The 57,164-nt window shown below is 66.9% G+C and carries 50 protein-coding genes and 1 pseudogene (2 of these 51 running past the window's edge); 38 read left to right on the plus strand and 13 right to left on the minus strand.

Annotated features, from left to right (window positions below):
- Window positions 1-408: the final stretch of a citrate synthase gene (gltA, locus tag WS54_RS04230; RefSeq protein WP_034205185.1), read on the plus strand. The gene continues 894 nt to the left of window position 1, outside the view; only the last 408 of its 1,302 coding nucleotides appear in the window; its start codon lies beyond the left edge, outside the window; it ends in the stop codon at window positions 406-408.
- A 90-nt stretch (window positions 409-498) separates the two neighbouring features.
- On the opposite strand, the gene WS54_RS04235 is transcribed toward gltA, so the two are convergent.
- Complete coding sequence (locus tag WS54_RS04235) at window positions 499-1,476, minus strand: helix-turn-helix domain-containing protein (protein WP_059784003.1); 978 nt, start codon at window positions 1,474-1,476, stop codon at window positions 499-501.
- A gap of 72 nt (window positions 1,477-1,548) precedes the next feature.
- Here WS54_RS04235 and WS54_RS04240 point away from each other — a divergent pair, with 72 nt between their 5' ends.
- From WS54_RS04240 to WS54_RS04260, 5 genes are all read left to right on the plus strand, one after another.
- Window positions 1,549-1,938: a VOC family protein gene (locus WS54_RS04240; protein ID WP_059784001.1), complete on the plus strand. Its 390-nt coding sequence runs from the start codon at window positions 1,549-1,551 to the stop codon at window positions 1,936-1,938.
- 110 nt (window positions 1,939-2,048) lie between these two features.
- Window positions 2,049-3,299, plus strand: a complete 1,251-nt coding sequence (locus tag WS54_RS04245) for a DUF1479 domain-containing protein (protein ID WP_059783999.1) — start codon at window positions 2,049-2,051, stop codon at window positions 3,297-3,299.
- 209 nt (window positions 3,300-3,508) lie between these two features.
- Window positions 3,509-4,267 (plus strand): dimethylarginine dimethylaminohydrolase family protein, encoded by a 759-nt coding sequence (locus WS54_RS04250; RefSeq protein WP_059785075.1) that lies wholly within the window; start codon window positions 3,509-3,511, stop codon window positions 4,265-4,267.
- Window positions 4,268-4,364: 97 nt separating this feature from the next.
- On the plus strand, window positions 4,365-4,829 hold the full coding sequence (locus tag WS54_RS04255) for an Lrp/AsnC family transcriptional regulator (protein ID WP_059783998.1): 465 nt from the start codon (window positions 4,365-4,367) through the stop codon (window positions 4,827-4,829).
- Between the two features lie 102 nt (window positions 4,830-4,931).
- Window positions 4,932-6,494 (plus strand): amino acid permease, encoded by a 1,563-nt coding sequence (locus WS54_RS04260; RefSeq protein WP_059783995.1) that lies wholly within the window; start codon window positions 4,932-4,934, stop codon window positions 6,492-6,494.
- Between the two features lie 83 nt (window positions 6,495-6,577).
- On the opposite strand, the gene WS54_RS04265 is transcribed toward WS54_RS04260, so the two are convergent.
- Window positions 6,578-7,492 carry a LysR family transcriptional regulator gene (locus tag WS54_RS04265; RefSeq protein WP_059783994.1) on the minus strand — a complete coding sequence of 305 codons (915 nt, stop codon included), beginning with the start codon at window positions 7,490-7,492 and terminating at the stop codon, window positions 6,578-6,580.
- 204 nt (window positions 7,493-7,696) lie between these two features.
- Between WS54_RS04265 and WS54_RS04270 the strand changes: the two genes are divergently transcribed.
- Both WS54_RS04270 and WS54_RS04275 read left to right on the plus strand, forming a co-directional pair.
- Window positions 7,697-9,097, plus strand: coding sequence for an MFS transporter (locus tag WS54_RS04270; RefSeq protein WP_059783992.1), 1,401 nt, complete (start codon window positions 7,697-7,699; stop codon window positions 9,095-9,097).
- Window positions 9,098-9,120: 23 nt separating this feature from the next.
- Window positions 9,121-9,519, plus strand: coding sequence for a hypothetical protein (locus WS54_RS04275; RefSeq protein WP_059783990.1), 399 nt, complete (start codon window positions 9,121-9,123; stop codon window positions 9,517-9,519).
- Between the two features lie 27 nt (window positions 9,520-9,546).
- Here the strand turns inward: WS54_RS04275 and WS54_RS04280 are convergent, their stop codons facing one another.
- Together WS54_RS04280 and WS54_RS34155 are read right to left on the minus strand one after the other, a co-directional pair.
- Entirely contained in the window at window positions 9,547-10,272 is a 726-nt protein-coding gene (locus WS54_RS04280) for a glutathione S-transferase (protein ID WP_059783988.1), read from the minus strand.
- A 121-nt stretch (window positions 10,273-10,393) separates the two neighbouring features.
- Window positions 10,394-10,600: a cupin domain-containing protein gene (locus tag WS54_RS34155; protein WP_236872756.1), complete on the minus strand. Its 207-nt coding sequence runs from the start codon at window positions 10,598-10,600 to the stop codon at window positions 10,394-10,396.
- A 518-nt stretch (window positions 10,601-11,118) separates the two neighbouring features.
- Here WS54_RS34155 and WS54_RS04290 point away from each other — a divergent pair.
- From WS54_RS04290 to asd, 8 genes are all read left to right on the plus strand, one after another.
- Entirely contained in the window at window positions 11,119-11,940 is an 822-nt protein-coding gene (locus WS54_RS04290; protein WP_059783986.1) for a hypothetical protein, read from the plus strand.
- A 35-nt stretch (window positions 11,941-11,975) separates the two neighbouring features.
- Complete coding sequence (locus tag WS54_RS04295) at window positions 11,976-12,734, plus strand: hypothetical protein (protein ID WP_059783984.1); 759 nt, start codon at window positions 11,976-11,978, stop codon at window positions 12,732-12,734.
- 214 nt (window positions 12,735-12,948) lie between these two features.
- Window positions 12,949-14,358: a 3-isopropylmalate dehydratase large subunit gene (gene leuC, locus WS54_RS04300; protein WP_034205174.1), complete on the plus strand. Its 1,410-nt coding sequence runs from the start codon at window positions 12,949-12,951 to the stop codon at window positions 14,356-14,358.
- Window positions 14,359-14,361: 3 nt separating this feature from the next.
- Complete coding sequence (locus WS54_RS04305) at window positions 14,362-14,508, plus strand: entericidin A/B family lipoprotein (protein WP_034205173.1); 147 nt, start codon at window positions 14,362-14,364, stop codon at window positions 14,506-14,508.
- Window positions 14,509-14,573: 65 nt separating this feature from the next.
- Window positions 14,574-15,224 carry a 3-isopropylmalate dehydratase small subunit gene (gene leuD / locus WS54_RS04310; RefSeq protein WP_034205172.1) on the plus strand — a complete coding sequence of 217 codons (651 nt, stop codon included), beginning with the start codon at window positions 14,574-14,576 and terminating at the stop codon, window positions 15,222-15,224.
- A gap of 73 nt (window positions 15,225-15,297) precedes the next feature.
- Window positions 15,298-16,365, plus strand: a complete 1,068-nt coding sequence (gene leuB / locus WS54_RS04315; RefSeq protein WP_011548096.1) for a 3-isopropylmalate dehydrogenase — start codon at window positions 15,298-15,300, stop codon at window positions 16,363-16,365.
- A 120-nt stretch (window positions 16,366-16,485) separates the two neighbouring features.
- On the plus strand, window positions 16,486-16,605 hold the full coding sequence (locus WS54_RS04320) for a hypothetical protein (protein WP_006756675.1): 120 nt from the start codon (window positions 16,486-16,488) through the stop codon (window positions 16,603-16,605).
- Window positions 16,606-16,689: 84 nt separating this feature from the next.
- Window positions 16,690-17,811 carry an aspartate-semialdehyde dehydrogenase gene (asd, locus tag WS54_RS04325; protein ID WP_059783982.1) on the plus strand — a complete coding sequence of 374 codons (1,122 nt, stop codon included), beginning with the start codon at window positions 16,690-16,692 and terminating at the stop codon, window positions 17,809-17,811.
- A 95-nt stretch (window positions 17,812-17,906) separates the two neighbouring features.
- Here the strand turns inward: asd and flgE are convergent, their stop codons facing one another.
- The gene (gene flgE / locus WS54_RS04330; RefSeq protein WP_059783978.1) at window positions 17,907-19,151 is read right to left on the minus strand and encodes a flagellar hook protein FlgE; all 1,245 of its coding nucleotides are present in this window, start codon (window positions 19,149-19,151) and stop codon (window positions 17,907-17,909) included.
- An 822-nt stretch (window positions 19,152-19,973) separates the two neighbouring features.
- On the opposite strand from flgE, the gene WS54_RS04335 reads away from it, so the two are divergent.
- From WS54_RS04335 to WS54_RS04395, 12 genes are all read left to right on the plus strand, one after another.
- Complete coding sequence (locus tag WS54_RS04335) at window positions 19,974-22,070, plus strand: FimV/HubP family polar landmark protein (RefSeq protein WP_059783977.1); 2,097 nt, start codon at window positions 19,974-19,976, stop codon at window positions 22,068-22,070.
- On the plus strand, window positions 22,070-22,882 hold the full coding sequence (gene truA, locus WS54_RS04340; RefSeq protein WP_034205167.1) for a tRNA pseudouridine(38-40) synthase TruA: 813 nt from the start codon (window positions 22,070-22,072) through the stop codon (window positions 22,880-22,882). The genes WS54_RS04335 and truA overlap by 1 nt, the downstream gene beginning before the upstream one ends.
- Window positions 22,879-23,580, plus strand: coding sequence for a phosphoribosylanthranilate isomerase (locus WS54_RS04345; RefSeq protein ID WP_059783975.1), 702 nt, complete (start codon window positions 22,879-22,881; stop codon window positions 23,578-23,580). Before truA ends, WS54_RS04345 begins: the two co-directional genes overlap by 4 nt.
- 54 nt (window positions 23,581-23,634) lie before the next feature.
- Window positions 23,635-24,828 carry a tryptophan synthase subunit beta gene (gene trpB, locus WS54_RS04350; RefSeq protein ID WP_059501145.1) on the plus strand — a complete coding sequence of 398 codons (1,194 nt, stop codon included), beginning with the start codon at window positions 23,635-23,637 and terminating at the stop codon, window positions 24,826-24,828.
- A gap of 9 nt (window positions 24,829-24,837) precedes the next feature.
- Complete coding sequence (locus WS54_RS04355) at window positions 24,838-25,689, plus strand: DNA-methyltransferase (RefSeq protein ID WP_059783974.1); 852 nt, start codon at window positions 24,838-24,840, stop codon at window positions 25,687-25,689.
- A 41-nt stretch (window positions 25,690-25,730) separates the two neighbouring features.
- Window positions 25,731-26,546, plus strand: coding sequence for a tryptophan synthase subunit alpha (gene trpA, locus WS54_RS04360; protein ID WP_059783972.1), 816 nt, complete (start codon window positions 25,731-25,733; stop codon window positions 26,544-26,546).
- Between the two features lie 65 nt (window positions 26,547-26,611).
- Window positions 26,612-27,484 (plus strand): acetyl-CoA carboxylase, carboxyltransferase subunit beta, encoded by an 873-nt coding sequence (accD, locus tag WS54_RS04365; RefSeq protein WP_009691548.1) that lies wholly within the window; start codon window positions 26,612-26,614, stop codon window positions 27,482-27,484.
- A gap of 99 nt (window positions 27,485-27,583) precedes the next feature.
- Complete coding sequence (gene folC / locus WS54_RS04370; RefSeq protein ID WP_034205162.1) at window positions 27,584-28,894, plus strand: bifunctional tetrahydrofolate synthase/dihydrofolate synthase; 1,311 nt, start codon at window positions 27,584-27,586, stop codon at window positions 28,892-28,894.
- 29 nt (window positions 28,895-28,923) lie between these two features.
- Window positions 28,924-29,760: an SPOR domain-containing protein gene (locus WS54_RS04375; protein WP_059783970.1), complete on the plus strand. Its 837-nt coding sequence runs from the start codon at window positions 28,924-28,926 to the stop codon at window positions 29,758-29,760.
- Window positions 29,761-29,767: 7 nt separating this feature from the next.
- Window positions 29,768-30,262, plus strand: coding sequence for a CvpA family protein (locus tag WS54_RS04380; RefSeq protein WP_034205160.1), 495 nt, complete (start codon window positions 29,768-29,770; stop codon window positions 30,260-30,262).
- A gap of 51 nt (window positions 30,263-30,313) precedes the next feature.
- Entirely contained in the window at window positions 30,314-31,846 is a 1,533-nt protein-coding gene (gene purF / locus WS54_RS04385; RefSeq protein WP_034205159.1) for an amidophosphoribosyltransferase, read from the plus strand.
- A gap of 259 nt (window positions 31,847-32,105) precedes the next feature.
- A complete protein-coding gene (locus WS54_RS04395; protein ID WP_059783969.1) occupies window positions 32,106-33,296 on the plus strand; it encodes an O-succinylhomoserine sulfhydrylase in 1,191 nt (396 codons plus the stop codon).
- 100 nt (window positions 33,297-33,396) lie between these two features.
- Here the strand turns inward: WS54_RS04395 and WS54_RS04400 are convergent, their stop codons facing one another.
- Genes WS54_RS04400 through WS54_RS04410 form a run of 3 tightly spaced genes read right to left on the minus strand, consistent with a single transcriptional unit; the run spans window position 33,397 to window position 36,498 of the window.
- Entirely contained in the window at window positions 33,397-34,365 is a 969-nt protein-coding gene (locus WS54_RS04400; RefSeq protein WP_034205157.1) for an NAD-dependent epimerase/dehydratase family protein, read from the minus strand.
- Entirely contained in the window at window positions 34,352-35,398 is a 1,047-nt protein-coding gene (gene gmd / locus WS54_RS04405) for a GDP-mannose 4,6-dehydratase (RefSeq protein WP_059783968.1), read from the minus strand. Before gmd ends, WS54_RS04400 begins: the two co-directional genes overlap by 14 nt.
- Window positions 35,399-35,433: 35 nt before the next feature.
- Window positions 35,434-36,498, minus strand: a complete 1,065-nt coding sequence (locus WS54_RS04410) for an acyltransferase family protein (RefSeq protein WP_034205155.1) — start codon at window positions 36,496-36,498, stop codon at window positions 35,434-35,436.
- A 469-nt stretch (window positions 36,499-36,967) separates the two neighbouring features.
- On the opposite strand from WS54_RS04410, the gene WS54_RS04415 reads away from it, so the two are divergent.
- From WS54_RS04415 to WS54_RS04425, 3 genes are read left to right on the plus strand one after another with little or no spacing between them, the layout of a single operon-like run.
- Complete coding sequence (locus WS54_RS04415; protein WP_059783966.1) at window positions 36,968-39,160, plus strand: hypothetical protein; 2,193 nt, start codon at window positions 36,968-36,970, stop codon at window positions 39,158-39,160.
- Between the two features lie 49 nt (window positions 39,161-39,209).
- Window positions 39,210-40,676: a flippase gene (locus WS54_RS04420; protein ID WP_034205153.1), complete on the plus strand. Its 1,467-nt coding sequence runs from the start codon at window positions 39,210-39,212 to the stop codon at window positions 40,674-40,676.
- Window positions 40,673-43,141, plus strand: a complete 2,469-nt coding sequence (locus WS54_RS04425) for a glycosyltransferase family 4 protein (protein WP_034205152.1) — start codon at window positions 40,673-40,675, stop codon at window positions 43,139-43,141. Before WS54_RS04420 ends, WS54_RS04425 begins: the two co-directional genes overlap by 4 nt.
- 393 nt (window positions 43,142-43,534) lie before the next feature.
- Here the strand turns inward: WS54_RS04425 and WS54_RS04430 are convergent, their stop codons facing one another.
- The gene (locus tag WS54_RS04430) at window positions 43,535-44,710 is read right to left on the minus strand and encodes an acyltransferase family protein (protein WP_059783964.1); all 1,176 of its coding nucleotides are present in this window, start codon (window positions 44,708-44,710) and stop codon (window positions 43,535-43,537) included.
- A gap of 217 nt (window positions 44,711-44,927) precedes the next feature.
- Here WS54_RS04430 and WS54_RS33910 point away from each other — a divergent pair, with 217 nt between their 5' ends.
- The gene (locus tag WS54_RS33910) at window positions 44,928-45,071 is read left to right on the plus strand and encodes a hypothetical protein (RefSeq protein ID WP_006479318.1); all 144 of its coding nucleotides are present in this window, start codon (window positions 44,928-44,930) and stop codon (window positions 45,069-45,071) included.
- A gap of 230 nt (window positions 45,072-45,301) precedes the next feature.
- Entirely contained in the window at window positions 45,302-46,189 is an 888-nt protein-coding gene (gene galU / locus WS54_RS04435) for a UTP--glucose-1-phosphate uridylyltransferase GalU (RefSeq protein WP_034205150.1), read from the plus strand.
- 373 nt (window positions 46,190-46,562) lie between these two features.
- Here the strand turns inward: galU and WS54_RS04440 are convergent, their stop codons facing one another.
- Complete coding sequence (locus tag WS54_RS04440) at window positions 46,563-47,681, minus strand: acyltransferase family protein (RefSeq protein WP_034205149.1); 1,119 nt, start codon at window positions 47,679-47,681, stop codon at window positions 46,563-46,565.
- Window positions 47,682-47,982: 301 nt separating this feature from the next.
- Here WS54_RS04440 and WS54_RS04450 point away from each other — a divergent pair, with 301 nt between their 5' ends.
- Both WS54_RS04450 and WS54_RS34160 read left to right on the plus strand, forming a co-directional pair.
- Entirely contained in the window at window positions 47,983-48,432 is a 450-nt protein-coding gene (locus tag WS54_RS04450; RefSeq protein WP_011548077.1) for an HU family DNA-binding protein, read from the plus strand.
- A gap of 278 nt (window positions 48,433-48,710) precedes the next feature.
- Window positions 48,711-49,067: pseudogene (locus WS54_RS34160) on the plus strand (nucleotidyltransferase domain-containing protein); the annotation flags it as partial.
- A gap of 297 nt (window positions 49,068-49,364) precedes the next feature.
- On the opposite strand, the gene WS54_RS04460 reads toward WS54_RS34160, so the two are convergent.
- The 3 genes from WS54_RS04460 to WS54_RS34170 all read right to left on the minus strand — a co-directional run bounded on the left by WS54_RS04460 (window position 49,365) and on the right by WS54_RS34170 (window position 52,766).
- Window positions 49,365-49,838 (minus strand): VOC family protein, encoded by a 474-nt coding sequence (locus WS54_RS04460; protein WP_059783962.1) that lies wholly within the window; start codon window positions 49,836-49,838, stop codon window positions 49,365-49,367.
- A gap of 393 nt (window positions 49,839-50,231) precedes the next feature.
- Complete coding sequence (locus WS54_RS34165) at window positions 50,232-51,389, minus strand: porin (protein ID WP_059783960.1); 1,158 nt, start codon at window positions 51,387-51,389, stop codon at window positions 50,232-50,234.
- A gap of 420 nt (window positions 51,390-51,809) precedes the next feature.
- Window positions 51,810-52,766, minus strand: coding sequence for a YihY/virulence factor BrkB family protein (locus WS54_RS34170; RefSeq protein ID WP_059783958.1), 957 nt, complete (start codon window positions 52,764-52,766; stop codon window positions 51,810-51,812).
- Between the two features lie 147 nt (window positions 52,767-52,913).
- On the opposite strand from WS54_RS34170, the gene fdnG reads away from it, so the two are divergent.
- The 3 genes in view from fdnG to WS54_RS04490 are tightly spaced (at most 9 nt apart) and all read left to right on the plus strand, a layout consistent with a single transcriptional unit that may run on beyond the window.
- Entirely contained in the window at window positions 52,914-55,985 is a 3,072-nt protein-coding gene (gene fdnG / locus WS54_RS04480; RefSeq protein ID WP_080747665.1) for a formate dehydrogenase-N subunit alpha, read from the plus strand.
- Between the two features lie 9 nt (window positions 55,986-55,994).
- Window positions 55,995-56,909 carry a formate dehydrogenase subunit beta gene (gene fdxH / locus WS54_RS04485; RefSeq protein ID WP_059783956.1) on the plus strand — a complete coding sequence of 305 codons (915 nt, stop codon included), beginning with the start codon at window positions 55,995-55,997 and terminating at the stop codon, window positions 56,907-56,909.
- Window positions 56,906-57,164, plus strand: the start of a protein-coding gene (locus WS54_RS04490) for a formate dehydrogenase subunit gamma (RefSeq protein ID WP_059783954.1). 368 nt of this gene lie beyond the right edge of the window; 259 of the gene's 627 nt are visible here — the first part of the coding sequence; the start codon lies at window positions 56,906-56,908; its stop codon lies beyond the right edge, outside the window. Before fdxH ends, WS54_RS04490 begins: the two co-directional genes overlap by 4 nt.

Here is a 57,164-nt window from a genome sequence, read left to right on the forward strand (position 1 = left end):
AAGAATTCGGGCGTGAAGCTGATGGGCTTCGGTCACCGCGTGTACAAGAACTACGACCCGCGTGCGAAGCTGATGCGCGAAACGTGCTACGAAGTGCTGAACGAACTGGGCCTGCACGACGACCCGCTGTTCAAGCTCGCGATGCAGCTCGAGAAGATCGCGCTGGAAGACGAATACTTCGTGTCGCGCAAGCTGTACCCGAACGTCGACTTCTACTCGGGCATCGTCCAGCGCGCGCTGGGCATCCCGACGTCGATGTTCACGTGTATCTTCGCGATGGCACGCACGGTCGGCTGGATCGCACAGTGGAACGAAATGATTGCCGATCCGGAACAGAAGATCGGCCGTCCGCGCCAGCTGTTCATCGGCGATACGCCGCGCGAAGCGAAGCCGCTCAACGCACGTTAAACCGTGTGCGCCGCGAACGGCCGGCAGGCCGCTCGCGTCGGGCAATCGCAACGCCACGACACCCCGACGGGTCAGCCCGTCGGGGTGTTTTCATTTGCGCGGCCGACGCCGGCCCGATCCGGCGCGGCGCTCCAGCGACGGCGGCCGTGTGTCGAGCGCGAGCGCATCGTCGTCGGGTGCGTGGCCGTGCTGCTTGAAGAACTGCCGGTACGCGCCGGGCGTCGTGCCGCGCGCGGCGAGGAACTGGCGATTGAAGTTCGCGGCATTCGGAATGCCGCAGCGCGCGGCCACCGTCGCGATCGGCCAGTCGGTGCCGACGAGATGGCGACAGGCATGCGCGAGCCGCAACCGTTGCACGTAGCGGCCGACGCTTTCGCCGAGATGCCGGACGAACAGCCGTTGCAGCGTGCGTTCGGACAGGTGCGCGACAGCGGCGAGTGCGTCGATGCGCAGCGGTTCGTGGAAATGCCGGTCGATCGCGTCGAGCACGCGATCGAGGCGTTCGGCTTCGGGCGCGGCCGGATCGGCCGGCGATGGCGCACCGTCGGGCTGGCCGTACGCGTGCGCGGTGGCGAGCGGTTCGCCACCGGCTTCCGCGAGATCGGCAAGCGTGTCGAGCGTGGCCGCGAGCCTCGCGCGCGGCGACGGATCGAGCAACAGCGGCAGGCGCGCGCGCATCGCGCGGGCCGTCTCCACGTCGAAGCGCAGGCCCGGCGCCGCGCGCCGCAGCAGCGAACGCAGCGGCGCGTATTCGACGCAGCAGTCGGCCAGCCGCCGCACCCAGTCGCCGTCGAACCAGACGACGAGCGCGACCTCGGGCGCGTCGCGATCGATGCGCGCGTTCGACGACCACGTATGCGGCAGGTTCGGCGGCACGAGCACGAGATCGTCGTCCGCGTAGCGCGCGACATGATCGCCGATGAAGCGTTGGCCACGGCTGTTGAGCGTCAGCGTCAGTTCGTATTCGGGGTGGCGATGCCACTCGAACGGAATGCGCGCGAGCTGACGGTGATAGACGCGGATCGAACAGCCGGGCGCGAACGTCACGTGCTCGTATTGCGGTTTCATCGCGGCCTCCGGTAGGGGGCGGGCAGCGCGCCGTGGCATGATCGTGAGCGATCGTCACCACGGAGCGATGCCATGTTTTCACATGTTTGCGTGGGCGTCGGCGATACGGCGCGCGCCTACGATTTCTACGCGCCGCTGTTCGCCGAACTCGGGCTGCGCCTGAAATTCCGCGAACCGGACGGCTGGTCGGGCTGGATGCCGGCCGACGCCGAGCGGCCGCTGTTCTTCTTCGGCAAGCCGCTCGATGGCCGGCCGCCCGAACCGGGCAATGGCCACACGATCGCGTTCGATGCGCCGACCCGTGCCCACGTCGACCGCTGTCACGCGCTCGCGCTGCGACAGGGCGGCGTCTGCGAGGGGCCGCCGGGCCTGCGGCCGCACTATCACCGCGACTACTACGGCGCCTATTTCCGCGACCCGGACGACAACAAGCTCTGCGTGGTCTGCCATCGTCGCGAATGACGCACGATTGTCAGAATTGTATCGATCACTGGCCGGATAGTGGTGATGGCGACCCTGCGCCGACCGTACGCTGACAGCACATCACGACACGCTTCAGCGAGGAGACGACGATGCAACTGACGATTGACGATCTGCCGGCCGCGATCCGCGCGGCCAAACGGGCGCTGCGCGCCGACTTGCCCGGTTATGCGGCCACGTTCCGCGAGCTGGAAGGCGACATCGCGCGGCAGGTCGACGCGATCCGCCGCGCGCACGCGCATGGCCGCGACGTGATTCCGGTCGTGCCGTTCGCGGATATCGCGGGCGGAAAGGTCGATCCGCGCGCGATTGCCGCGATCCGTACGCATGGCGCGGTCGTGATCCGCGGCGTGTTCGATGCGCGGCAGGCGCGCGACTGGAACGACGAGATCGGCGCGTATCTGGACGCGAACCGTTTCGCCGACCGGTTGCACGCGCGCGCGGAAGACCGCTATTTCGGCAACCTCGCGTCGGGCAAGCCGCAGATCTACGGCGTTTATTGGTCGAAGCCGCAGGTCGCTGCGCGCCAGTCGCCGGCGCTCACGCAGGCGCGAGTGTTCCTGAATCGCCTGTGGCGGCATGCGGACGGCGCACGTACGCATTTCGATCCCGACCGGGTGCCCGCCTATGCGGACCGGATTCGCCGCCGGCCGCCCGGTTCGACGTCACTCGGGCTGTCGCCGCATGTCGACGGCGGCTCCGTCGAGCGCTGGCTCGGCGCGAATTTTCGCCACGTCTATCGCCACGTGCTGGCCGGCCGCTGGCGCGATTACGACCCGTTCGACGCAGCGTTCCGTCCCGACGTCGAGGAGATTCCGTCGCCGGCCGTGTGCTCGATGTTCCGCACGTTCCAGGGCTGGACCGCGCTGACGCCGCAGGGGCCCGGCGACGGCACGCTGCAGCTGATCCCGGTCGCGAACGCGATGGCCTATGTCGTGCTGCGTGCGCTGCAGGACGACGTCGCCGACGACGACCTGTGCGGTGCGCGTCCCGGCCGCGCGCTGTCGATCCGGCCCGAATGGCATGCGCTGCTGCTCGACGCGCTGGTGCCGATCCCGCACATGGCGCCGGGCGACGCGGTGTTCTGGCACGGCGACGTCGTGCATGCGGTCGAGGATGCGCATCGCGGCAGCGGCGACAGCAACGTGATGTACATCGCCGCCGCGCCCGGCTGCGCGAAAAACGACGCGTACCTGCAACGGCAGCGTACCGCGTTCCTGCGGGGCGACAGCCCGCCCGATTTCCCGGCCGATCATTTCGAGGTCGAGTTCGACGGGCGCGCGGGGGAGGGCGAGCTGACGGCGCTCGGCCGTGCGCAGATGGGATTCGAGCCCGGCGCGTGACGCGCGGGCGGCAGGCGAAACGGCCGTGCGCGAGACGGCGAGCGGGCCGTCTGCCGAATCCGCTGCGCGGTGCGCGCAATTCGACGCAATCGGCTGTCGGTGCCGCCGAAATCGACGCGAATTGCGCAATTTGGCTTCCGATAATGGTCCGGACATCACGCCGCTGGCCAGTGCGCCGCACGGACGCGGCGCAGACCATGGAGGAGTCGATGCAATTCACGCAAGCGATCGTTCGCCGTCCCGCGCCGTCCTGCGGCGCGGGTCTCACCACCGCCGCGCTCGGCGCGCCCGACTACGACAAGACGCTCACGCAGTTCCACGCGTACTGCGCCGCGCTGCGCGGGCTCGGCGTCGAGCTGACCGAACTGCCGCCGCTGGATGCGTTTCCCGATGCGCACTTCGTCGAGGACGTCGCCGTCGTCACGCCGGAATTCGCGGTGATCACGCGCCCCGGCGCGCCCGCCCGGCGCGGCGAGACGGTTCATGTCGAAGCGGCGCTCGCCGCCCATCGCGACCTGCTGCCGATGCAGTCCGGCCGCCTCGACGGCGGCGACGTGATGCAGGTCGGCAAGCGCTTCTTCATCGGCCTGACGAGCCGCACCGACGCGGAAGGCATCGCCGCGTTCGACGCGCTGGTGTCGCGCCATGGCTACTCGGTCGTCGCGGTGCCGGTCGGCGCCGGCCTGCACCTGAAATCGGTCGTCAACGCGCTCGGCGACGACACGCTGCTCGTCACGGAAGCACTCGCCGCGCATCCGGCGTTCGCCGGCTATCGTCGGATCGCGATCGCGGCCGAGGACGAATACGCGGGCAACACGCTGCGCGTGAACGGCACGCTGATCACGCCGGCCGGTTATCCGCGCGTGCATGACGCGATCGCGTCGCTCGGCATGCCGCTGCACGTGATCGACACGAGCGAGTTCCGCAAGATGGACGGCGGCCTGACTTGCCTGTCGTTGCGGTTCTAGCCGATTGGCGCGCGAGCGCTTCGGCCGGATAATGTGGCCCCGTGCGGAACGGCAGACGTTCCGCGCATGAGCCACGACCCGACCGGAGCGAACGCGGATGACCGACAAGAAGATGCAGCTCGACAAGATCGATCTCCGGATCCTCGACATCCTGCGTACCGACGGGCGAATTTCCTACCGCAAGCTGTCGGAACGCGTGAACCTCACGCCGCGCCCCTGCCAGGCGCGCGTGGAGCGGCTCGAGGCGCTCGGCGTGATCGAAGGGTACCGCGCGGTGATCCACGCGCCGCGCGCGACCAAGCCGATCGTCGTGATCGCGCAGATCGTGCTGGCCGATCATGGGCGTTCGCAGGCGCCGTTCGAGGAGGAAATGCGCGCGAATCCGGCCGTGCTCGATTGCTGGCTCGTCAGCGGCACGTTCGATTTTCTCGTGCGGCTCGCGTGCGAGGATCTCGACGAATACCGGCGAATCGCGAACGCGTGGCTGGAAAGCCCGCGGTTCCGGATCGAGAAGATCGTGACGACGGCCGAACTGCAGGCGATCAAGCGCAGCGTCGTGTGAGGCGACCGGCCCGGCAGGGCCGTTTTCAACGCGAATGACCGAGTCGATCGATTTGCATTCCGAATCAAATGGGTTGGCCGGATCACAATCAGGATGAACACTATGGATGCTATGCAAGCGGCAGCGGAGACGGCCGCGCCGTCCGGGGCGACGCTGAAGCGCCGTCTGCAGGGCCGCCACATCGCGATGATCGCGATCGGCGGTTCGATCGGCACGGGGCTGTTCGTCGCGTCGGGCGCGTCCGTCGCGCAGGCGGGGCCGGGCGGCGCGATCGCCGCGTATCTCGCGATCGGGATCATGGTCTACTTCGTCGTCACGGGGCTTGGCGAGATGGCCGCGCTGATGCCGGTATCGGGCTCGTTCGCGATCTACGGCGAGAAGTACGTCGACGAAGGTTTCGGCGTCGCGCTCGGCTGGACTTACTGGTACAGCTGGGCGGTGACGATCGCGATCGAGCTGGTCGCCGCGCAGATCGTGATGCGCTACTGGTTTCCGGCGGTGCCGGGCGTGTGGTGGGGCGCGGGGTTCCTCGTGCTGATCTTCCTGCTCAATACGCTGTCGGTGCGTGGCTTCGGCGAATCGGAATACTGGTTCTCGCTGATCAAGGTCGTCACCGTGATCGCGTTCATCGCGGCCGGGCTGTTGATCGCGGCCGGCGTGCTCGGCAGCGGGCATACCGGCACCGGGCATACCGGCGCCGGCCATCCGGTCGGCTGGCGCAACTTCACGACCGGCGACGCGCCGTTCGTCGGCGGCGTGCACGCGATGATGAGCGTCGCGCTGATCGCCGGTTTTTCGTTCCTCGGCACCGAGCTGGTCGGCATCACGGCCGGCGAATCGGAAAACCCGCGCACGACGATTCCGCGCGCGGTGAAGCAGATCTTCTGGCGGATCATGCTGTTCTACGTGCTCGCGATCTTCGTGATCGGCCTGCTCGTACCGTACACCGATCCGAACCTGCTGAAGAGCGACGTGACCGACATCGGCGTGAGCCCGTTCACGCTGGTGTTCAGCCACGCGGGGTTCCCGCTCGCCGCCGGCGCGATGAATCTGGTGATCCTGACGGCCGTGCTGTCGGCCGGCAATTCCGGCACCTACGCGGCGACGCGGATGCTGTACAACCTCGCATCGGAAGGGCGCGCGCCGGCCATGTTCGCGAGGCTGTCGCCGGGCGGCGTGCCGCGCAACGCGCTGTACGCGACGATGGCCGTCGGCGGGCTATGTTTCCTCACGTCGTTGACCAACAACCAGCGCATCTATCTGTGGCTGCTGAATACGGTCGGCATCACCGGCTTCATCGCGTGGCTCGGCATCGCGGTCTGCCATTACCGGTTCCGCAAGGGGTTCCTGAAGCAGGGCTATCGGCTCGATCAACTGCCGTATCACGCGAAATGGTTTCCGTTCGGGCCGCTGTTCGCGATCGCGGTCTGCATCGTGATTTCGCTCGGCCAGGATTACCAGGCGTTCTTCGCGGCGCGCATCGACTGGATGGAGGTGGTGTCGATCTATGTGTGGATTCCGCTGTTCGTCGCGATCTGGTGGGCGTATCGCCGCGCGCGCAAGAGCCGGCTCGTGCGCTACGAGGAGATGGACATCGGGCCGTGGCTCACGCGCTCGGTCGAGGCCGTCGACGCGGCGGCCGCGCAGCATGGGCAGCCGCACTGATCTCCCGCCGCGCCGCGCGGCGATGGAGCCGGCCGAATCGGATGGCCGGCTGCCGTTGAAACGCGTCGCGCCGTCCCGCGCGTTCAGTGTGTCTGCTGCAATTGCGCCTTCATGAAATCCACCCACGCGCGCACTTTCTGCGGCACGTGCCGCGTCGCGACGTACAACGCGTAGACGTTTTGCCGCGGAAAGCGGTATGCGGGCAGCGCGTCGACCAGCGCACCGCTGGCGAGATCGTCGCGCACGAGCCATTCGGGCAGCAGCGCGACGCCGCTGCCCTGGCGCGCCAGTTCGCACAGCACCGACGCGTTGTCGACGACGATGCGCGGTTTCGCGTGCGGCCGGAACGCATGCTCGTTGCCCGCGCGATCGGTGAGCGTCCATTCCGCGATTCGTTCGAGCCGACTGTGGCCGAGCTGCGGCAGGCGCGCCAAAGCGTCCGGCGACGCCGGTTGCGGAACGCCGGTGCGCGCCGGCAGGTCGGGCGCCATCACGGGCAGCACGTCGTACGTGCCGAGGCAGACGCCGCGATACGGCAGGTCGCGAAAGTGCTCGTGGCGGCCGAGCCGGATCGCGACGTCGAAGCGGTCGCGCACGAGGTCCGCCTGTGACGTATGCGTTTCGAGCCGGACGCGCAACGCCGGATGCCGCGCGGTAAATGCATGCAGCGCCGGGGCGAGGATGCGTGCCGCATATTCGACCGTCGACGTCACGCGCAGGATGCCCTCCATCCCGCCATGTTCGCCGCGCACCTCGTCGATCGCGCCTTCGGCTTCGTCGAGCACGCGTAGGCAGCGTCGGTAGAACCGCTCGCCGGCATCGGTCAGCTCGACGCGCCGCGTGGTGCGCGTGAGCAGCGTCACGCCGAGCTCGGCTTCGAGCTGCTTGATGTTGAAGCTGACGGCCGCGCGTGCCTGGTTCAGCGCGGTCGCGGCGGCCGTGAACGAGCCCGCCTCGACCACGGCGCGGAAGACGACGAAACGATCGAGGCTCACCATGGTCGGGGTGCGGTTCTGTCGGTGTATGGAATCGCCCGAAGGGTACCCGAATGTGCGGTCGCGTGCGATGCGTCGAGCATTGCGGCGTGGCCGCACACGATCCGATTGTCAAAATTTTTCGACCGGACCGGTCGCATCCGGCCGCTTACCGGCCCGGCTGCCGGCCTCTACACTGCGGCGTTTCGTGATGCCCCGGCCGCCGCCATGCCCGACCGCTCCAGAATCGCCGCCGTCTATCTGCTCGGATTCGCGATCGATCTCGCGAACATGTTCATGCTGAACGCCGCGTATCCGGCGCTGCAGCGCGAGCTGCACGCATCGGTCGCGCAGCTTGCGTGGGTCGGCAACATGTACGTGCTCGGGCTGACCGTCGTGATTCCGTTCGGCACGTGGCTGGCGCGTCGCTGCGGCGAGCGGCGCGTGTTCGGCGCATCGTTGCTGCTGTTCGGGCTCGGCAGCGCGGGCGTCGGTGCGGCGCCGTCGATCGACGCGCTGCTCGTGTGGCGGCTGGTCCAGGGGCTGGGCGGCGGGCTGCTGATTCCGGTCGGCCAGACGATCGCCTATCGCGCGTATCCGCCGCACGCCCACGCGCGGCTCACGTCGATCGTGATGATGGTCGCATTGCTCGTGCCGGCGTTGTCGCCCGCGATCGGCGGCGCGATCGTCGATCGCGGATCGTGGCGTGCGATCTTCTTCGCCATGGTGCCGATTGCGGCTGCGACCGGTGCGCTCGCGCTGGCATGGCTGCCGCGCGACGGCGCACGCGAGCGGCCTCCGCGGCTCGACTGGCGTGGGCTCGGCCTGAGCGCGGCGACGCTGGTCGCGCTGCTGCTGGGGCTTACCGCGGCGGGGCAGTCCGGCGGAACGGCGTTTTCGTTCGCGATGCTGGCGGCCGCGGCGGCCGCCAGCATCGGTTATGTGCGACACGCGCGCCGTGCGACCTCCCCGCTGCTCGACCTGCGTCTGCTCGCGCAACCGTGGTTGCGGACCGGCGTGGTGATCTATCTCTGCGTGCCGGGCGTCTTTACCGGCGTCAATCTCGTCGCGTCGCTGTACCTGCAGAACGCCCTCGCATTGAGCGCCGCGCATGTCGGCGCGTTGATGCTGCCGTGGGCGATCGCAGCGTTCTTCGCGATCGCGACGACACGCTGCTGTTTTCCGCGCCACGGCGCGAAGCCATTGTTCGCGTGCGGAATCGCGATCGATTGTGTCGGCATCGCGTTGCTCGCGACGCCGTGGGCGCACGTCGAAGCCCTGCGCGTCGTGGCGTTCGTCGCGATGGGATTCGGCGCCAGCCTGTGCACGAGTGCGTCGCAAAGCGCGGCATTCGCCGATGTGCCGCCCGATCGGATGGGCGATGCGAGCGCGCTCTGGAACATCAACCGCCAATTGAGCTTTTGTGTCGGCGTGGCCGTGCTCGGCAGCGCGCTGAATGCGTTGCTGGCCCTCGATGCAGGCCCGTCGTCGCCGGCCCCGTACCGCTGGTGCTTCGGGCTGGCGATGCTGCTGACGTTTCTGCCGCTCGGCTGCGTCGTGCGGCTTCCCGCGCATCGCACGCCGGCCGTGCAAGCCGTTTCATCCCGCCCTGAGAACCTGAGAACCTGAGAACCTGAGAACCTGAGAGACCCATGAATCTGCCGAATCCGTTTTTCAATGAAGTCGTCGACACGCACGTCGACATCGAACGCTGGTTGTCGGGCCGTGCGGAGCCCGGACGGCTCGCGATGCTGATGGCGCGTTTTTCGCCGGGATTTTCGATGATCACGACGTCCGGCACGGTGCTCGATTACGCGGGCGTCGATGCGCTGTTTTCACGCGGGCACGGCGCGCGGCCCGGGCTCGTGATCGGCATCGACGAATTGCGCGCCCTTGCGGTGTGGTCCGACGGCGCGGTGATCGGCTATCGCGAGACGCAGACCGACATGGAAGGGCGGCGCACGGTGCGACGCTCGACGGCGTTGTTCCGGCGCGAAGCGGATGGCGTGATCGTATGGCGCCACCTGCACGAGACGCCGGTCGCCGCGTAGACGGCGAGCTGCGCGCCCGCGGGGCCGTTACTTGTCGAGCTCCGGATAGTGCCGGAAGATCCCCATGTCGTTGAACGGGATGCGGCGCTCCGATTCCAGGTAACGCGCGACGGGCGGGTGCTGCGCGACGCGATCGTGCAGCGCGACGAGCGCCGCGATCTTGCGCTCCGCGCGCTTCATCGCTTTCGGAAACGCATAGCGCAGGCCCTCGATCAGCTGGAACATCGTCAGATCCGCATAGCTGAGCGCGTTACCCGCGATATAACCGTTCTCGTGCGGATTCTGTTCGAGCACGCGATCGAAGTAGCCGAGGAATTTCGGCAGCCGGTTCTCGAGGAAATCGGCCGCGCGCTCGGCCGCTTCCGCTTTCTGATCCTCGTAGTACAGGCCGCTGCCGATCGGATGGTGCGTGTCGTGGATCTCGGTGATGAAATCGGCGGCGGTCAGCTGGATCTGGTGGACCCACAGCCGGCCGGCTTCGTCGTCGGGCGCGAGCCCGAGCCGCGCGCCGAGAAACAGCAGGATGTTCGCGGTCTGTCCGACGACCACGTCGCCCGCCTTCAGGAACGGCGGCGCGAACGGCACGCATTCCGCTTTCGTGCTGTCCATCATGCGCATCATCGCCGACACGCCCATGCCGCGCCCCGATTCGCGCGCGACGTCGACATAGTCGGCTTCGGCCGCCTCGAGCGCGAGCCGCACGTATTCGCCGCGTCCCTGGATCTCGGGCCAGTAATAGAGTTCGTATCGCATGCTGTTCTCCTGTTCGTTGCACCGGATGCTGCCGGCTGCTTGACGGTGGGGCGGCCATGCGGCGCCCGCTGCGAATAGACAGTCTAGGAGATCGCCGGAAAAGTGCCGTGTGCGTCGTGCGTCACGCGCCGCGTTCGCGGTCTTCGGCGCCGCAAAAGAACGAGAACACCCATGTCGAGAAATCGTCGGAGAAGCCGGTGAAGCGATGGCCGGCGTGCGCGCGCACGAACAGCGCGTCGCCGATCACGACGTCGCATTCGCGTCCGTCGACGACGAAGCGCGACGTGCCGGCGGCGATCACGTCAACCTCGCCGCGCGTATGCGGCATCTACCCGTCCTCGATACGCGGCCGGTACCGCACGGCTCGCGCGTGCCGGGCCGAAACGGCGTCGTGAACAGCGTGCCTTCTTCATCGAGCCGAGCAAGCGATTCGTTCAGGCCGAACGCCATCGTCGCGTGCTCCGGATCGGATCGTGGGAACGCGCGTTGCGCCCTCGTATCGCGAAATCCGGAGAGGGCCGTGCGACGCGCGACGATGCCCGCGCGTCGCGTGCTCGCCACCGGTGAAACGGCGGCTGCGTTCGCTCGCCACGGATGAAACGTACGCGTCCGTCGATGAAACGGCATGACGATCGTCAGCCTTCGATCGACAGGTTCACCGCCATTTAATAAACGCCCACTACGATCCAGCATCGTCGATCGACGGGGTGCCGCGATCCGATCCGCGCGTCGATCCTGTCGCCCGCTTTCCAGCCGTGCGACGTGCCCGATGGTCATTTCCCTGAACCCGCGATTTGCAACGCCGCGACTTGCTGCCGGCGTCGTTCGCATCGTTTCCTGTCTGTCATGAATCTGAACACGCCGGCTTCTTCACGAAGAAAATTTCTTGCTGTCGCGCCCGCCGTCGCGGCAGCACCGCTGCTGAGCGCATGCGGTGGCGACGACGTCACGTCGGCACCCGTTACCGATAGCGGACTCGCCGCGCAGATGTCCGCGAAACTGAACGCCCAGCTCGGCGATGCGGCGACGGTCGATGCGATCGTGCCGGCGATCACCGATGTCGGCTTCACGTGGGCGCTGCCGACGGTGCCGGCCGCAAGCATCGGCGCGATCGTCGCGTACAGCTTCGGCAATCGTCCGAACGCGGCGAGCGGCAATACGTCGAGTACCGGCGGCAACCAGTCGGCGCTGCCCGATCCGGGGCCGGTGAACGAAGCGCTCGCGGACGCCGTGTACCGCATCCGCCAGTTGAAACCCGTCAAGGTCTACGCGCAGTGGGAAATCGCGCGCTTTCTCGTGTCGAAATACGGGCTGGGCGCCGACGTGCTGTCGTCGATCGAGCCGGTGATCGCGAGCGACGGTTCGATCGTGTACCTGAGCACCGCGGGTGTCGCGGCCGTGGCCGTCTCGCGCGCGGGCGGTGCGGCGGCGATGGGCACGGTAGCGGTGGTCGGCCATCGCGATCATGCGAAGCGCTGCATCCAGACCTCGCAGCAGGCGGGCATGCAAGCGGCGGCGGTTGCCGAGGTGCCGCTGCCGACGACGTACGACCCGCAGTCGGGCCAGCCGTGGACGCGCAACCGCAGCCTCTATCTCGTGCACGACATGTATGCGCAGATGCTGACGCGCGCGATGGCCGCGACGATGCAGGCTTTCCCGAAGGGCTGATGTTTTCCGTTGTTTTTCATTCGAATTCCGTGACCATGACGAACCGCCGCCATTTCCTGGCCTCTACCTCGTTGCTCGCCGCATCGTGTGCCGCCGCCGCACCGGCCTTCGCGAGCGATGCCCCCGTTTCCGATGCGGAACTGCAGCGCCAGATGCTCGGCAAGCTGACCCGCGAACTGAACGATCGCGCGACCGCCGCCGACGAAACCGGTTACCTGCTCGACACGTTTTTCTCGTGGACGCCGCCGACCGTCGACGCCGCCGCGATCCACACGATCGTCGCGTTCGGCTTCGGAAATCGCGCCGGCGCATCGGCCGCCGCGCCGGTGCCGGGGCCCGTGAACGAGGCGATCGCCGATGCCGTGTTCCAGCTTCGGCAGAAAGTCGCGGCGCCGATCTTCGCGCAGCAGGAAGTCGCGAGCGTGCTCGCGTCGAAGTACGGACTGACGGCCGGCGTGACGTCGATCGCGACGCCCGCCGCGGTCGCCGGCAGCCCGATACCGACGCCCGATGGCGTGGCCGCCGCGATCGTCAGGCAGGCCGGGGCGGCCGCGGCGCTCGGCAAGGTCGGCGTGGTCACCCATCGCGACCAGGCGTCGATTGCCGTGCGCGTATCGAACGCGGCGGGGATGCAGGCGGCGGTGCCGGCGGGATTGTCGCTGCCGGGCGTCTACGACGCATCGGCGCAGCAGGCGGCGATGCGACGGCGCGATCTTTATCTGATGAGCAACGCCGGCATGCAGCTCGCGATGCTGCGGCTCGATCTGATCAATCGCGAATACCCGAACGGCTAGGCGAGGGCACGGATACGGGCGCCGCACGCGCGCGTCGCGCGCCGGCCCGTGCGTGCCCCGTTTTGGCTGGTAATGCCGATACAGGTATTGGCACTACCAGCCAAACCACTGTTTTTAATGGGTTTTTTCGCGTCCGGCCTGCGCCGTGGCGCGTTGTGCGTGGCATAATCGACCGCATCCGCAAGGCTTGTAGTCACAACGACCCCGCATACCCATGGCACAGACGCTCTACGACAAACTGTGGAACACCCACGTGGTCCACACCGAGGAAGACGGCACGACCCTGCTCTACATCGACCGTCAGCTGCTGCATGAAGTCACGAGCCCGCAGGCATTCGAAGGGCTGAAGATCGCGCAGCGTCCGGTGTGGCGCATCAGCGCGAACCTGGCCGTGTCGGACCACAACGTGCCGACGACGGACCGCAGCCACGGCATCGCCGATCCCGTCTCGAAGCTGCAGGTCGACACGCTCGACGCGAACTGCGACGCCTTCGGCATCACGCAGTTCAAGATGAACGACGTGCGCCAGGGCATCGTCCACATCATCGGGCCGGAGCAGGGCGCGACGCTGCCGGGCATGACGATCGTGTGCGGCGATTCGCATACGTCGACGCACGGCGCGTTCGGCGCGCTCGCGCACGGCATCGGCACGTCGGAAGTCGAGCACGTGCTCGCGACGCAAACGCTCCTGCAGAAGAAGAGCAAGAACATGCTCGTGAAGGTCGAGGGCGCCCTGCCGCGCGGCTGTACCGCGAAGGACATCGTGCTCGCGATCATCGGCAAGATCGGCACCGCGGGCGGCACGGGCTATGCGATCGAATTCGGCGGCTCGACCATTCGCGCGCTGACGATGGAAGGCCGCATGACCGTCTGCAACATGGCGATCGAGGCCGGCGCGCGCGCGGGCATGGTCGCCGTCGACGATACGACGATCGATTACCTGAAGGGCCGTCCGTTCGTGCCGACCGGCGCGGAATGGGATCAGGCCGTCGAATACTGGCGCCAGTTCAAGTCGGACGAAGGCGCGCAGTTCGACCGCGTGGTCGAGCTGAACGCGGCCGAGATCGTCCCGCAGGTCACGTGGGGCACGTCGCCGGAAATGGTCACGTCGATCGACGGTCGCGTGCCCGATCCCGAGCGCGAAAAGGATCCGGTCAAGCGCGACGCGATGGAGCGCGCACTGGCCTACATGGCGCTCGAACCGAACACGCCGATCGAATCGATCAAGGTCGACAAGATCTTCATCGGCTCGTGCACGAACGCGCGGATCGAGGACATCCGCGCGGCCGCGTACGTCGTGAAGAAGCTGAACCGCCGCGTCGCACCGAACGTGCGGCTCGCGATGGTCGTGCCGGGCTCGGGCCTCGTGAAGGCGCAGGCCGAGCGCGAAGGGCTCGACAAGGTGTTCACCGATGCGGGCTTCGAATGGCGCGAGCCGGGCTGCTCGATGTGCCTCGCGATGAACGCCGACCGGCTCGAGCCGGGCGAGCGCTGCGCGTCGACGTCGAACCGCAACTTCGAAGGGCGGCAGGGCGCGGGCGGTCGCACGCATCTCGTGAGCCCTGCGATGGCGGCGGCCGCGGCGATCGAAGGTCACTTCGTCGACATTCGCCAGCTGGGGTGACGTATGACGGCATCGAAGCTCATCGCGCGGCTGGTTGCCGCGCTGGCGCTTGCGGGGCTGGGCGTCGGCCTGGCCGGCTGCAATACCGTCCGAGGCTTCGGCGAGGACGTCCATGCCGCCGGCAACGCGCTGCAGCGCGCCGCGGACTGACGCCACCCGAGAATTTGTCGATGGGCGCCGGCTGCGTGCCGGCCCTTCAACCGGATAGACGGATCATGGAAAAATTCACTGTACATACCGGCGTCGTGGCGCCGCTCGATCGCGAGAACGTCGACACCGACGCGATCATCCCGAAGCAGTTCCTGAAGTCGATCAAGCGCACGGGCTTCGGTCCGAACGCATTCGACGAATGGCGCTATCTCGATCACGGCGAGCCGGGCCAGGACAACTCGAAGCGTCCGCTGAACCCGGATTTCGTGCTGAACCAGCCGCGCTATCAGGGCGCATCGGTGCTGCTCGCCCGCAAGAACTTCGGCTGCGGCAGCTCGCGCGAGCACGCGCCGTGGGCGCTGCAGCAGTACGGCTTCCGCGCGATCATCGCGCCGAGCTTCGCGGACATCTTCTTCAACAACTGCTACAAGAACGGTCTGCTGCCGATCGTGCTGACCGAGCAGCAGGTCGATCACCTGTTCAACGAGACGGTCGCGTTCAACGGCTATCAACTGACGATCGACCTCGACGCGCAGGTCGTGCGCGCGGCCGACGGCCGCGAGTATCCGTTCGAGATCGCCGCGTTCCGCAAGTACTGCCTGCTGAACGGCTTCGACGACATCGGCCTCACGCTGCGCTACGCGGACAAGATCCGCCAGTTCGAAGCGGAGCGGCTCGTGAAGCAGCCGTGGCTCAATACCAAGCTGGTCGGCTGATCGCGTTGCGGGCGCGCCGCGCGTGCGCTCGCCCGCCTGCTTTCCCAATACCCTACCCAGTCAGGAATTTCGCATGAAGATTGCAGTGCTGCCCGGCGACGGCATCGGTCCGGAAATCGTCAATGAAGCGGTGAAGGTGCTGAACGCACTCGACGAGAAGTTCGAACTCGAACAGGCGCCGGTCGGCGGCGCGGGCTACGAGGCGAGCGGCCATCCGCTGCCCGACGCGACGCTGGCGCTCGCGAAGCAGGCCGACGCGATCCTGTTCGGCGCGGTCGGCGACTGGAAGTACGACTCGCTGGAGCGCGCGCTGCGCCCCGAGCAGGCGATCCTCGGGCTGCGCAAGCACCTCGAACTGTTCGCGAACTTCCGCCCGGCGATCTGCTATCCGCAACTCGTCGATGCGTCGCCGCTGAAGCCCGAGCTCGTCGCGGGCCTCGACATCCTGATCGTGCGCGAACTGAACGGCGACATCTACTTCGGCCAGCCGCGCGGCGTGCGTGCGGCGCCGGACGGCCCGTTCGCCGGCGAGCGCGAGGGCTTCGACACGATGCGCTATTCGGAGCCGGAAGTGCGCCGCATCGCGCACGTCGCGTTCCAGGCCGCGCAAAAGCGCGCGAAGAAGCTGCTGTCGGTGGACAAGTCGAACGTGCTGGAGACGTCGCAGTTCTGGCGCGACATCATGATCGACGTGTCGAAGGAGTACGCGGACGTCGAGCTGTCGCACATGTACGTCGACAACGCGGCGATGCAGCTCGCGAAGGCGCCGAAGCAGTTCGACGTGATCGTCACCGGCAACATGTTCGGCGACATCCTGTCGGATGAGGCGTCGATGCTGACGGGCTCGATCGGCATGCTGCCGTCGGCGTCGCTCGACAAGCACAACAAGGGCCTGTACGAGCCGTCGCACGGCTCGGCGCCGGACATCGCGGGCAAGGGCATCGCGAACCCGCTCGCAACGATCCTGTCGGCCGCGATGCTGCTGCGCTACTCGCTGAATCGCGCGGAGCAGGCCGATCGCATCGAGCGCGCGGTGAAAACGGTGCTCGAACAGGGTTACCGTACGGGCGACATCGCGACGCCGGGCTGCAAGCAGGTCGGCACGGCTGCGATGGGCGACGCGGTGGTCGCCGCGCTGTAAGCGGACGGAAACGAAGTGCGGTAATTGATGTGAAAAAGGGCGCGAACGGGCCGTGAGAATCGGTCGGTTCGCGCGCGGTTGGCCGTTGTGCGGGCCACCGGCTTTGTGTAGACTCGAACGATGGCGCTGATTTCCCTGATCTCCCCGGTCCTGAAACTCCACGGCAACACTGCCCGTGCGGGTGCGCGCGCCATCGTCATCACGAAAACCATTACCACGAAAACGATCATTAAACGCTGATCGCCGTCGTGCCCGCCTGTTTCCCCGCGCGGTCACGCGGGGACGGAAATGGCGGGGAAGCTCCATTCAAGCAAAGGGTTAGTCATGAACGTAGGTCTCGTAGGTTGGCGCGGCATGGTCGGCAGCGTCCTGATGCAGCGCATGCAGGAAGAGGGCGATTTCGACCTGATCGAACCGGTGTTCTTCAGCACCAGCAACACGGGCGGCAAGGCGCCGTCGTTCGCGAAAAACGAGACCACGCTCAAGGACGCGACCAACGTCGACGAGCTGAAGAAGTGCGACGTGATCATCACGTGCCAGGGCGGCGACTACACGAACGACGTGTTCCCGAAGCTGCGTGCGGCCGGCTGGAACGGCTACTGGATCGACGCGGCATCGTCGCTGCGGATGAAGGACGACGCGGTCATCATCCTCGACCCGGTCAACCTCGACGTGATCAAGGACGCGCTCGTCAAGGGCACGAAGAACTTCATCGGCGGCAACTGCACGGTCAGCCTGATGCTGATGGCGCTCGGCGGCCTGTTCCGCGAGAATCTCGTCGACTGGATGACGGCGATGACGTACCAGGCCGCGTCGGGCGCGGGCGCGCAGAACATGCGCGAGCTGCTGTCGCAGATGGGCACGCTGAACGGCGCGGTGCAGGAACAGCTCGCCGATCCGGCTTCCGCGATCCTCGACATCGACCGCCGCGTGCTGGCCGCAATGAACAGCGATGCGATGCCGACGAGCCACTTCGGCGTGCCGCTCGCCGGTTCGCTGATTCCGTGGATCGACAAGGATCTCGGCAACGGGATGTCGAAGGAAGAGTGGAAGGGCGGCGCGGAAACCAACAAGATTCTCGGCAAGCCGGCGATGGGCGAGCCGGGTTCGATTCCGGTCGACGGCCTGTGCGTGCGGATCGGCGCGATGCGCTGCCACTCGCAGGCGCTGACGATCAAGCTGAAGAAGGACGTGCCGCTCGACGAGATCAACGGCATCCTCGCGTCGGCGAACGACTGGGTGAAGGTCGTGCCGAACGAGCGTGAAGCGTCGATGCGCGACCTGTCGCCGGCGAAGATCACCGGCACGCTGTCGGTGCCGGTCGGCCGCCTGCGCAAGCTCGCGATGGGCGGCGAATACCTGTCGGCGTTCACGGTCGGCGATCAATTGCTGTGGGGCGCGGCCGAGCCGCTGCGCCGCATGCTGCGCATCCTGCTCGACAAGTAAGCCCGCGGGCCGGGCTGCACGACACGACGCGCCGCGTCGGCCTCGAGATTCGAGGCCGGCGCGGCGCGTTTTTTCATGCGCGGTTCAGCGCAGACTCAGCGCAGGTTCAGCAGTGTCTGATCGACGGCCTGCTGGGTCTTGATCGTCTGTGCATTCGCCTGGTAATTGCGTTGCGCGGTGATCAGGTTTACGAGCTCGTTCGTGAGGTTGACGTTCGAGTTTTCCAGCGCGCTGCCCTGCAGCGTGCCGTGGTTCGTGCTGCCCGGCGCGGAGATCTGCGGCACGCCCGACGCGGCGGTTTCCGCATACTGGTTGCCGCCGATGTTCACGAGCCCGTTCGGGTTGTTGAAGTTCGCGAGCGCGATCAGGCCGAGCACCGCGCTCTGGCCGTTCGAGTAGTTGCCGGTCAGCTTGCCGTCGGCGCCGATCGAGAACGTCGTCAGCGTGCCGCTCGCGAAGCCGTCCTGCGCAAGATGGGTCACGCCATCCTTGCCGCCGTACTGCGTCGTGCCGCCCAGATCGAGCGCCAGGTTCTGCGGATTGGCGCCGCCCGTCGTGTTCGGGATCGAGAACGCGAACTGGCCGAGGCTCGGCGTCGGCTGGCCGGTCGCGGCCGACGTCGTCGCGCTGATCCGGCCCGATGCGTCGAACGTGACGGTGCCGAGATGCGTCGGCGTCTGGCCCTGCACGCCCGCGTAGGCCTGCCACGTGCCGGCCGCGCTCTTCGCGAAGTACATCGTGACCGGTTGCGAGCCGCCGAGCGTGTCGTAGACCTGGATCGACGAGTTGTAGTTGTACGTCGTGTTGTCGGTTGCGTTGAACGGCGTCTTTGTCGGCACCTTGTCCTGCGCGTTCAGGTTGAACTGACCGGTGATCCTGGTCGTCGCGCGCGGCGCGAGGTTGCCGGTCGGCGCCTGCAGCGGCACCGTTTGCGCGGTGTCGATCGCGCCGCCGGCGCCTGCCGCATAGCCCATCAGGTTGCGGCCGTGCGCGTCGACGATTGCGCCATTCTTGTCGCGGTGGAACGTGCCGTCACGCGAATACGTGGTCACGCCGTTGCTCGACATCTGGAAGAAGCCGTTGCCGTTGATCGCGACGTCGAGCGACGACTTCGTCGAATCGATCGTACCCTGGCCGAAATTCTGCTGCACCGACGCGAGCCGCGTGCCGATGCCGATCTGTGTATTGACCGACGTCGCGACCGAATTCGCGTACATGTCGGCGAAATTCGCGCGCCCCTGTTTGAAGCCGACCGTGTTCGCGTTCGCGATGTTGTTGCCGATCACGTCGAGATGGCTCGACGCACCGGCCAACCCGCTCAAACCCTGCTGATAGCCCATGTTCGGTCCCCGTAACGAGCTGGTGAGTGAATGCAGTCGTGCGACTGCGCGATGACCTTCCGGTACTTCACGGCAGCAGCCTGGCCGAGCGGGCTCCCGCCTTTCCGGCATGGGCAGGCGCTAGGCCGGAATGCGCTGATTCCTGTTTAGGGGCGATCGTATCGACGGTAATTAATCGATCTGTGTAATTTTGTGTAATGAAATTGAATTCATGTGAAAGTCACCGCTTTCATATGCGCGGTGGGGCATGCGGAAGGCGCTGAAAGCCTTGTGGGGTGGTGCTTCGGTAGTGTGGATTTTCATTTCTTCGATAAGAGCGGGAAATTGCCTTCTTATCGAAGAATTGGACGTGATTGGAGCGAGATTGGTCGCCGGTCGCGATTTATTCTGATTTTCGGCTGTCGATTCATTAACCGCGGCCGGGGCGGATCGTCGAGGGGACGTTGGCGTTTCTGTCGCCGCGATCCTGCGGCGTACACGAGGCGAACACGCGGTGAACGCCGGAAAGCAGCCATTCGAACGGTGGGGCGATGCCGCTGCGAGACGGTTTTCGACTGCGCGCGCAGGTTGGCTTCGATCGATCGGATGCACGGGCCGAGGCAGGCGGACCCGCGCGACACGCGCGCCCGCCCGCAGCCGTTGCATCGACGGGCGACGAATTCGGCCGGAACCCGATCGTGTGAAGTAAACTACGCGGTTACGACGCACAGACCCGCCGAAAGCGTCGCGTTCCGCGCGACGCTTTTGCATTTCTGCAGCCACTTTATTGACGCTTCCAACCGCGAATCCGAGCCGCGCCCGCGCGCGGCGATAGAGCCAACGATGTCCCGAATTTCCTTGTTTCCGCGTCAGTCCCGTCTGTCGCGCGCCGTGCGTGGCGCGCTGGCGATCCTGGCGCTCGGCGCAGCCGCATCGGCATGGGCAGTCGGCACCGGCGAACTGCCGGCGTCCGCCGCCGGCGGCGCCGCTCCGCTTACCGTGACGGTCCAGCCGGGCCAGTCGCTGAACGACATCGCGAAAGCGGCCACGCAATCGCACGATCCGGCCGTGCTCGCGCGCGCGGGCCGCGCGCTGTTCGACGCCAATCCGCAGGCGTTCATGAAGCGCGACGCGAGCCGCCTGAAAGTCGGCGCGACGTTGACCGTGCCCCCGCTCGACACCACCGGCGCGGCGCTCGTGCCGGCCGGCGCGTCTGCTGCGTCCGCTGCGTCCGGTACGGCGGCCGCTTCCGCACCCGCCGCCGCATCGGGCGGGTCGGCGAACGCGCAGCACGGCGCATCCGCGCCGCATCCCGGCTCGACCGCGCAGCCCGCGCCGATGGCGCCGGCCGTGCATGCGGCTCCGGTGAGCGGGGCGAGTGCCGCGACGGCGGCGGGGGCGTCGGCTTCGAGCGGGGCGTCGGCCGCCCGTGGCGCGTCGGCCGTCGACGGCATTCAGGCGGCGGCGCCCACCGCCGGTGCAAGCGGTCCGCATGTATGGAGCGGTGCGATCCAGTCGGCGCCGTCGTCCGCGAGCGAGGCCGCGGCGCCGTCGGTGCCGGGCAGCCCGGTCTTCGGCGTGCATGAACCGGCCGCGCCCGCCGTGGGTGCGTCGCAGCCGCGGCCGTCGAGCCTGCAGCAATTGCTGGCATTGAAGAATCGCGTGCTGATGGAATTGCAGAAGCACGGCATCGGCAAACCGGCAACGACGACCGGCGTTGCGCCTGCGCCCGCTTCGGCGCCCGCCGCGCCGCGTCCGGCCGCGAATGACGCCGGTGGGTCGGCCGCTGCATCGACGGCAGGCGAAGTCGCGTCGGATGCGGCAGCCAGTGCGCCGCAACCGGCATCGGCTCCGGTACGACCGGCCGCTCCCGTCGCGACGCCTGCACGTCGTACCGAGCAGATGGACTGGCGCCCGGCCGCGGTGGCCGGCGCCGCCGTGATCGTGCTCGCGGCCGGCTTCGCATGGCGCAAGCGCCGCAAGGGTCGCCGTCCGGACGATGCGGGGACGGCTGCGGTTGCAGCAGACGGTGCCGCGGTTGCAGAAGCGGAAGCCGCGCCGTCCGTCGAACGCGAACTGCCGATCACGCCCGAGATGCCGGTCGCACGCGATGCGGCGTCCGACATGAATCTCGCCGCGGCGACTGCCGCTGCGGCGGAGACGGTCGAGCCGCCCGCCGCGGACGCATCGTCCGCGCCCGACATGACGGCACCGCGCGACGAGTCGCCTGAATCTCCGCTTGCGCACGCTGCGGTGCCGGCCGAGGCTTCGCACGATAAGGATCTGGCCGAAAAAGCCGCTGCCGCCGACGAGCCGGCACAGCAGAGCGAGCCCGCCGAGCCGACCTCCACATCCGCCGCACCTTCGACGACCGAAGCGCAGCACGCGACGCTGATGCAGAACGCGATCAGCGCGCTCAATAGTCTCGACATGCCGTTGCCGCCGCGGGCAGCAGGCGAACCGTCGTCGACGGCGGACGAACCGTCTGCGCGGGCGGCGCCGATCGAAGCCGATAAAATCGCAACTAACGGTCAAGCCGCCGAGCGCCCGTCGATGGATTCGAGCGAGAGGGCACCGGAACATCCGGCCGACCAGGAAGACGACTTCGACTGGGATCCGGACGCGGCGACGCCTGCCGGTCACGCGGGCAACGCGCCCGCGACGTCGTCGCTGCCGCCGCTCGGCGGCGCGCAGTTCGGCGCGCTGAAGCTCGACTTCGATCTCGACCTGCCGGCCACGCCGGGCGCCGCGCTGCCTGCGCTGACCCCGGACGAGCTCGCGCGCATCGCCCGCAACAAGCTGGACCTCGCGGCCGAATATGTCGAACTGGGCGACCTGTCCGGCGCGCGGACGCTGCTGCAGGAAGTGGTCGACGCGAACGACGCCGCGACGCGCGACGACGCACGCGCGCTGCTCGCGAAACTGGCGGACGAGGCGTGATGCGGATCGCGCTGGGCATCCAGTACGACGGCGCGGCGTTCTGCGGCTGGCAGGCGCAGCCGCACGGCAAGACCGTGCAGGACCGGCTCGAGCATGCGCTGGCCGAGTTCGCGCGGGTGCCGCTGCACACGACGGTTGCGGGGCGGACCGACACCGGCGTGCACGGGCTCGGGCAAGTCGTGCATTTCGACACCGATCTCGAGCGCGAAGCGTTCTCGTGGGTGCGCGGCACCAACGCGTTCCTGCCGCCGACCGTGTCGGTGCAGTGGGCGAAGCCGATGCCGGACACGTTCCACGCGCGTTTCTCGGCGTTCGAGCGCACTTACTACTACGCGCTGTACGTGCACCCCGTGCGCTCGCCGATGCTGGCCGGCCGTGCGGGCTGGATCCACACGCCGCTCGACGACGACGCGATGCGCGCCGCCGCCGCGCACCTGATCGGCGAGCACGACTTTTCGTCGTTCCGGTCGTCGGAATGCCAGTCGAAGACGCCGGTCAAACACCTGTATCAGATCGACGTGCGGCGCGCGGGGCATTTCATCCATTTCCGCTTCCGCGCGAACGCGTTCCTGCATCACATGGTGCGTAACCTGATGGGCTGCCTCGTCGCGGTCGGGCGCGGCCGCTACCCGGCCGACTGGCTCGCCGACGTGCTGGCCGGGCGCGACCGCAACCTCGCGGCGCCCACGTTCATGGCCGACGGGCTGTACCTCGCCCACGTCGGCTACCCGGCGGAATTCGCCGTCCCGCCCGCGCAGCTCGGCAGCGTGCCGTGGAGCAGCGTCTGGGCTGATCTGGACCCACTATCATGACGGATCACGACGTGTCTTCTTCGAATTCCGCCGCGGCGGGCCTGCCGCCGCGCACGCGCATCAAGCTGTGCGGGCTGTCGCGCCGAGAGGACGTGCTGCACGCGGCGGCGCTCGGCGCCGATGCGATCGGTCTCGTGTTCTACCCGAAAAGCCCGCGTGCCGTGACGATCGCGCAAGCGGCCGAGCTGGCGAGTCTCGCGCCGCCGTTCGTGTCGGTGGTCGGGCTGTTCGTGAATGCGACCGAAGCCGAGATCGAGGCCGTCGTGCGCGACGTGCCGCTCACGGTGCTGCAGTTCCACGGCGACGAGACGCCGGAGCAGTGCGATGCGCTCGGCCGCGCGGCGCGCCTGCCGTGGCTGCGCGCGGTGCGCGTCGGCCCCTCGACGCAGCCGTCCGATTTGGTAGAATCGGCTCTTCATTATTCGAAAGGGCGCGGCCTCCTGTTCGACACCCTGGTGCCGGATTACGGCGGTAGCGGCAAGGTCTTCGATTGGTCTCTTATTCCCGCAGAGCTCGCGCGTCGGGCCGTTTTGAGTGGTGGCTTGAACGCGCAAAACGTCGGTGATGCGATCCGCCAGTTGCGTCCGTTCGCTGTCGATGTCTCGAGTGGCATCGAAGTGGCGGGCGCGAAGGGCGTGAAGGATCACGCCCGGATGGCGGCGTTCGTGCGCGCGGTGCGCGAAGCGGACGCCGGATGACGCAAGCCGGTGCGGCCTGACAAGCGGGCGCACCGACCGATCGAGAGAGACACCATGTACAACCTTCCCGATGATCGCGGCCATTTCGGCCCGTATGGCGGCGTGTTCGTCGCCGAAACGCTGATTCATGCGCTGGACGAACTGCGCGCGGCGTATGAAAAGTTCCAGAACGATCCCGACTTCGTCGCCGAATTCGAGCGCGAACTGAAGTATTTCGTCGGCCGCCCGTCGCCGATCTATCACGCGCAGCGCTGGAGCGAGATGCTCGGCGGCGCGCAGATCTACCTGAAGCGCGAAGACCTGAACCACACCGGTGCGCACAAGATCAACAACGTGATCGGCCAGGCGCTGCTCGCGAAGCGCATGGGCAAGAAGCGCGTGATCGCGGAAACCGGCGCGGGCCAGCACGGCGTCGCGACCGCGACGATCTGCGCGCGCTTCGGGATGGAGTGCGTGGTCTACATGGGCGCGGAGGACGTGCGCCGGCAGGCCGCGAACGTCTACCGGATGAAGCTGCTCGGCGCGACGGTCGTGCCGGTCGAATCGGGTTCGCGCACGCTGAAGGACGCGCTGAACGAAGCGATGCGCGACTGGGTCACGAACATCGAAAGCACGTTCTACATCATCGGCACGGTCGCGGGCCCGCACCCGTACCCGATGATGGTGCGCGACTTCCAGCGCGTGATCGGCGACGAGTGCAAGGTGCAGATGCCCGAGCTCGCGGGCCGGCAGCCGGACGCGGTGATCGCGTGCGTCGGCGGCGGGTCGAACGCGATGGGCATCTTCTATCCGTACATCGACGATCGATCGGTGCAGCTGATCGGCGTCGAAGCGGCCGGCGACGGCATCGACACGGGGCATCACGCGGCATCGCTGATCGCCGGCAGCCCGGGCGTGCTGCACGGCAACCGCACGTATCTGCTGCAGGACGACAACGGCCAGATCATCGAGACGCATTCGGTGTCGGCGGGCCTCGACTATCCGGGCGTCGGCCCCGAACACGCGTGGCTGAAGGACAGCGGCCGCGCGCAGTACGTGCCGATCACCGACGACGAGGCGCTGAAGGCATTCCACGACTGCTGCCGGATCGAGGGGATCATCCCCGCGCTCGAGTCGAGCCACGCGATCGCGTATGGCGTGAAGCTCGCGCCGACGTTGCCGAAGGACAAGATCCTGCTCGTCAACCTGTCGGGCCGCGGCGACAAGGACATGCACACGGTCGCCGAGCGATCGGGCATCGAGCTCTGACCCCGACCGATGCGTGACCTGATCGAAGAGCCGGGCGGCGGCGCCGCGAGCGAGGCGGAGGCGGTTCAGCCCGCCGCTGTCGTGCCGCGCGTGCTGCCGCACGGTATCGAACTGCACAACCGCGATTTCCTGACCGATGCCGCGCACTTGCCGGATGCGTCGATCGACCTGATCGTCGCCGATCCGCCGTACGGGCTCGGCAAGGACTACGGCAACGACTCGGACAAGCGTTCGGGCGACGATTTCCTCGCGTGGACGCGCGAGTGGCTCGAGCTCGCGATTCCGAAGCTGAAGCCGAGCGGGTCGATGTACATCTTCTGCACGTGGCAGTACGCGCCGGAAATCTTCAGTTTTCTGAAGACGCAGCTCACGATGGTCAACGAGATCATCTGGGACCGGCGCGTGCCGAGCATGGGCGGCACGACGCGCCGTTTCACGTCGGTGCACGACAACATCGGCTTTTTCGCGGTTTCCAAAGCGTATTACTTCGATCTCGATCCGGTCCGCATCCCGTACGACGCCGACACGAAGAAGGCCCGCTCGCGCAAGCTGTTCGAAGGCAGCAAGTGGCTGGAGATGGGTTACAACCCGAAGGACGTCTGGTCGGTCTCGCGCCTGCACCGGCAGCACGCGGAGCGCGTCGATCATCCGACCCAGAAGCCGCTGGAAATCATCGAGCGGATGGTGCTCGCGAGCTGCCCGCCGGGCGGCCGCGTGCTCGATCCGTTCATGGGCAGCGGCACGACCGCGGTGGCCTGCGCACGGCAGGGGCGCGACTTCGTCGGCTACGAGATCAACGAAAGCTATTGTGCGATTGCGCACGAGCGCGTGAGCGCGCTCGCCGCGCCGGCGTGCGCGTGAATCGCGCCGCCGCGTCGCCGAACGCATCCAGGAAAATTGCCATGTCCCGTATTCAGCAGACCTTTGCCGCGCTCGCCGAACAAGGCCGTAAGGGCCTGATCCCGTTCATCACCGCCGGCGACCCCGATCCGGCGAAAACCGTCGAATTCATGCACGCACTCGCCGCAGGCGGCGCGGACGTGATCGAACTCGGCGTGCCGTTCTCGGACCCGATGGCCGACGGCCCGGTGATCCAGCGCTCGTCGGAGCGCGCGCTCGCGCGCGGCGTCACGTTGAAGAGCGTGCTCGCCGACGTGAAGCGTTTTCGCGAAACCGACCAGAAAACCCCCGTCGTGCTGATGGGCTATGCGAACCCGATCGAGCGGATGGGTGTCGACGCGTTCGCGGCCGAGGCGCACGCGGCCGGTGTCGACGGCGTGCTGGTGGTCGACTATCCGCCGGAAGAAGCGGGCGTGTTCGCCGAGAAAATGCGCGGCGCGCAGATCGATCCGATCTTCCTGCTCGCGCCCACGTCGACCGACGAACGCATCGCCGACGTCGGCAAGATCGCGAGCGGCTACGTCTATTACGTGTCGCTCAAGGGCGTGACCGGCGCCGGAAATCTGGATGTTTCGAGCATTGCAGGTAAAATCCCGGCCATCAAGTCGCGCGTGCCGGTTCCGGTGGGCGTCGGCTTCGGGATCCGCGACGCCGAAACGGCGCGCGCGGTGGCCGAAGTGTCGGACGCCGTCGTGATCGGCAGCCGCCTGGTGCAGCTGCTCGAGAGCGCCGCACCGGAAGGCGCGGCGGCCGCGCTGAAGACGTTCATCGCCGAGCTGCGCGCTGCGCTGGACGGCGCCGGCAACACGGCGCGATAAACACAACACAGGAAGCGGGAACGGGCCGCGTCGGCCCGCCCCGCCACGGAACAGGAAACCATACGATGAGCTGGCTCGACAAACTGTTGCCGCCGAAGATCAAGCAGACCGACCCGAAAAGCCGCAAGGGCATTCCGGAGGGTCTGTGGGTCAAGTGCCCGTCCTGCGAGGCCGTTCTCTATCGCAACGACGTGGACGCGAACCTGCACGTGTGCCCGAAGTGCGATCACCACATGCGCATCGGCGCGCGCGAGCGTCTCGACGGGCTGCTCGATCCGGAAGGCCGCTACGAGATCGGCCAGGAAATCGTGCCGGTCGACTCGCTGAAGTTCAAGGACAGCCGCAAGTACCCCGATCGTCTGAAGGAAGCGATGGACGAAACCGGCGAGACCGACGCGATGGTCGTGATGGGCGGCGCGATCCACACGCTGCCGGTCGTGGCTGCCTGCTTCGAGTTCTCGTTCATGGGCGGCTCGATGGGGTCGGTCGTCGGCGAGCGCTTCGCGCGCGGCGCGCAGAATGCGCTGGAACAGCACGTGCCGTTCATCTGCTTCACCGCATCGGGCGGCGCACGGATGCAGGAAAGCCTGCTGTCGCTGATGCAGATGGCCAAGACCACCGCGATGCTGACCAAGCTGGCCGAGGCCAAGCTGCCGTTCATCTCGGTGCTGACCGACCCGACGATGGGCGGCGTGTCGGCGAGCTTCGCGTTCCTCGGCGACGTCGTGATCGCCGAGCCGAAGGCGCTGATCGGCTTCGCCGGTCCGCGCGTGATCGAGCAGACGGTCCGCGAGAAGCTGCCGGAAGGCTTCCAGCGCGCCGAATTCCTGTTGAAGACCGGCGCGATCGACATGATCGTCGACCGGCGCAAGATGCGCGACGAGATCGCGCAATTGCTCGCGCTGCTGCAGCGACAGCCGGCCGACGCGCTGGCTTGACCGGCGCAAGGTTGTGACTCTGCGCGTCGCCTGGCTCGAGCGTCAGGCGGCGCGCTTCGTTTTTTGGCGTAGTGGCGGTACCGATCCAGATTTGATCCGATGAGCACTTTTCCCACTCTCGACGCGTGGCTTTCGCATCTCGAACGCGCGCACCCGGTCGGCATCGACATGGGCCTCACCCGCATCGGGCAGGTCAAGGCGGCGCTGCAGCTCGAATTCGCATGCCCGGTGATCACCGTCGGCGGCACGAACGGCAAGGGCTCGACCTGCGCATTCCTCGAGACGATTCTCGTGCGCGCGGGCTACAAGGTCGGTTGCCACACGTCGCCGCACCTGCTCGAATTCAACGAGCGCGCCCGCGTGAACGGGCACAACGTGACCGACGACGAACTGCTGCCGCATTTCGAGGCCGTCGAAGCCGCGCGCACGTCGTTGGCCGAGCCCGTGTCGCTCACGTATTTCGAATTCACGACGCTCGCGATCCTCCATCTGTTCGCGTCGCGCGGGCTGGACGCGGTGATTCTCGAAGTCGGCCTCGGCGGCCGGCTCGATGCGGTCAACATCATCGATACCGATTGCGCGATCGTCACGAGCATCGACATCGACCACACCGAATATCTCGGCGACACGCGCGAGAAGATCGCGTTCGAGAAGGCCGGGATCTTCCGCGCGGGCAAGCCGGCGATCTGCGGCGATCCGGCCGCACCGCAGACATTGATCGACCACGCCGAAGCGATCGGCGCGGATCTGTGGCTGGTCGGCCGCGATTTTCGCTACGAAGCGCAGGCGGGCGCCGAACGTCAGCAATGGAGCTACCTCGGCCGCGAGAAGCGCTATCCGGCGCTCGCGTATCCGGCGCTGCGCGGCGCGAATCAGCTGATCAACGCGTCGGCCGCGCTCGCCGCGCTCGAGGCGCTGCGCCCGGTGCTGCCGGTGTCCGCGCAGGACATCCGGCTCGGGCTGGCGAACGTCGAGCTGCCGGGGCGCTTCCAGGTGCTGCCCGGCAAGCCGGCGATCGTGCTCGACGTCGCGCACAATCCGCACGCGTCGGCCGTGCTCGAGCAGAACCTCGGCAACATGGGCTTCTTCCCGTACACGTACGCGGTGTTCGGCGCGATGCACGACAAGGACATCGACGGCGTGCTGCAGCATCTGAAGGGCGAGATCGACCACTGGTGCGTGACCGATCTACCGCTGCCGCGCGCGGCCTCCGCGGAGCAGCTCGAAGCCGCGCTGCGCAAGGCCGGCGTGGCGGAGGGGCCCGATTCGAGCGTGACGCGTTACGCGTCGCCCGCGGAAGCGTTTCGCGATGCACTAAAAAGAGCATCCGAGAATGATAGAATCGTGGTTTTCGGCAGTTTCCATACGGTTGCCGGCGTGCTGGCCTACCGTAAATCGCAGCAACACTGACTGACGGGCAGTTTCGGACTCAGCCATTCATGGGAATTTTCTCGTTCGGCAAAAAAGACGACGACGCGCCCCCGCGGCGCGGCGGTCGTACCGGGGCCTCCCGGAACGTGCGCACGGAGCGCACTGAACGCGTCGAGCGACGCTCGCGCCGCACCGAGCGTCCGGAATCGGACGCACTGCTCCTCGATCCGACCCTTCCAGAAAAGCAACGCGCGCGCCGTCGCCTCGTCGGCGCGATCGCGCTCGTCGTGGCCGCGGTGATCGTACTGCCGATGGTGCTCGATTCGCACCCGAAGCCGGTCACCGACGACATCGCGATCGACATCCCGAACCGGCCCGCGCACCAGGCGGTCGCGCCGCGCGACGATGATGCGGCCGACGTGCAGGCGGGCGTCGCGCACGACGAACCGCCGGCCTCCGACACGGCCGTTGCGGCCGCACCGGCGCCCGCGCCGAAGGAGGCCGCCAAGCCGACCGCGAAACCCGATACGACCACCACCGCGAGCGTGACGCCGCCGAAGCCCGCACCGAAGCCGGCTGCTCCCGCGCCGAAGCCGGCCGCGCCGAAGCCTGCGCCCGCAACCGTCGCGAATGCCGACGCCGCCAGCCCGGACAGCGGCGACGCATCGTCGCCGGCATCGCCGGCCGGTGCGCGCTTCGCGGTGCAGCTCGGTTCGTTCAAGGATGACGCGACGGCCCGTTCGTGGGCGGCCAAGTTGAAATCGGCGGGGGTACCCGCATATGTCGAGCATCGCAAGCAGGCGGATGGCAGCACGGCTACACTGTTGCGTGCCGGCCCGTTCGCGGATCGCTCGGCGGCCTCCGCCGCGATCGCGAAGGTGCGCGAAGCCGGTCTGACGCAGTAATGCCACGATGCTGACGGCTTTCGACTACGCTGTATTGGCGGTGATCGCGTTGTCGGCGCTGCGCGGCGCGTGGCGCGGCTTCGTGTCCGAGATTTTCGGGCTGATCGGCTGGATCGCGGCGATCGTGATCGCGAGCCGCTACGTCGGGCTGGTCGTGCCGTATATCCCGGCGAACTGGCCGGGCGGCGCGCTGACGCAGTGGGTGATCGCCTTCGCGTTGCTCGTGATCGGCGTCGTGCTGGTCGCCGGCGTGGCGAACGCGCTGCTGTCGCGGATCGCGCAGGCGAGCGGCCTGGGCGGCGTCGACCGCTCGCTGGGCATGATGTTCGGGCTGGTGCGCGGCTGCGTGCTGGTGGTGCTGCTGGTCGCGGCGGCCGGGCTGACCGAACTGCCCAAACAGGATTTCTGGCGCAATGCGCTATTGCGTCCTTTTGCCGAACAGGGCGTGCACGAGCTGAAGCAGCTCCTGCCCGACGGCATGGCCCAGTACGTACGCGTGTGACGACGCGGCCGGGCAGGACGGAACCGATTTTGTCATCTTGAAGGACATGCCATGTGCGGCATCGTAGGTGTTATCTCCCAATCCCCGGTCAATCAGCTGATCTATGACAGCCTGCTGCTGCTGCAGCATCGCGGTCAGGACGCGGCGGGCATTGCGACGGCGGACGGCAGCAATTTCCACATGTACAAGGCGAACGGCATGGTGCGCGACGTGTTCCGCACGCGCAACATGCGCAGCCTGCCCGGCACCTACGGCATCGGCCAGGTGCGCTACCCGACGGCCGGCTCGGCGTCGAGCGAGGCCGAGGCGCAGCCGTTCTACGTGAACGCGCCGTTCGGGATCATCCTCGCGCACAACGGCAACCTGACGAACTGGCAGCAACTGAAGGACGAGATGTTCCGGATCGACCGCCGGCACATCAACACCAATTCCGACAGCGAAGTGCTGCTCAACGTGTTCGCGCACGAGCTGCAACTGTCGACCACGGGCCTCGAGCTCGATCCGGCGTCGGTGTTCAAGGCGGTGTCGGGCGTGCATCGCCGCCTGCAGGGTTCGTACGCGATCGTGTCGCTGATCGCCGGCTACGGCCTGCTCGCGTTCCGCGACCCGTACGGCATCCGGCCGCTGTGCATCGGCAAGCTCGAGACCGAACACGGCACCGAATGGATGGTCGCGTCGGAGTCGGTGGCGGTCGAAGGCATCGGTTTCGAATTCGTGCGCGACCTGGAGCCGGGCGAAGCGATCTTCATCGACAAGGCCGGCAACTTCCACAGCCAGCAGTGCGCGGAGAACCCGACGCTGAATCCGTGCATGTTCGAATACGTGTATCTCGCGCGTCCGGATTCGTGCCTCGACGGCGTGCCGGTCTACAACGTGCGCCTGCGCATGGGCGACTATCTCGCCGAGAAGATCAAGCGCGAGCTGCCGAACGTGCCGATCGACGTCGTGATGCCGATTCCCGATTCGTCGCGTCCGGCTGCGATGCAGGTCGCGGCGAAGCTCGGCGTCGAGTATCGCGAAGGCTTCTTCAAGAACCGCTACGTCGGCCGCACCTTCATCATGCCGGGCCAGGCCGTGCGCAAGAAGTCGGTGCGCCAGAAGCTCAACGCGATGAGCATCGAGTTCAAGGACAAGCACGTGCTGATCGTCGACGATTCGATCGTGCGCGGCACGACCTCGCACGAAATCGTGCAGATGGCGCGCGATGCGGGCGCGAAGTCGGTGATCTTCGCGTCGGCGGCGCCGCCCGTGAAGTTCCCGAACGTGTACGGCATCGACATGCCGACGCGTGGCGAGCTCGTCGCGCACGGCCGCACCGACGAAGAAGTCGCGAAGATCATCGGCGCCGACCACCTGATCTACCAGGACGTCGACGACCTGCGCCGCGCGGTGCGCGACATCAACCCGAAGCTCGAACGCTTCGAGGCGTCGTGCTTCGACGGCAACTACATCACGGGCGACGTGACGCCCGAGTATCTCGATGCGATCGAGCGCGCGCGCCTCACGCCGGCGTCGCAGGCCGATCGCGACACGGCCGGCGACACCGAGCGTTCGCAGATGAACCTGCAACTGTCGGTCGAGTAACGCCGGCGCACGCTTTTATCGAGGCGTGATAGGATGTGGCCTTGCGTCGATTTGATATCAGCTTGCGGACGCGGGGCAACTTCCCAAAACAGCTAAAGCGAAGGCCGGCGGCAGCCGGCCCGAGTCGATCGCTGTCGTACCGCACCGAAGCCCGCTGATGCCGACGCATAGCGGGCTTTTTGTTTTTGGCCTGGGTTTTGACCGGGTCCGCGCCGCATGCACGACCGTCGGCGCGGCCATCGAATACGGAAAACGGAACATGGACGACTCCCTCAACTTCGACACGCTTGCCGTGCGCGCGGGCACGCTGCGCAGCGACTTCAACGAACATTCGGAAGCGCTGTTCCTCACGTCGAGCTTCTGCTTCTCGAGCGCGGCCGACGCGGCCGAGCGCTTCGCGAATTCGGAAGACTATTTCACGTACTCGCGCTTCACGAATCCGACCGTCACCATGTTCCAGGAGCGTCTCGCCGCGCTCGAGGGCGGCGAGGCGTGCATCGCGACGGCGTCGGGCATGGCCGCGATCATGTCGGTCGTGATGTCCGCGCTGCAGGCGGGCGACCACCTCGTCAGCTCGCGCAGCCTGTTCGGCTCGACGCTCGGGATGTTCTCGCAGATCTTCAGCAAGTTCGGGATCACGACGACCTTCGTCGACCCGACCGACCTGAACGCGTGGCAGGAAGCCGTGCGGCCGGAAACGAAGATGTTCTTCCTCGAGACGCCGTCGAACCCGCTGACCGAGCTCGCCGACATCGAGGCGATCGGCAGGATCGCGAAGGCCGCGAACGCATTGTTCGTCGTCGACAACTGTTTCTGCAGCCCGGTGCTGCAGCAGCCGCTGAAGCTCGGCGCGGACGTCGTGATGCACTCGGCGACGAAATTCCTCGACGGGCAGGGCCGCGTGCTCGGCGGCGCGCTGGTCGGCTCGAAGGAATTCATCATGGGCAAGGTGTTCCCGTTCGTGCGCAGCGCGGGGCCGACGCTGTCGGCCTTCAACGCGTGGGTGCTGCTGAAGGGGATGGAGACGCTGTCGCTGCGCGTCGAAAAGCAGTCGGCGAACGCGCTGGAGATCGCGCGCTGGCTCGACGCGCATCCGGCCGTCGCGCGCGTGTTCTATCCGGGGCTCGAATCGCATCCGCAGCATGAACTCGCGAAGCGCCAGCAGAAGGCGGGCGGCGCGATCGTGTCGTTCGAGCTGAAGGGCGACACGCCCGAGCAGCAGCGCGCGAACGCATGGCGCGTGATCGACGGCACCAGGCTGGTGTCGATCACCGGCAACCTCGGCGACACGCGCACGACGATCACGCATCCGGCCACCACGACGCACGGCCGCATCACGCCGGAAGCGCGTGCGGCGGCGGGAATCACCGAAGGGCTGATCCGCCTCGCGGTCGGCCTCGAGCACGCGGGCGACATTCGCAACGATCTGGCGCGCGGTCTGGACGGTTGACCGATACGGCCGAGGTTCGTTCGGCATCGATGAAACGGGCCGCTCGAAAGAGCGGCCCGTTGTCGTTTCGGCGCATGCCGTCGCGCGCGTGTTTTCTCGTTCAGCCGGCGGCGTGCTGCCCGTGCGGAGCGGCACGCATTGCGTCCACCATCCATCGCAGCGTCTCGTCGAGCGGCGTGACAGGCAATTCGCCTACCGCGCGCCGCAGCTTGTCGCGCGACCCGCTCAGGCTTTTCACTTCATTGTGTCGCACGAAGCGCGGATCGATCGTCACGTCGATCACGTAGCCGGCGATGCGCGACAGCATCGCCAGCACTTCCTTCAGCGAATACGCGCGCTCCGAGCAGACGTTGAACGTCTCGCCGGCCGGCGCGGTTTCGACCAGCTTCAGATAGGCGGCTGTCACGTCGCGCACGTCGGAGAAATCGCGGCTCACGTCGAGGTTGCCGAGCGAGATCCGCGGTGCGTTCGACGCATAGTGCGCGACGAGCTTCGGCAGCAGATACGCATCGCTCTGGCCGACGCCCGTGTAGTTGAACGGCCGCGCGATCACGATCGGAAGCCGGTCGGCCCATAGCTTGGCCGCATATTCCATCGCGAGCTTGCTGACCGCGTAGTCGTTCGCCGGGGCAGGCGCGACGGTTTCGTCGAGCACGCCGGCCGTCGAGTTGCCGTAGACGTTCGCGCTGCTTGCCAGCAGCACGGCCGACGGGCGGCGGTCGAGGCCGGCGAGCGCCGCCAGCAGGTTGCGCGTGCCGACGATGTTGACCGCGTAGGTCTGCGACGGCTCGTCCTGGGCGACATGCGCGCGCGCGGCGAGATGCACGACCGCGTCGGGTCGCGCGTCGGCCGCGGCCGCGCGCATTGCATCCGCGTCGAGCAGGTCGACGGGCACCAGCGTGCAGTGTGCGAACGCCGGATCGGCGGGGCGGGGCGCGCCGGGCGCGATCGTGCCCCAGACGTCATAGCCGGCCGCCTGCAGGCGTTCGGCCATGTAGCGACCGGTGAAGCCCGTCAGGCCCGTGACGAACGCACGGCGCGACGGACGCCCGGTTTCAGAACGTGTCATGGTGTTGGTTCCGCGTCAAATCCGCTTCGACCATCATCTGGCAAAGTTGTTCGAGCGTCGTCCTGGGTGCCCAGCCGAGTTTGCTTTTCGCCTTGTCCGCGCAGCCGATCAGCAGATCGACTTCGGCCGGGCGGTAGAACTTCGGGTTCACTTCGACGAGCACGTTGCCGGTCGATGCGTCGAGGCCGCGCTCCTGCTCGCCCTTGCCGGTCCATTCGATCTGGTAGCCGGCCGCCGCGAACGCCATCCGCACGAAGTCGCGCACGGTTTCGGTCCGGTTGGTTGCCAGCACGTAGGTGTCGGGCTCGTCGGCCTGCAGCATCCGCCACATGCCTTCGACGTATTCGAGCGCGAAGCCCCAGTCGCGCTTCGCGTCGAGATTGCCCAGTTCGAGGCGGGTCGCCTTGCCCAGCTTGATCTTCGCGATCGTGTCGGTGATCTTGCGCGTGACGAATTCCCGGCCGCGCAGCGGCGATTCGTGGTTGAACAGGATCCCGCTGCTGCCGAACAGGCCATACGATTCGCGGTAGTTCACGGTCATCCAGTGCGCGTACAGTTTCGCGACGCCGTACGGGCTGCGCGGATAGAACGCCGTGGTTTCCGTTTGCGGAATGGCCTGCACCTTGCCGAACATCTCGGACGTCGACGCCTGGTAGAAGCGCGTCTTCGGGCTCACGACACGAATCGCCTCGAGCAGGTTCAGCGGGCCGATGCCGGTCACCTCGGCGGTCGTCGCCGGCTGGTCGAACGACACGCCGACGAAGCTTTGCGCGGCGAGGTTGTAGAGTTCGTCCGGCTGCGTGCGTTCGAGCAGGCGCAGGCTCGAACCGGCATCGGTCAGGTCGTGTTCGACGAGCGTCAGATTCGGATGCGTGTCGACGCCAAGCTCGGCGATGCGCCAGAAATTCACGGAGCTGGTGCGGCGGTAGGTGCCGGTGACCTCGTAGCCCTTGTCGAGCAGCAGTTTGGTCAGGTACGCACCGTCTTGCCCCGAAATTCCGGTGATGATGGCCTTTTTACGCGTTTGGCTCATGGCGTTGTCCTGGTAGAAGCGATGGATGATGAAATTCAGGCGGTCGTGCCGGCGGCAGCGGGCAACGCACGGCGCGCAGGCCCGCGCGTCAGGCGCCGTTCGAAGCCGTACCAGCTCAGCGTGGCGTAAGCGAGCGTGATCGCGAGCGCGAGCGCGGCCGTGACGAAGCGGTTCAGGTGCAGCGGCCACAGCGCGTACAGCACGCTCAGGTGGATCAGGTAGACGGTGTAGCTGACGGTGCCGACGTAGACGAGCAGCGGGTTCGTCAGCACGCGCTGCACGAGGCCGCGGCCGCGCAGCGCGATCACGACGATCGACGTGCACAGCAGCAGCGAGATGCTGTAGAGCGCCGCATTCGACAGCGGCGTGTTCGCGGCGCGAAAGCGCGGGAACGACAGGTGCAGCCAGCCGAGGATCGCCAGCGACACGAGCGCGCCGACGATCGCGAGCGGATAGAACGGCTCCAGCGCGCGCCGGTCGCGGCGCAGCACGATCGCGAGCAACGCGCCGGCCGCGAGCAGGTCCATCCGGAACGGCGTCAGGTAGTAGATCGGCCAGAACGAATCGAACCACGGTGTCGCGATCGCGCGCAGCACCGGCGCCGCGACGATCAGCGCGGCGGCGACCCACAGCAGCGCGCGCTCCGAGCACCAGAGCACGACGAACGGCCAGAAGATGTAGAACTGCTCCTCGACCGCGAGCGACCACAGCACGTTCAGGCTGTCATGGCCGATGCTGCCGAGCGACAGCCCGATATTGGTCGAGAAGAACGCGAACCACGGCCAATGCGGCAGCCAGCTCGCGCCGAACAGCAGCGTCGACACCGCCAGCAGCAGCACGTACGGCGGCAGGATGCGGCGTACGCGGCGCGCATAGAAATGGCTGAAGTACGACTGCCCGCGCGCCTTGCGATCGAGCAGGATGCCGGTGATCAGCAGGCCGCTCAGCACGAAGAACAGATCGACGCCCATCCACAGCGGCGCCTTCAGCGCATGCTGCAGGAACACGGCGCCGACCGCGATCGCGCGCAGCCCGTCGAGCTGGACGATGCGGCCGTGTTGCGGCGGGGCGAGGTCGGCGGGGCGCGACAGGGCCGTCATCGCGCGGCTCCTTCACGACCCGCATCCGATGCGTGTACGTATTGCATGCCTTTAAATGGAATATGAAATCGAAATCGATTCTAGGGAAAAGAAATCGGTAAAAAAACGCGCGACATTTATCTGCCGGCAAACATCCAAATGCCGGTTATTACGATCGCGAGATGAAAGGTTGGCGGCCGGGCGGGCACGACGGGCGGCGCAGAGCGGAATTTTCTACACGGCGACGGTCGACGGGCGGTCGTTATTGCCGTTTCCGGGCGTCATTTACAGGCTGTTCCGGTTCGATATTTCAGGCAGAAACATCCCCAAATATTTCCAAATTTCTTGTGATTATTTTTGCTTGTAACCTGCATCGCGACGTTTGAAACCCATTTAGCGACAGGGCGCGGCCGCGGGCGATCCGTGGCGGCGCCGGTCGCTGTTGTATCGAGTCTGGAGAAGCGCATTGCGACGTCTGATTCTGGTTGGCATGACGGTATGCGCGGCACTGCTGACGAGCGCCGTGCCGGCCGAAACGGTGTTGCCCGCGACGACGTCGTGGATCGGCAACACGTTCGGGTATGGCGACGGCGCATGGACGCAGATCGACATCCGCGCGATCGCGGTGACGCCCGAGGGCAAGGTGTATACGAATGCGCCGTGGGACGAGAGCGGCGCCGAGGCGAGCGTGTACCAGGACGGGAAGATGCTCGGCTTCGCCGGCGGCACGCACGGTTGGGGCAATCTCGGCGGCAACGCGATCGCGGTCAACAGCAAATATGCGTACGTCGCGATCGGCGTGGGCAACGAGCGCGGCCACCTGCAGTCGCCCGGCATCTGGCCGGACAAGGGCAAGCAATGGTTCGGCATCTCGCGGCGCACGATCGGCGACATGAAGCAGCCGGCGCCGTTTCGCGCGTCGCCGCAAGTCGCGCCGGGCGGGCGTGCCGACGCCGGCCGCGCGCGGATGGCCGCGAGCTTCATGGTGATGAACGAGGTGCCGGCGCCCGCGCGCTCGGAAGTGGGCGACGCGAAGGCGGAGGTGGGCGGCCTCGCGGCCGACGACAAGTCATTGTTCGCGACCAATCCGTCGCGCGACGCGGTCGAGGTGTACGACGCGGAGACGATGCAACGGAAGGGCACGTGGAGCGCCCACGAGCCGGGCCGCATCGCGCTCGCGGGCGACGGCACGCTGTGGCTGCTGACCGATACGCTGGGCGGGCCTGCGCATCTGGTGCACGTGCGGGCCGACGGCAGCAAGCTCGACGACGCGCCGGCGTTGCCGGAAGGCACCGACGCGGTGGACGTGGCGGTCGATGCGAAAGGGCGCGTGCTGGTCGCGGACAACGGGCCGCGCCAGCAGATCCTGATCTTCTCGAAAGGCGGCAAGGGCTATGCGCAGTCGGGCACGCTCGGCGAGCGCGGCGGCATTTTCGCGGGCCCGGTGCCGGGCCGGCCCGGGCCGCAGCGCTTCAACGGGCTGACGGGCGTCGGCGTCGACCGTGTCGGCAACATCTATGTGTCGATGAACGGGATCGGGCCGCGCCACGACACGATCGGCGCGGGGCTCGGCGCGGTACTGGAAAGCTATACGCCGGACGGCAAGCTGCGCTGGCAGGTGCAGGGGCTGCTGTTCGTCGACGGCGCATGGCTCGACCCCGCGCGGCCGAACAGCGTGTACACGGGCAACAAGCGCTTCGAGCTCGACCTGTCGAAGCCGCCGGGCCAGGACTGGAAGTACGTCGGCTTCCTGTCGAACCGCTTCAAGTATCCGGACGATCCGGTGTTCCACACGGACCAGTATCCGGGCATGCCGATCGCGCGGCGCGTCGACGGCCGCACGTTCCTGTACCTGACCGACATGTACGCCGATCACCTGAAGATCTACCGCTTCGACGCGAAGCGGGACGGCGAGGTCGCGATTCCGTCCGGCCTGATCGCGGGCCGAGCGCGGCCGGTCGACAAGGTGCCGAACAAGCCGCCGGGCGGCGACTGGCTGTGGCGCGACGCGAACGGCAACGGCCGGATCGACGCCGACGAGTTCGAGATGAACACGACCGGCAAGGCGAAGGCGGGCGGCTGGGGCTGGTGGGTCGACACGAAGGGCGACATCTGGCGCACGAGCGACGTGCGCGGCATCCACCGCTTCCAGTACGGCGGCGTCGACAAGGCCGGCACCCCGATCTATTCGTACGACAAGGTCACGACCTACCCGATGCCGCAGCCGTTCACGCAGCTGCGCCGTGCGATCTACGAGCCGCAGACCGACACGCTGTACGTGACCGGCTACACGGCCGACGCGCCGCCGCAGCCGGGCATCAACAAGGAAGTGGGGCGCGTGCTGATCCGCTTCGACAAGTGGTCGACGGGCTCGCCGGTCCTGCGCTACCAGGTGGCGCTGCCGTGGAAGCTCGATGCGAAGCCGATCTTCGACCTGATCGGGATCACGGTCGAGGGCCGCTACATCTTCACCGTGGAGCCGGTCGGCAAGATCCACGTGTACGACAAGGACACCGGCAAGGAAGTGGGCGTGATGAGCCCGGGCGCGGAGGTCGGCAAGGCGTCCGGCTGGGTCGACGTGCCGTTCGGCATCAGCGCATTCCGGCGCGAAAACGGCGAATACCTGGTGTTCGTCGAGGAAGACGCGCGCGGCAAGGTGCTGATGTATCGCTGGAAACCGTGACGGGCGGCGCGCCGCTCGCGACGTCGTCGCCGTCACACAAGGCATGAGCATGGACAAAGGCATACTCAAGAACGTTTCGATCAACTTCATCGGGCTGATCCTGCCGACCTTCGTGTCGCTGGTGACGGTGCCCGCCTATATCCATGCGCTCGGCGTCGAACGCTACGGCGTCGTCAGCCTCGTGTGGACGCTGATCGGCTATTTCGGGATCCTCGATCTCGGGATGAGCATGGCCGCGCAGAACCACATCTCGAAGGCGCTCGCGAGCGGCAACGCCGACGAAAGCGCGCGGGTGTTCTGGAGCGCGTTCTGGCTGAATCTCGGCACCGGCATCGCGGGCGGGCTGCTGATCTACTTCGGCGCGTTCGTCTACACCGCGTATTTCACGAAAGTGTCGGCCGCGATGCAGCACGAGGTGTATCTGGCGCTGCCGTGGCTCGCGCTCGCGATTCCGCTCGCGAACGTGTCGTGGGTGTTCGCCGGCGCGATCAACGGCGCCGAACGGTTCGGCGTGTTCAACACGAACCAGACGATCGGCACGTTCCTGTTCCAGTTGCTGCCGCTCGGCGCCGCGTGGTGGATCGCGCCGAACCTGCAGACGGTGCTCGCCGCCGCCGTCGTCGCGCGGCTGATCGCCGCGGCGATGCTCGGTCACGCGAGCATCAAGGTGCTCGGGATCCGGCGCATCGACCCGCCGCAGTGGGGCACCGCGAAAGGGCTGTTCAACTTCGGCGGCTGGATGCTGATCGCGAGCATGACGAGCATGATCGCCGACACGCTCGATCGCGTGATGCTCGGCGCCGGCATGGGCGCGAAGTTCGTCACCTACTACACGGTGCCGCAGAACCTCGTCACGCGCCTGAACATGCTGCCGAACGCGCTGGTGCGCACGCTGTTCCCGCGCCTGTCGGCGGTCGGCCGCGACCATGCCGACACGCTCGCGCGCCAGTCGCTCGAATTCCTGAACGGCGTGTTCACGCCGGTCGGCATCGTCGCGATCTTCGCGCTCGCGCCGTTCCTCACGCTGTGGGTGGGCGCCGATCTCGCCGCGCATTCGGCGCCGGTGGGCCGTGTGCTGGTGATCAGCGTGTGGCTCGTCGGTCAGGCGAGCGTCACGCGCATCCTGATCCAGTCGCAGGTGAACCCGGCCCGCGCGGCATTCGCCGGGCTCGTCGAGATGCCGTTCTTCGTCGGCGGCCTGTGGCTCGGCATTCATCACTTCGGGCTGATCGGCGCGGCGGTGGTCGTCGCGGCGCGCGCGCTCGTCGACTACGGCGTGCTGCTGTACCTGTCGGCGATCCGGATGCGCGCGATCGTGCTCGACATGCTCGCCCATCTCGCCTTCCTGCTCGCCAGCCTATTTCTGGCGCAGGCGTGGTCGGGGCTCGGCGAGTCGATCGGCATGTGCGCGGTCGTGCTGGTGCTGAACGTCGCGTGGTCGCTCACGATGACCCCGGGGCTGCGCGCGCTCGTGCGCGACCTGTTTGTCCGTCTCAATGCGAGGAAAACGACATGAATCGCGATCTGGCGGAACACGCCGTCCTGAATCTCGCCACGGCCGATGCCGCCGTGGCCCACGCGGGCGATGCCGCCGCGCTGCACCGCGCGGTGCCGGCCGAGCGCGCCGGCGCGCGGCAGCCGGCGCGCGCGCTGCGCGTGGCGATCGTCCACGACTGGCTCGTCACCTATGCGGGCGCCGAGCGCGTACTCGAACAGATCGTCGCGTGCTTTCCCGACGCGGACCTGTTCAGCCTCGTCGATTTCCTCGACGACCGTGCGTTCGTGCGCGGCAAGCGGGTGACGACGTCGTTCATCCAGAAGCTGCCGTTCGCACGCACCAAGTACCGCAGCTACCTGCCGCTGATGCCGCTCGCGATCGAGCAGCTCGACGTGTCCGAGTACGACCTCGTGATCTCGAGCAGCCACGCGGTCGCGAAGGGCGTGCTGACCGGGCCGGACCAGGTGCACATCAGCTACGTGCATTCGCCGATCCGCTATGCGTGGGACCTGCAGCATCAGTATCTGGAACAGTCGAACCTCACGCACGGGCCGAAATCGCTGCTCGCGCGGATGATCCTGCACTACATCCGCAACTGGGATACGCGTACCGCGAACGCGGTGGACGGCTTCGTCGCGAACTCCGCGTTCATCGCGCGGCGCATCAAGAAGGTCTATCACCGCGACGCGGCGGTGATCTTCCCGCCGGTCGACGTCGACGCGTTCTCGCTGAACGCGGTGAAGGAGGATTTCTACCTGACCGCGTCGCGGATGGTGCCGTACAAGAAGATCGACCTGATCGTCGAGGCGTTTTCGCGCACGCCCGAGCGCAAGCTCGTCGTCATCGGCGACGGCCCCGAGATGCAGAAGATTCGGGCGAAGGCCGGCCCGAACGTCGAGATCATGGGCTACCAGCCGTTCGCGGTGCTGCACGACCGGATGCGGCGCGCGAAGGCGTTCGTGTTCGCGGCCGAGGAGGATTTCGGGATCTCGGTCGTCGAGGCGCAGGCGTGCGGCACGCCGGTCATCGCATACGGCAAGGGCGGCGCGCTCGAAACGGTGCTCGATCCGCAATCGAACCTGAACCCGACCGGTCTCTTTTTCGACGAACAGACGCCGCACGCGATCGTCGCGGCCGTCGACGACTTCGAGCGCGCACCGCAGCGCTTCACGCCGGACGCCTGTCGCGCGAACGCGGAGCGGTTTTCCGCCGATACGTTCCGGCGGCGCTTCCTCGACTACGTGGAGCAAGCGCTGCCCGGCTCGACCGCGCAGCGCGGCACGGCCGCACCGATGCCGGCCGCGCGCGGCCCGGCGACGCTCGTGCTCGATCAGAGCGGCGTGCTCGGCGGCGCCGAGCTGTCGCTGCTCGAGATCATGAAGCACATGCGCGCGAACGCCGACGTGCTGCTGTTCGACGACGGCCCGTTCCGCGCGGCGCTCGACGAGATCGGCGCGCGCGTCGACGTGGTCGAGCAGGGCGCGCTCGCGGGCGTGCGCAAGCAAGGCGGCGTGTCGTTCGGCGCGGTGAAGCAGCTCGTGCGGCTGGTGCGCGACGTCGCCCGGCGCGCGCGCCGCGCCGAGGTGATCTACGCGAACACGCAACGCGCGATGGTGGTCGCCGCGCTCGCCGGGCGGCTCGCGCGCAAGCCGGTGGTCTGGCATCTGCGCGACATCGTCAGCACCGACCATTTCGGCGGCAAGCAGCTACAGGCGATCAAGTATTGCGCGCGGCTCGGCGTCACGCGCGTGATCGCGAACTCCGACGCCTCCGCGCAGGCGTTTCGCGCGCTGACGGGTTTCACGCCGCAGCACGTCGACGTCGTGTTCAACGGCATTTCGGCCGAACCGTTCGACGCGCTGGAAGGCGTGAGCCAGGCCGCGCTGCGCGCGCGCCTCGGCTTGCCCACGGACGCCTGGCTGGTCGGCTCGTTCAGCCGTCTCGCGCGCTGGAAGGGGCAGCACGTGCTGCTGGAGGCCGCCGAGCGGCATCCCGACATGCACGTGGTGCTGGTCGGCGCGCCGCTGTTCGGCGAGGACGAGTATGCGGCGCAACTGCACGAATACGTCGCGCAGCACGGGATGGACGAACGCGTGCATTTCCTCGGGTTCCAGCGCGACGTGGCCGCCTGCATGACGGCGGTCGACGTCGTCGCGCACACGTCGATCACGCCGGAGCCGTTCGGCCGCGTGATCGTCGAGGGGATGCTCGCGCGACGGCCGGTCGTCGCGGCCCGCGCGGGCGGCGTCGTCGAGATCATCGAGGACGGCGACAACGGGCTGCTCTGCGAGCCGGGCAACGCGGCCGCGCTGGCCGATGCGCTGGCGGCGCTCAAGCGCGACGGCGCGCTACGCGAGCGGCTCGTCGCGAGCGGGCGTGCGACCGCGGTGCGCCGGTTCGGCACCGAAACCTACGTGGAGCGGGTCGAGAAGATCCTCGCGGATACCGCCAAGGCGGCCAAGGCCGCGAACGCGAAGAAGTAGCAGTCGGCGCGAGCCGGCGGGAAACGGGCCCCCATGCGGCGTCGCGCTGCGCGGGGGCTTTGCCGTTCGGCGGGCGACGCGTGTGGTTTTGACGGAGAGGCGGGTTTGCGCCCCGGCGTCGGCGTCGGCGTCGGTGTCGGTCGCGAAGCGTGGCCGGTCGTCATCCGGAACGGAATCGGGCCGTCGGGAGCATGGAGCGATCGGGCGCTGCCGCCGCAGCTGCGGATATCGCCACGAGCCGCCCACGCGGGCCGTAGCGCGGTCGGACGGCAGCAGGCTGCCGTTCCCCTGGCGACGCGGCCCGCAACCGCGTGACGGCCATGAAAAAACCCCCCGCGCGGCGAGACGCCGCGCGAGGGCTCCGGACGGGCCGACCGCGTCGGCCGGCCCGCTTCAGACGGCCTGTTCGGGCGACGACGCGACGACGCGGGCGGCGCGGGTCGGCTTGAAGCTGGCCGACCACATCATCGCCGGCCGTTCGAACATCCGGTAGAACAGGTACGCCACCGGAATCGCGACGGCCATGAATGCGAACGACGGCCAGATCGACAGTTGCAGTTCGGAGTGGAACAGCACCGAGCCGAGGCAGACGAACAGCGGCAGGTGGACCAGGTACAGCGAGTAGCTGAAGTCGCCGAACCAGCTCAGCACGCGCAGCGGCGGGGTCGGGCGCGGCGGCCGGGCGAGCGCACGGTACAGGAAGCACGCGAAGCCGGCCGACCAGAGCTGGAACGCACCGTACTGGCCGAAATGGAATGCGCCGCAGCCGGCGGCCAGCAGCACGGCGGCCGCGACGTACCACGCGCGCGACGGCACGACGGCCGTGCCGTGAGACTGCTGCGCGCGCACGTCCGCGATCCATGCGCCGATCGTCCAGGACAGCCAGTACGACGTGAAGAACTGCAGGTCGTGCCGTTCGAGCAGCCACGCCGACGCGACGTTGACGAGCGCGACTGCGGCCACGACGGCCGGCATGCCGATGCGCCGGCGCAGCGCGAACAGCAGCGGGTAGATCGCGTAGAACTGCACTTCGAGCGACAGCGTCCACAATGCGCCGTTCGACCCGTACGTGTAGCCGGCGACGCCCTGCAGCGAGAACAGGTTCACGAGGAACGCGACGAGGCCGACGTCGCGGATCTTGTGGCTGACGGGCTCGATCTGCAGGCTGACCGCATCGAGCGCGAGCGTGAACAGCAGCGCGGCGAGCAGCACCGGATAGATGCGCGCGAAGCGGCGCACCCAGAAGTTCGGCGCGTCGAGCCGGTACGCGGGGTTGGTCGCGAGCTTGAGTGCCGCGTTGCGGTGGATGCAGTAGCCGCTGATCACGAAGAAGATCGGGACGCCGGCGGAGCCCCACGCGAACGGGAAGGTCAGGTAACCGGCGATCGCGCCCGGGCTCAGGGCATGACCGTAAGCATGATGGAAGCTCTGCATGCCGACCCAGACGACCTGGCGGCAGTGGAAATAGGCGACGAGCAGCGCCGCGAAGCCGCGCATCGCGTCGATCACGTGTTCCTTGTGATCGGCGACGGGCGGCGCGGCCAGAGACGATCCGCTGAAAGCTTGCATGCGATTCGGTTCCTTGCGACGGATGGACGGGAAGTTTCATCCAATCGTAATGCGCAAGAATTCGGTCAATGAATAAAAAAATCCCGCCCGAAAATTCCGGTATTCCACATCATGGGTTTATTCAGGGATGAAAGCGGGCCCGCGAGGGGCGCCAATTATTTGTCGATTTTTTTCTGATAGTTTGAAGCTCCAGTTGATTGATGCAAGGAGCGGCAAGATGGACATGCATTGGATCGCGAGCGCTGCAGTACTGTTGGTCATGGCCGTGCTGTCGGCGTACCGCGAGGCGCTGAAGAACGAACCGATCCGCCCGGGCCTCGAGCGGGGCGGCGTGCCCTATATCGAGGAATTCGAATCGTAAGAATTTGTATCCGGGAAATCGGTAATTTGTTTCTGCTTCGGCAATCGGTTCGGCAATATCGACCGGATTGAAGCGATTATATTTTTTCCGAAATAATTGGGCAATCAGTCCATATCGAAAATGAGCGGAGTGGAATTGGCAGTACCGTCGATTCTCGATATGCCGTTCGGAACACAATCGCGCCGGGTCGCGGGTCGACGCGGCGCAGTCAACGCTATCAGGATGCGAACATGTTGAAAGTCACCAAGGCCGTGTTCCCCGTTGCCGGTCTCGGCACGCGGTTCCTCCCGGCAACGAAGGCGAGCCCGAAGGAAATGTTGCCCGTCGTCGACAAGCCGCTGATTCAGTACGCGGTCGAGGAAGCGATCAACGCCGGCATCACCGAGATGATCTTCGTGACCGGGCGCAGCAAGCGCGCGATCGAGGATCATTTCGACAAGTCGTACGAGATCGAGGCCGAGCTCGAGGCGCGCGGCAAGGAAAAGCTGCTCGAACTCGTGCGCAGCATCAAGCCGAGCCACGTCAACTGCTTCTACGTACGCCAGCCGGAAGCGCTCGGTCTCGGCCACGCGGTGCTGTGCGCGGAGAAGCTCGTGCACGGCGAGCCGTTCGCGGTGGTCCTCGCCGACGACCTGCTGCACGGCGAACAGCCGGTGCTCAAGCAGCTCGTCGACGTGTTCGACCACTATCACAGCTCGGTGATCGGGGTCGAGACGATCCCGCGCGAGGACAGCCGCTCGTACGGCGTCGTCGAAGGCCGGGAGTGGGAAGAGGACATCATCAAGCTGTCGGGCATCATCGAGAAGCCGGCGCCCGAGGACGCGCCGTCGAATCTCGGCGTGGTCGGCCGCTACGTGTTCATGCCGACGATCTTCGATCACCTGCGCAAGCTCAAGCCGGGCGCGGGCGGCGAACTGCAGCTCACCGACGCCGTCCAGTCGCTGCTCGCGAACGAGCAGGTGCTCGCGTACCGCTACTACGGCACGCGTTTCGACTGCGGCAGCAAGATCGGCTATCTGAAGGCTACCGTCGAGCTCGCGCTCCAGCATCCGGAAGTGAGCCGCGAATTCGAGGCGTACCTGCGTACCTGCTTGCCCGCGCTGGCTGCCGTCGCTTAAGCGGCCGCGCGCTCCGTCGTTTCAGGTGGTGGTTGTTCCGTTGGCCCCGGCCGCTCGCGCGCCGGGGCTTTTTTGTGTTTGCGCGTGCACGAGCCTGGTGCGCGACGCTTGCATGTGGTGCCGGCAATGTGCGGAGGGCGGCGCCGCGCGGCGCGCGAAATGTGCCGATGACGCGGGATGTCGCGCGTGAAACCGGTGCCGAAGCATGCATCGCGTGACCGGATCGGTGGACGGGTTGCGCGGCATGCATGACGCGCGCGTGGGCGTTGCCCGATGACGCAACGTGGGCTGCGATGCCATCGGCCGCCGACTTCATCGCCGGTATCGCGGCGTTGCGATTCGGCGTCTGCCGCGTGCCGCGTCCGTGTGCCGCTCAGCGCGGCGACGCGCTCGGCTGCGCGGCGAAGTGCCGGGCCAGCATCGCGGCGATCGGCTTCTTGAAGTCGAGCAGCCGCTTTTCGAGATAACGCCAGGACAGGTGCGCGAGCAGCACGGCGAGCGCGAATTGCAGCACTTCCGGCAGCGCGTCGCGGACGATGTCCGGTATCGGCACGTGCGCGAACGACGCGGGCAGCACGCCGAAGCGCGCCGGAATCAGGTTGTGGAACAGGTAGAAGCCGTAGCTGATCGTGCCGAGATAGACGAGCGGCGCCCAGTCGAGCAGCGCGACGACCGGATGCTCGGGCTCGCTGACGATCCACAGCATCAGCGCGCCGAGCGACGCGGACAGGCCGAGATCCGCGAGCCCCGCGACCGCATCGGGCAACGCCGTGCAGGCGGGCAGCACGAGGAAGAACGCGACGCCGGCCGCGCCGAGCCAGCCGGGGGGCACGCGGCGCGCGGCGGCCGCGCCGCGATCGGCGAGCGCCATCGCGCCGACGCCGCCGAGCGCGATCAACGCGAAATTCCACGGGGAAAACGCGTAGATCAGCACCGGCGACGCGTCCGACAGGTAGAGCGCGAGATGCGCGAGCGCGCACAGCGCGACGGCCGCGACGCCGAGCGCGACGTGTCGCGCGGCGGGCACCGCGAGCAGCGCGAGCGGGGCGATCAGATAGAACTGCTGTTCAACGGCGAGGCTCCAGAAGTGCGACGTGGAGCCCGGCCAGCCGTCCTTGACGACGCCGATCCAGTAATTCGACAGGAACGCCGCGTGCCACGCGAGCCCGAGGTTGACGCCGCGCTGGTAGAACAGCGCGTGCGCGATCGCGAGCGCCGCGAGCAGCAGGTAATACACGGGAAAGATCCGCAGCGCGCGCTTCGCGAGGAACAGCGCCAGCGCGTGGCGGCGCGTCATGGTGCCGCGCTCGACCGCCTGGCGGTTGCGATGCAGCTCGCCGACGATCAGGAATCCGCTGATGAGGAAAAACGTCCACACGCCGAGCTTGCCGACGTCGACGGCAAGGACATGGCCCTTGTGGGACAGGAAAACGAGGATGACGGCGAGGGCTCGCAGGCCGTCGAGTCCTTTGACGTATCTGACTTCGCGCATGGAGGCATCCGGGCATTGAGCGAGCCCAGTATAGGTGCGCAAATATCGAACGTAATTCGCGTTCGGACGTATACGTGAAGGCGTTTTTCGACGTGAGGGGCGGTTTGCGCATGTGCGCTCCCTGCGTAAAACGGACCCTCGAGCGTCGATGAAGTCGGTCGCGCGCAACAAAACCTGCGGGAAACCCCGTGAAAACGCATAAAAGTACTGCACGAAGCGTCAAGGCGCTTGTAGAATCCGGCGTTGAAGCGCGCGCGTTGCACGCTTCGTGTATCCAACGACCACACCTGGTAGGAGAAACATGGCGACTTCCGCAAAAAAGGTGGCCAAGAAGGCTGCCGCACCGGCCACCAAGAAAGTGGCTGCCAAAAAGGCTGCGCCCGCGAAGAAAGTAGTGGCCAAGAAGGCTGTCGCGAAGGCAGCACCGGCTGCTCCGACGCCGCTGAAGGACAAGTTCACGAAGGCATCGCTCGCAACGCACATCGCTGAGCGCGCAGCTGTCGAAGTGAAGGCGGTCAAGGCAGTGCTCGTCGCACTCGAGAACGTCGTGCTGGGCTCGGTTCACAAGAAGGGCGCAGGCGAGTTCACGCTGCCGGGTCTGCTGAAGATCACGGCACAAGTCGTGCCGGCGAAGAAGAAGCGCTTCGGCAAGGATCCGTTCACGGGCGAAGAGCGTTGGTTCCCGGCGAAGCCGGCCAGCGTGCGCGTGAAGGCACGTGCGCTGAAGAAGCTGAAGGACGCGGCAGCGTAATGCCGCGCAACGACTGCCGAATGCAAGTCGGCAGTCGTTGCGATGTCCCGCGATCCCCGTACGCGACAGCGTGCGGGGATTTTTATTGCGCTGCGTAAATCGCGCGGCAGCAAACCGCCGGCGTGGCGACGAGCGGTTGCCCGACGCACGACGGGCAGCGGATCGCATGTCGCGCATTCGCATTCGCATCCGTATGCGCATCGCCGAGCGGCGACCTTCATGCGCGCGAGGCGCTGTTTCGTCGCATTCCGTAGCGAGCGCACCGCAGGTTTGCCATCGTGACCGAGACCATCGCGCACGACATCGCCGGCCAGGTCGCCGCTGCGCGCGCCGCGATCGAACGGCGGCTCGGTGCGATGCTGCAAGCGATCCACCTGTTCGGATCGGCGCTCGATGGCGGCCTAAAACCGCGCAGCGACATCGATTTGCTGGTGACGGTCGCGGTGCGCCCGGACGAAGGGGCGCGTCGCGCGCCGATGTCGGACCTACTCGGCGTGTCGGCGCCGCCCGGTCGCGGCGGCATGCGTGCGCAGGAGGTCACCGTCATCGCGCACGGCGACGTGGTGCCGTGGCGTCATCCGGCGCGACGCGAACTGCAATTCGGCGCATGGCTGCGCCGCGACGTGGGTGCTGGAGCGCTTGCCGGACGCGCGCCGGCCGGTCGTAGCGGCTGCGCGTGCCGCCTATCTCGATGGCGAAGCGGGCGCGGCGATCCTGTCGGACGAGCCGCTGGCCGAATTCATCGGCTACGCGCGGCGGACGGTCGAGTCGATGCTGTCGCGATAGCATCGGCGCCGACGATGCGCGCTACCGGTTGAGCGGCCAGCCGCGGATAGCGAACGCGCGCGAGCCGGCTCCATGCGCGAATCGTCGAGCCGGGCGGCATGCCGGCAACCCGGCGCGGCGTCACGCGAGCGCTGGCCGCCTCGTCGTCAGCCCGCCGTGCCCGCAAAGGCGGCCTTCAGCGCGGCGTCGTCGAACTTGGTCATCTGCATCATCGCGGCGGCCACGCGCGCCGCCTTGACCGCGTCGCGATCGGCCATCATCGGGATGAGCGCTTCCGGAACGATCTGCCACGACACGCCGTAACGATCCCTCAGCCAGCCGCAGCCGTCGGCCGTGCCGCCGTTGTCAAGCAGGGCGCTCCAGTAGCGGTCGAGTTCCGCCTGGTCCGCGCAACTGACGAGCAGCGACATCGCGTGGTTGAACGTCTCCGTGCGCGGATGACTCATCGCAAGGAACGGCTGCCCGAACAGCTCGAATTCGACCATCCGCGTGCCGTCGGTGCCGGGCACCGCCGTGACGCGCACGATGCGCGAATCCGGAAAGATGCCGGCATAGAAGGCCGCTGCTTCTTCGGCTTCCGTCGAATACCAGAGAAAAGGCGTGATCTTCTGAATCGTCATGACGAGTCTCCTGTCTGTATGGGTCCGGGGCAAACCGTGTGCCGCCATCGACACGACGGACGACGCCTGCCGGAATCGACGCGCGGCGCGAACAAATTCCGCATCGGTCGAGCCGGGCGACGCCGGCTGTGCGGATGGTAGTCGTCCTACGGAGAAACGGCGACCTCTTTGGACAGGGAAAACGGCGTTGCGGGGGCATTGCAGCCGCCAGGTGCCTCTGCCGAGCCACCGACCTATGTCGGGGCCCGGCTTTGCCGCGGTGGCGGCGGCATGCGATGTCGGCTCCGCCGACGGGCGCCGGACGAAAAAAAGCCAGCCGCGGCCGAAACCGGGGCTGGCTTTCCAGGTCGGCGGCAACGCGTCGGAGACGCCATGCCGCCGGATACTTCGTTTTTAGAACTTGTGACGCAGGCCGAGTGCGACGATTTCCTGCGAGCTCTTGCCGGCGATGCCGTACGAGCCGACCGACGCTTGCGCATCGCTGCCGTCGGCGTTGTGGCCGCTTGCGTGCTGGTATGCGCCAACCAGGTAGATGTCCGTACGCTTCGACAGCGAGTAGTCCGCGCCGAGCGAAACCTGGTGGTACTTGGCGTCCGTCTGGCCGCTACCCTTCGTGTAGATGTAGCCGACGCCCAGCAGCAGCGGTGCCGATGCCTGGTACGTGACGAACGCGCGGCCCGTGTTGTACTTCTGGTTCGTGCCGAAGCCCGAGTTCGCATCCGCCTTGTACTGCGCGTTGCTGTAGCCGAGGCCGAACGTCACCGGGCCGAATGCATACTGGCCAGCGACTTGCGCGATGCCGATCGACGATGCCGACGTGTACGCGTTGTTGATGAACGCGCCTGAGCCGTCGAAGATCGCGTCCGACGTGCCTGCCCAGCCGGTGCGCTGGCCGGTTGCGCTCAGCGGAGCCGAGTTGTTCGCGTGGAAGTAACCTGCAGCCAGGCCGAGCGGGCCGTTGTTGTACGCTGCCGCTGCCGCCCACGTCTGACCCTTGCCGGTTGCGCCGGCGACGCCGCCGAGCGCGTACATCGCTTCGACCTGCAGGCCTGCCCAGACCGGCGACGTGTACTTGATCGCGTTGCTGACGCGCAGGCTGTTGTCGTTGTTGTCGACGTCGCCCGGCGTGGCGAACACGCTGCCGAAGTAGTTGTCAGCCGTGACTGCCTGAACCAGGTCGACGAGCGGGTCGTACTGGCGACCCAGCGTCAGCGTACCGTACTGGTCGCTTTGCAGACCGACGAAAGCCTGGCGACCGAACATGCGGCCACCCTGGCCCAGTGCACCCGATGCCGAGTTGAAGCCGTTTTCCAACTGGAAGATCGCCTTCAGGCCGCCACCGAGGTCTTCCGAACCCTTCAGGCCGAAGCGGCTGCCTTGCAGGTTGCCGCTACCCATCGACCACGAATTGTTACCTTGACCATCGTTGCCGTGAACATAGGTGATCGACGTGTCGATCACGCCGTACAGCGTCACGCTCGACTGAGCTTGAGCAGCGCCGGCCGCGCCCAGCAGGGCGAGCGAGAGGGTCGAGAGAGCAAGTTTCTTCATCGTTGAGTTTCTCCACGCAAGTGATTCATCGTTATTTGTTGCGGATTGGAGAATAGCTCAGTGCCATACACGCAAGAAAGCTTAAAAAATAAAGTGTCTCGAAAAGGTAACAGCGGGAAAAAGTCCATATATATCAAGCACATCAACGACTGTTCCTGTTTGTGAAATAGTTGACAATTGCTGCGCCGCGATTGTTTCAATAGTTGATGCGGATGCCGGCAGACCCCCTGTTTCGGCCCGTTGCGGCAGGAAAACGAGGGTGTGCAAACGTTTGCGATTGCAGGTGCGTGCGCGTCGACGTGTCGAGAACGCGCCGGCGCCGCACGTATGCGCGGCGGACGTCGGGACTGCAAAGCCGCGAGCGGGTGTGCCGGGGCCGCCGCGAGATCGATGCGCGGCGTTTTTCAGCGGGCGGGCAAATCAGTTGTCGCGCGGGCGATGCTCGGCTTGACCGGCTTGACCGGCTTGATGGGCGGCTTGTGCGGATGCAGCCGGTGCCGCATGCTCGGCCGCCCGATGCGCGTGGCCGCGGGCGGCCGCGAACTCCGCGCCGAGCAGCAGCACGATCGCGGAGAAGTACAGCCACATCAGCAGAACCGCGAACGATCCGGCCGCGCCGAACGCACTCGCGGTGCCCGCATGCGCGAGATACAGCGCGAACAGCTTCTTGCCGCCGGAGAACAGGATCGCCGACACGATGCCGCCGATCGCGGCGTCGCGCCACGCGACGCGCGCATCGGGCAGGAATTTCATCAACGACGCGAACGCGGCCGCGAGCACCGCGATGCCGACGAAGAACTGCACGAAGTTCGTGACGACCACGTACGGCGAATTGCCCAGCAGCCAGGTGCCGATGAAGGTGATCGCGGTGTCGAGCACGAGCGACACGATCAGCAGGAACGCGACGCCGAGCACGAGCCCGAACGAGATCAGCCTCACCCGCACCAGCCCGAGCATGCTCGACCAGCGGCTTTCGGTGGCCGGCCAGATCACGCTGAGCGCCGCGCTGAGCGACGCGAACGTGGCCGATGCGCCGATCGCGAGCGCGGCGAACGAGATCAGCGTGGCGAGGCCGCCGCGCTCGCCCGCGCGGTGCGCGTTCTGCACGATCGTCTGGATACTGGCCGCCGCGTCGTCGCCGATCAACTGGTGCGCCTGTTCGAACACCTGGCCGCGCGCGGCATCGTCGCCGTAGAACCAGCCGGCCACCGCGATCACCATCACGAGGGTCGGCGCGAGCGAGAACGCGGAGAAAAACGCGATGCCCGCGGCCATCGCGGAACAGCGGTCGGACGAGAAGCGCTTGAACGCGGTGAGGGCCCAGTTGGCTTGCTGCTGGGCGAGACGGGTGGCTTCGGAAGTGATCTGTCGTTTCATGACGGTTCGGTTGCGCGCGGAACGCGGATCATCGCAGTTAGTCGGACAAATCGGTATTGATCCGAGGATTCGATCATAGTTGCCTGAACTGTCTATAATTCCTTTCAGTTTCACCCCACCCCACCCCACAATAACGCCGAGACCGCCATGCTACAAATGTCCCGGCGCCAGTTCCTGAAGGTGACGGCCACGTCGCTTGCCGGATCGAGTCTTGCCCTGATGGGCTTTTCTCCGTCCGACGCGCTGGCCGAGGTCCGACAGTACAAACTGGCGCGCACAGTCGAAACGCGCAACACCTGTCCTTACTGCTCGGTGGGTTGCGGCATCCTGATGTACAGCCTCGGCGACGGGGCGAAGAATGCGCAGCCGAGCATCATCCACATCGAAGGCGATCCCGACCACCCCGTCAACCGTGGCACGCTGTGCCCGAAGGGCGCGAGCCTGATCGACTTCATCCACAGCCCGAACCGCCTCACGCATCCCGAGTATCGTGCGCCCGGCTCGGACAAGTGGGAACCCATCTCGTGGAACGACGCGCTCGATCGTATCGCGAAGCTGATGAAGGCCGACCGCGACGCGAACTTCGTCGAGACGGCCGAAGATGGCGCAAAGGTCAACCGCTGGCTCACGACGGGCATGCTGGCCGCGTCGGCGGGCAGCAACGAGGTCGGCTACCTGACGCACAAGACCATCCGCAGTCTCGGGATGCTCGCATTCGACAATCAGGCGCGTGTCTGACATGGCCCGACGGTGGCAGGTCTTGCCCCGACGTTTGGCCGTGGAGCGATGACGAACCATTGGGTCGACATCAAGAACGCGGACGTGATTCTCGTGATGGGCGGCAATGCAGCCGAGGCCCATCCGTGCGGTTTCAAGTGGGTAACGGAGGCGAAGGCGCACCGCAAGGCGCGGCTGATCGTCGTCGACCCGCGCTTCACGCGTACGGCTTCGGTGGCCGATTACTACGCGCCGATCCGCACCGGCACCGACATCGTCTTTCTGGGCGGCGTCATCAATTATCTGCTGACGAACGACAAGATCCAGCATGAGTACGTGAAGAACTACACGGACTTCTCGTTCATCGTGCGCGAGGATTTCGCGTTCAACGACGGCATCTATTCCGGCTACGACGCCGAGAAGCACGCGTACCCCGACAAATCGAGCTGGGACTACGAGCGCGGCGACGACGGCTTCGTGAAGGTCGACCCGACGCTGCAGCATCCGCGCTGCGTCTACAACCTGCTGAAGCAGCACTACGCGCGCTATACGCCGGACATGGTCCAGCAGACGTGCGGCACGCCGAAGGACAAGTTCCTGAAGGTGTGCGAGATGCTCGCGACCACGGCCGTTCCCGGCCGCGCCGGCACGGTGCTGTACGCGCTCGGCTGGACCCACCACTCGATCGGCGCGCAGATCATCCGCACCGGCGCGATGGTGCAGCTGCTGCTCGGCAACATCGGCATCGCCGGCGGCGGGATGAACGCGCTGCGCGGCCACTCGAACATCCAGGGGCTGACCGACCTCGGGCTGATGTCGAACCTGCTGCCGGGCTACATGACGCTGCCGATGCAGGCCGAGCAGGACTTCGACGCGTACATCAAGAAGCGCGTGCAACTGCCGCTGCGGCCGAACCAGTTGAGCTACTGGAAGAATTACAAGGCATTCCACGTCAGCTTCATGAAGGCGTGGTGGGGCGACGCGGCCACCGCCGAGAACAACTGGGCCTACGACTACCTGCCGAAGCTGGACAAGCAGTACGACCTGCTGCAGGCGATCGAGCTGATGAATGCCGGCAAGATGAACGGCTACATCTGCCAGGGCTTCAATCCGCTCGCGGCGGCGCCGTCGAAGGTGAAGACGGCGGCAGGTCTCGCGAAGCTGAAGTGGCTCGTGATCATGGATCCGCTCGCGACCGAGACGTCCGAGTTCTGGAAGCATCACGGCGATTACAACGACGTCGATGCGTCGAAGATCCAGACCGAGGTGTTCCGCCTGCCGACCACCTGCTTCGCGGAGGAAAACGGCTCGCTCGTGAGTTCGAGCCGCGTGCTGCAGTGGCACTGGAAGGGCGCCGAGCCGCCGGGCGAAGCGAAGAGCGACCTCGAGATCATGTCGGGGCTGTTCCTGCGCATGCGCAAGATGTACCAGAAGGACGGCGGCAAGTACCCGGACCCGATCGTGAACCTGACCTGGCCGTACGCGAACCCGGAAAGCCCGACGCCCGAGGAACTGGCGATGGAGTTCAACGGCAAAGCGCTCGCCGATCTGCCCGATCCGAAGGATCCGGCGAAGACGCTCGTGAAGAAGGGCGAGCAGCTCGCCGCGTTCGCGCAACTGAAGGACGACGGCACGACCGCGAGCGGCTGCTGGATCTTCTGCGGCGCGTGGACGCAGGCCGGCAACCAGATGGCGCGGCGCGACAACGCCGACCCGACCGGCATCGGCCAGACGCTGAACTGGGCGTGGGCGTGGCCGGCGAACCGGCGGATCCTGTACAACCGCGCATCGTGCGACGTCGCCGGCAAGCCGTTCGACCCGACCCGCAAGCTGATCGGCTGGAACGGCAGCGCGTGGAAGGGCGTCGACGTGCCGGACTTCAAGGCGGACGAACCGCCCGAAAACGGGATGGGGCCGTTCATCATGAACCCGGAAGGCGTCGCGCGCTTCTTCGCCCGCGCGGGGATGAACGAAGGTCCGTTCCCCGAGCACTACGAGCCGTTCGAGACGCCGCTCGCCGCGAACCCGCTGCACCCGGGCAACCCGCTGGCGCTGAACAACCCGGCCGCCCGCGTGTTCCCGGACGACCGGGCATCGTTCGGCAAGGTGTCCGAGTTCCCGCACGTCGCGACGACGTACCGGCTGACCGAGCATTTCCACTACTGGACCAAGCATGCGCGGCTGAACTCGATCATCCAGCCCGAGCAATTCGTCGAGATCGGCGAAGACCTCGCGAAGGAAGTCGGCGTCGCGCACGGCGAGCGCGTGAAGGTGTCGTCCAAGCGCGGCTACATCGTCGCGGTCGCCCTCGTCACGAAGCGGATCAAGCCGCTGACGATCGACGGCAAGAAGGTCCAGACGGTCGGCGTCCCGTTGCACTGGGGCTTCAAGGGCCTGACGAAGCCCGGCTATCTCGCCAATACCCTGACTCCGTCCGTGGGCGACGGCAACTCCTATACACCGGAATTCAAGTCGTTCCTGGTGAAGGTCGAAAAGGCGTAAGGGGGAGAGATGGCATTGCAATCGCTGGATATCAAGCGGGTCTCGGCCACCACGACGCCACCGCCCACGGTGCGCGAACCGGTGACCGGGAGCGTCGCGAAGCTGATCGACGTATCGAAGTGCATCGGCTGCAAGGCATGCCAGACGGCGTGCATGGAATGGAACGACCTGCGCGACGAAGTCGGCACCAACGTCGGCGTGTACGACAACCCGGCCGACCTGACCGAGCATTCGTGGACGGTCATGCGGTTCTCCGAATACGAGAACCCGGCGGGCGACCTCGAGTGGCTGATCCGCAAGGACGGCTGCATGCACTGCGAGGATCCGGGCTGTCTGAAGGCGTGTCCGTCGCCGGGCGCGATCGTGCAGTACAACAACGGGATCGTCGATTTCCACGAGGAGAACTGCATCGGTTGCGGCTACTGCGTGACCGGTTGCCCGTTCAACGTGCCGCGGATCTCGAAGAAGGATCATCGCGCGTACAAGTGCACGCTCTGTTCCGACCGCGTCGCGGTCGGCCAGGAACCGGCCTGCGTGAAGACCTGCCCGACGGGCGCGATCGTGTTCGGCACCAAGGAGGACATGAAGCAGCACGCGGCCGAGCGCATCGAGGACCTGAAGGAGCGCGGCTTCGAGCATGCGGGGCTGTACGACCCGCAGGGCGTCGGCGGCACGCACGTGATGTACGTGCTGCACCACGCGGACAAACCGTCGCTGTACCACGGGCTGCCCGACAATCCGTCGATCAGCCCGATGGTGAAGCTGTGGAAGGGCATCGCGAAACCGCTCGCGGTCGCGGGCCTCGCGCTGACCGCGCTGGCCGGGTTCTTCCACTACACGCGGGTCGGTCCGAACGAGGTCACCGACGACGAGGAAGCCGCCGCGCGCGACGAAGCGCGACGCATCAAGGAGGACGCGAAATGAGCCACGACGACCCCAACCTGATCGTCCGCTACACGCCGAACGAGCGCACGAATCACTGGATCACCGCGATCACGTTCGTGCTGCTCGCGTTGTCCGGGCTCGCGCTGTTCCATCCGTCGATGTTCTGGCTCACCGCGCTGTTCGGCGGCGGTCAGTGGACGCGGATCCTGCATCCGTTCGTCGGCCTCGTGATGTTCGTGTCGTTCGCGATCCTCGTCGTGCGCTTCTGGCACCACAATGCGCTCGACGCGGACG

It is taken from the genome of Burkholderia sp. NRF60-BP8, from assembly GCF_001522585.2.
In the GTDB taxonomy this organism is placed as follows: domain Bacteria; phylum Pseudomonadota; class Gammaproteobacteria; order Burkholderiales; family Burkholderiaceae; genus Burkholderia.

Excerpts from the sequence above, each read along its gene's own strand:
- flgE (WP_059783978.1), bottom strand. The coding sequence starts at position 19,151 with ATGGGCTATCAGCAGGGTTTGAGCGGGTTGGCCGGTGCGTCGAGCCAT.
- gmd (WP_059783968.1), bottom strand. The coding sequence starts at position 35,398 with ATGAGCCAAACGCGTAAAAAGGCCATCATCACCGGAATTTCGGGGCAA.
- WS54_RS04305 (WP_034205173.1), top strand. The coding sequence starts at position 14,362 with ATGACGGCATCGAAGCTCATCGCGCGGCTGGTTGCCGCGCTGGCGCTT.
- WS54_RS04410 (WP_034205155.1), bottom strand. The coding sequence starts at position 36,498 with ATGACGGCCCTGTCGCGCCCCGCCGACCTCGCCCCGCCGCAACACGGC.
- WS54_RS04425 (WP_034205152.1), top strand. The coding sequence starts at position 40,673 with ATGAATCGCGATCTGGCGGAACACGCCGTCCTGAATCTCGCCACGGCC.
- WS54_RS04260 (WP_059783995.1), top strand. The coding sequence starts at position 4,932 with ATGGATGCTATGCAAGCGGCAGCGGAGACGGCCGCGCCGTCCGGGGCG.
- WS54_RS34165 (WP_059783960.1), bottom strand. The coding sequence starts at position 51,389 with ATGAAGAAACTTGCTCTCTCGACCCTCTCGCTCGCCCTGCTGGGCGCG.
- trpA (WP_059783972.1), top strand. The coding sequence starts at position 25,731 with ATGTCCCGTATTCAGCAGACCTTTGCCGCGCTCGCCGAACAAGGCCGT.
- WS54_RS04355 (WP_059783974.1), top strand. The coding sequence starts at position 24,838 with ATGCGTGACCTGATCGAAGAGCCGGGCGGCGGCGCCGCGAGCGAGGCG.
- WS54_RS04250 (WP_059785075.1), top strand. The coding sequence starts at position 3,509 with ATGCAATTCACGCAAGCGATCGTTCGCCGTCCCGCGCCGTCCTGCGGC.
- WS54_RS04270 (WP_059783992.1), top strand. The coding sequence starts at position 7,697 with ATGCCCGACCGCTCCAGAATCGCCGCCGTCTATCTGCTCGGATTCGCG.
- WS54_RS04380 (WP_034205160.1), top strand. The coding sequence starts at position 29,768 with ATGCTGACGGCTTTCGACTACGCTGTATTGGCGGTGATCGCGTTGTCG.
- WS54_RS04235 (WP_059784003.1), bottom strand. The coding sequence starts at position 1,476 with ATGAAACCGCAATACGAGCACGTGACGTTCGCGCCCGGCTGTTCGATC.
- truA (WP_034205167.1), top strand. The coding sequence starts at position 22,070 with ATGCGGATCGCGCTGGGCATCCAGTACGACGGCGCGGCGTTCTGCGGC.
- WS54_RS04255 (WP_059783998.1), top strand. The coding sequence starts at position 4,365 with ATGACCGACAAGAAGATGCAGCTCGACAAGATCGATCTCCGGATCCTC.
- WS54_RS04430 (WP_059783964.1), bottom strand. The coding sequence starts at position 44,710 with ATGCAAGCTTTCAGCGGATCGTCTCTGGCCGCGCCGCCCGTCGCCGAT.
- WS54_RS04415 (WP_059783966.1), top strand. The coding sequence starts at position 36,968 with ATGACGGTATGCGCGGCACTGCTGACGAGCGCCGTGCCGGCCGAAACG.
- WS54_RS04460 (WP_059783962.1), bottom strand. The coding sequence starts at position 49,838 with ATGACGATTCAGAAGATCACGCCTTTTCTCTGGTATTCGACGGAAGCC.
- WS54_RS04265 (WP_059783994.1), bottom strand. The coding sequence starts at position 7,492 with ATGGTGAGCCTCGATCGTTTCGTCGTCTTCCGCGCCGTGGTCGAGGCG.
- WS54_RS04345 (WP_059783975.1), top strand. The coding sequence starts at position 22,879 with ATGACGGATCACGACGTGTCTTCTTCGAATTCCGCCGCGGCGGGCCTG.
- WS54_RS04280 (WP_059783988.1), bottom strand. The coding sequence starts at position 10,272 with ATGCGATACGAACTCTATTACTGGCCCGAGATCCAGGGACGCGGCGAA.
- WS54_RS04290 (WP_059783986.1), top strand. The coding sequence starts at position 11,119 with ATGAATCTGAACACGCCGGCTTCTTCACGAAGAAAATTTCTTGCTGTC.
- WS54_RS04420 (WP_034205153.1), top strand. The coding sequence starts at position 39,210 with ATGGACAAAGGCATACTCAAGAACGTTTCGATCAACTTCATCGGGCTG.
- WS54_RS34155 (WP_236872756.1), bottom strand. The coding sequence starts at position 10,600 with ATGCCGCATACGCGCGGCGAGGTTGACGTGATCGCCGCCGGCACGTCG.
- WS54_RS04335 (WP_059783977.1), top strand. The coding sequence starts at position 19,974 with ATGTCCCGAATTTCCTTGTTTCCGCGTCAGTCCCGTCTGTCGCGCGCC.
- asd (WP_059783982.1), top strand. The coding sequence starts at position 16,690 with ATGAACGTAGGTCTCGTAGGTTGGCGCGGCATGGTCGGCAGCGTCCTG.
- WS54_RS34170 (WP_059783958.1), bottom strand. The coding sequence starts at position 52,766 with ATGAAACGACAGATCACTTCCGAAGCCACCCGTCTCGCCCAGCAGCAA.
- WS54_RS04320 (WP_006756675.1), top strand. The coding sequence starts at position 16,486 with ATGGCGCTGATTTCCCTGATCTCCCCGGTCCTGAAACTCCACGGCAAC.
- WS54_RS04375 (WP_059783970.1), top strand. The coding sequence starts at position 28,924 with ATGGGAATTTTCTCGTTCGGCAAAAAAGACGACGACGCGCCCCCGCGG.
- galU (WP_034205150.1), top strand. The coding sequence starts at position 45,302 with ATGTTGAAAGTCACCAAGGCCGTGTTCCCCGTTGCCGGTCTCGGCACG.
- WS54_RS04295 (WP_059783984.1), top strand. The coding sequence starts at position 11,976 with ATGACGAACCGCCGCCATTTCCTGGCCTCTACCTCGTTGCTCGCCGCA.
- WS54_RS04450 (WP_011548077.1), top strand. The coding sequence starts at position 47,983 with ATGGCGACTTCCGCAAAAAAGGTGGCCAAGAAGGCTGCCGCACCGGCC.
- leuC (WP_034205174.1), top strand. The coding sequence starts at position 12,949 with ATGGCACAGACGCTCTACGACAAACTGTGGAACACCCACGTGGTCCAC.
- WS54_RS04400 (WP_034205157.1), bottom strand. The coding sequence starts at position 34,365 with ATGACACGTTCTGAAACCGGGCGTCCGTCGCGCCGTGCGTTCGTCACG.
- WS54_RS04240 (WP_059784001.1), top strand. The coding sequence starts at position 1,549 with ATGTTTTCACATGTTTGCGTGGGCGTCGGCGATACGGCGCGCGCCTAC.
- WS54_RS33910 (WP_006479318.1), top strand. The coding sequence starts at position 44,928 with ATGGACATGCATTGGATCGCGAGCGCTGCAGTACTGTTGGTCATGGCC.
- folC (WP_034205162.1), top strand. The coding sequence starts at position 27,584 with ATGAGCACTTTTCCCACTCTCGACGCGTGGCTTTCGCATCTCGAACGC.
- fdxH (WP_059783956.1), top strand. The coding sequence starts at position 55,995 with ATGGCATTGCAATCGCTGGATATCAAGCGGGTCTCGGCCACCACGACG.
- leuB (WP_011548096.1), top strand. The coding sequence starts at position 15,298 with ATGAAGATTGCAGTGCTGCCCGGCGACGGCATCGGTCCGGAAATCGTC.
- purF (WP_034205159.1), top strand. The coding sequence starts at position 30,314 with ATGTGCGGCATCGTAGGTGTTATCTCCCAATCCCCGGTCAATCAGCTG.
- accD (WP_009691548.1), top strand. The coding sequence starts at position 26,612 with ATGAGCTGGCTCGACAAACTGTTGCCGCCGAAGATCAAGCAGACCGAC.
- WS54_RS04440 (WP_034205149.1), bottom strand. The coding sequence starts at position 47,681 with ATGCGCGAAGTCAGATACGTCAAAGGACTCGACGGCCTGCGAGCCCTC.
- WS54_RS04395 (WP_059783969.1), top strand. The coding sequence starts at position 32,106 with ATGGACGACTCCCTCAACTTCGACACGCTTGCCGTGCGCGCGGGCACG.
- WS54_RS04245 (WP_059783999.1), top strand. The coding sequence starts at position 2,049 with ATGCAACTGACGATTGACGATCTGCCGGCCGCGATCCGCGCGGCCAAA.
- WS54_RS04275 (WP_059783990.1), top strand. The coding sequence starts at position 9,121 with ATGAATCTGCCGAATCCGTTTTTCAATGAAGTCGTCGACACGCACGTC.
- leuD (WP_034205172.1), top strand. The coding sequence starts at position 14,574 with ATGGAAAAATTCACTGTACATACCGGCGTCGTGGCGCCGCTCGATCGC.
- trpB (WP_059501145.1), top strand. The coding sequence starts at position 23,635 with ATGTACAACCTTCCCGATGATCGCGGCCATTTCGGCCCGTATGGCGGC.